Consider the following 57,671-nt stretch of genomic DNA (forward strand, 5'->3'; position numbering starts at 1 on the left):
CCACAAAAATAATGAGAATAGTCGCGGTTGGTAGGCTTTTGTTGGGCCCCTTGAAGGGGCTTTTTGTGTGGGACAAGCCCTTCTAGGGCTAATAAAAAGCCACCAGCTATGCTGGTGGATGATTACTAAGAAGCTCATAATAATTAGATTTATAAGCCTTAAATCTAAAATAAAGATGAGTTTATGCGAGTGTTTAAATAATTATGGGTAAATACAATTTTTTTGGAGTGGGTACTTAGCTTTAAGGGTAAATTCATGATTGCTCGATGGGTGTTTAACTTTTGATGATCGAAAAACAAGGTCCCTCTTTCATTTTCACAATTAACTATTGCTTGTCTTAGCACTTATAAAAAGTACAGGTTTATGTTTATCTAAATATTCAATATTTAGCTTTAATAATTAGTTTTTGCAGAATAATGCGGACATGGTAAAATTAATTTTGCTAGACAACAAGAAGAAGGCGCAAAAATGAAACAACCAACTAATTTAGTATTTCAGCCCCAAGTAGCTAAGAATAAGCCGGAAACCATTCATCATCAGAATAATGCTTGTCCTTTTTGTGATTATGATAGTCTGACTAATATTTTAGATCAAGAAGCTGATCGTGTTTGGTTAGTTAATAAATATCGAACTTTAAAACATACCTGGCAGACGATTATTATTGAAACCCACCAGCATGACGGTGATATTGTTAACTATGGAATTGCTCAAAATCGCCAAATTATTAATTTTGCCATTAATAAGTGGCAAGAAGTCATTGCAAGCAATAAGTATAAAAGTGTGCTTCTTTATAAAAATCTTGGCCCACTGTCAGGCGGCAGTTTGAGTCATCCCCATTTACAAATTGTAGGTTTAGAAGATATTGATATTCACGATAATATAAATCTTGCGAATGTTTTAGGATTGCCAGTTTGGGAGCAAGAATTTTTAAAGGTAAATATCTCAACACAACCGCTAATTGGCTTTGTAGAAATTAACGTCTTATTAGCAAATTTAAAGGATTTGGCGGCCTTTGCGGATGTGATTCAAGTGATTGTGCGCTATTTGCTTCATGACTATTTAAATGGTCGCTGTGATTCTTATAATTTATTTTTCTATAAATTTGATCAACAAATTGCTGTGAAAATTGTACCCCGTTTTGTTACTTCGCCATATTTTGTGGGCTATAAAATTCCTCAAATTAATGATCAGCAGCAAATGCTACAAATGAAACAAAAATTGCAGCAACTGATAGGACAAAAGTTGTTGTAGGTTAAATTATAATAGAACGACTAAAAAAGCTGGAATATTTTTATTCCAGCTTTTTTAAAGTATTTATTCCTCTTTTAAAATGATGTCTTTTAACTCTTTTACATCTAATTGTTATAAATCTGTCAAAGCACATAAGAGATGGGTACTAATATTTTTGGGAGAATGTTCCAGCCGTTGCAGAGTAGATTTACTTATCTGCAGATGATAATAAATATTTAAAATCCAACTTAATTTTCTCAAGGAATAATGATGTTTAAACCGTTGATTTTCTAAGACCTTACTTATGCTTTTCATGAGTAAAATATTAACAAATCTATGAACTAATGCAAGAATTATGGCCTTTAATATAGTTTGGCTAGCAGATTATGAGATAATAATGTTAAATAAATAAAGGGATGATAAAATGCTTCAAAATAAGAAGATTGCTCTTTATATAACCGGTAGCATTGCTGCTTATAAATCTTTAAGCTTGGTGCGCTTATTAGTAGGCTCTCAGGCTCAAGTCCGGGTTGTCATGACTGCGGGTGCGCAAGAGTTTGTAACGCCCTTAAGTTTTCAAACACTATCGAAGAATCAAGTTTTGACAGACACATTTTCCGCCCAAAGACCAGAAGTAGTAGATCATATTGAATTAGCCGATTGGAGTGATTTAGCCATTGTAGCTCCTGCTAGCGCTAATCTTATTGCAAAAATGGCGCAAGGTTTAGCTGATGATTTTGCTAGCTTGACATTATTAGCTACGACCGCTCCTAAATTAATTGCCCCGGCAATGAATAGTCACATGTGGGCTAATGCTGCCGTACAGCGGAATTTAAAGACTTTAAAGGCAGATGGTATTCAGGTTATAGAGCCGGATGTTGGTTTTTTGGCGGAAGGATATCAAGGTAAAGGCCGTATGGTCGAACCACAACGACTTCTTGCTGCTATTGATGCCCAATTGCCAGCAGGCTCCACTTTGGTAAATAAAAAAGTTGTAGTAACTGCAGGTGCAACGCATGAGCGAATTGATCCCGTGCGTTTTATCGCAAATGATTCTTCGGGTAAAATGGGTTACGCTATTGCCCACACATTACAGCAGCGCGGGGCTAATGTTACTTTAATTTCTGGGCCGACCCATTTGTCAGTGCCTTTAGGAGTGCATTTAGTATCGGTTATCAGCACTTCTGAATTACAACAAGCAGTTGTAAAACATTTTAAGAAAAGTGACATTTTAGTAATGGCAGCGGCTGTGGCTGATTTTAAACCTCTGCAAACAGCTGCTCAAAAAATTAAAAAGTCTCCTAATAATAATCGTTGGCAGTTAGAATTAGAAAAAACTCCGGATATTTTAAAAACGGTAGCTCAGATTAAACAGCCACAACAAATTACTGTTGGCTTTGCCGCGGAAACGCAAAATTTAGTAGCAAATGCTACTAAAAAATTAACGACGAAAAATTTGGATTTAGTGGTGGCTAATGATGTTTCGCAACCGGGAGTGGGCTTCAATGGAGATACTAATCAGGTTACTTTTATTAAGACTCAGCAGCCGCCCTTAACGACTGCTTTGCTGCCAAAATCGGAAATTGCTGAACAATTGGCAGATCAAATAGAACAATTAATTTAAAAAAAGTGCGGGATAAGATCTATTATCTTTATTATTATAAAAATAATTTGAAAGTGTTTTACTTTGTTATATAACAGGGTAAAATGCTTTTTATTTTTAAAATTAGAAAAAATTAATATTTTGTTGACAATTTTAACTAAATAACTATAATTAAATACGTATTAATACGTATTAAAAAATTACATAATAAAACAATTCATAGACGAGGGATCATTATGGCGGAAATTTTGTATCAAAAAATTAGAAATGATATAAAAAATAAAATTATTACTGGTGACTATCCTCAAGATAGTAAGTTGCCAAATGAAATTGAATTACAAAATTATTATCAAGTTAGTCGCGTTACTTTACGGAATGCAATTAATGGTTTAGTAAAAGAAGGTCTAGTTGAACGAATTCAAGGAAAGGGCACCTTTGTTCGTCAGCCTCATAAATTAAATCGTTTAATCTGTAAGTCTAGTGTGGAGAGTTTTACAGATATAGCTTTGGAAAATGGTCTAACACCAAGTTTTAGAGTTTTAAAAGTAGAACACAGTTCCTACCCAGAAATTTTTGGGGTGAAAGTAAATAATAAGATTGCGTTGTATATTCAACGAATTTGTAAAGTTAATAATGAACCAATTATGCTGGAAAATAACTATTACACTTTGCCGCGGTTTCAAAATTTAGAAAAATATGACTTAAAACAGTCTATGTATACTCTTTTAGATAAACAATTTAATATCAAAAAATTACATTCAGATGACACAACTTTAAGTATGATTTCCTGTAATTTAAAAGAAGCACAACTCTTAAATAAACCTGTAGGATTTCCTTTATTTTGTTTAGATACTGTGGTTCTTGATGAAAATAACGAATTAGTTCATGTCGGTCAACAATATATTGTTGCCGATCGTTATCAATTTAAAATTTAAATTAATAAAACAAACCAGTGTAATTATAAATTGGAGGCTGTTAAATGATTGAACAGCAAATTTCAACTATTTTGAAGCAATTAACAGCTACTAGTGATTGGCTAAATCAAAGGATCTCGGCAGTTTTTTTATGTAATAAACTACATGTTAAGCGAAATACAGTTAGCCATTATTTAAATATTCTATATAAGCGTGGTCAAGCAATTAAAATTAATTCACGACCTGTAATATTTTGGGATAAAAGAGTTTTAGAAGAGACATATCAGGTAAGATTAAAAGCAGATTATGGATCAATATCAGAGCTAAAATCTGAATTGAAGCGTCCTCAACAGCTCACTGCCTTTGACAAAGTTATCGGTAATAAACAATCATTATATAATCCTATTTTAAAACTAAAAGCTGCTGCTGGTTATCCTCCTTTAGGTTTGCCGGTTTTACTTACTGGACCAACAGGATCTGGTAAAAGTTTTTTGGCCCACGCTTATTATGATTATTGTGTTGATAAGGGTTTATTAAATTCCGATGCACGTTTTGTATATTTCAATTGTGCAGAGTATGCTGATAATCCAGAGTTATTGACTAGTAATTTGTTTGGCTATAAAAAGGGAGCTTTCACCGGCGCTCATAATGATAGTATGGGACTTTTCGATGAAGCTGATGGCGGAATGTTATTTTTAGATGAAATCCATCGACTATCCCCTAAAGGACAAGAAAAATTATTTAATTATCTTGATAATGGACAAATTACGCCATTAGGAGAAACCCATAAGGGTCATAAAGTACAAGTTCGATTAATTTTTGCTACTACTGAAGATATTAAGAGTCATTTTTTAGATACATTTCTTAGAAGAATACCAATTCAAGTTGTAATTCCTAAGTTGAATGATCGTACTTCGCAAGAGAAAGAAAGTCTCATTAAGTTATTTTATTTGCGTCAAGCAAAAATAATTAACAAAACAATTCTTTTAAATTCTTCAATTTTAAAATTACTTGTTACCGCCAACTATCCTGGTAATGTTGGAGAATTAGAAAATGATATTTTGATTTCTGTTGCTAATGCATTACAAACAAATACTGCTACTGCAAAACAAATTAAAATATTGCTGACTGATATGTCTATAAATATTTTAAAACAAAGTATGACTAATCCTAATATTTTAAATACTAATAATCAATATATAATAATTTCACCCCAAGATACTATGACTACATTATTATATAAGACTCAAACAAGTAATGATGAGTTTAAAAAGTATTTTTTAAAAATATTTGCGTTAGATATTCAAAATAATCACACCAAATTTGTGAATCATGCCCTCACTATTATTAATTCTTTATGTGATTTTTTAATTTTTGATAAAAGTCCGCAAAATAATAATTTAGCCTTAGAACTTTTTAAAAATTTTTTTAAACATGAAATTGCTAATCTAGAAAATATTCAACAAATTCATTTAAATGGTAATACGGCTTTAGTACTATCTTATTATTTTTATAATCGTCAATTTTCTAATTGGACATTGTCTGCCAAAGAAGAAAAAATAGCGCAAAAAATAATAACTTATCTACAAAAAGTTGAGCCTAATATTAAATTACTATCTAATAGAATACTATCAGCCCTTCAAAAAAGTCTTAATTTTTATAGTGATAAGGCTGATGAACTTTTTATTGTACTTTATCTTAAAAGTATTATTAAAAATATAAATAGACTAGATATTCATTGTTTAGTTTTGGCACATGGGTACTCTACTGCAAGTAGTATTGCTAATGTAGTCAATAACATGCAAAAAGAACATATTATTGATGCAATTGATATGCCTTTAGATATTGAAATACAGGAAATTGGAGCGAAGGTGAATAATTATATTCAAAATCGACATATAAATTCTGGCTTAATTTTAATGGTAGATATGGGATCTTTAGAAGGGATAAAGAAATATATTGATGAAACAATTGATTTTCCTATTGGTATAGTCAATAATGTTTCCACTCAATCAGTCTTAACAGTTTCACAAGATATTAATCAACATCATGATTTACAAAAAATAATGAATTCACTTGCTCATATTAGTCCTACTACTCAAATTATTTATCCCCAAGAAGTAAAAAAGAATTTGATCATTACTTGTTGCCTAACAGGATTAGGAACAGCTGATCAAATTAGAAAATTGCTTTTAAATAGTATGCCCAAAGATTTAAATATTGAAATTAAGCCATTTGAAGTGAAAAGATTACAGGATATTCAACAAATAACTAATTTAAAAAAAGTCTACAATATTATCACAATTGTTGGTACTGTTAACCCCAAATTAAAAAATATACCTTATATTGCTCTTGAAAGTATTATTTCTGGTAAGAAAACACAGCTATTTAATGAAATTTTAAGCCATTATATGACCAACCAGCAGTTACAGCAATTTAGTGATGAGTTAATTCATAACTTTTCTCTTGAAAGAGTTATTAACTCTATGACAATTTTAGATGTTAACATTGTTATGAAAAATATCGATGAGGCAATGCGTAGCTATGCAATTATTAGTGGACATAAACTCAGCAATATTACTCGGATGTCTCTATATGTACATGTAAGCTGTTTAATTGAAAGATTGATCCGCAATGAACCTATCACTACTTATGATAACCATCTAATTAATGACACTAAGGCTCAAAAACAGTTTAATCAAATTAAAAAAGCCTTTAGCGTCATAGAAGATAAATATAGTGTCAAAATACCTAATAGTGAGTATGGTTATATTTATGATATTATTAGTGCTGAACCTTGATTCACTAAGAATTAGAATTATTAATAAGAGCGTGCCACTTTTTGGCACGCTTTTTGCTTATATAAAAATGTAATGAGTAAAGGAGTTAATGACAGTGAAATTAATATTAGTTAGTCATGGCCGTTTAGCAATTGGAATGAAAAACACCCTGGAAATGATCGTAGGGCAGCAAGATAAAGTTCTGGCCATAGCGGCTTATGATGTAGATCAAAGTGATTTTAAAAGCACTGTTCAAAAGGAGGTGCAGAATAATCCCGGACAACAAATTGTTATTTTGACTGATATTTTGGGCGGTTCAGTGAATACTGAGTTATCTAAGTTAGTTGTTCAATATGACAATGTGTATCTAATAACAGGAATGAATTTACCGCTAGTCTTAACTTTGGTTACTTATACAGGCACTATTGACACTCAAAATATAAGCAAGATGGTTACTGAATCACAAAAAAGTATTATTTTTATGAATCAGGCCATTAGCCAAGCTAGTGAGGAGGATGACTTGTGATAAAAGTTATAAGAATTGATCACCGTTTATTACATGGACAAGTTATTTTTGCATGGACCAAATCTCAAGGTATTGAAAGAATCATTGTTATTGATAATCAAACAGCTAATGATGACTTTAAAAAAATGTCACTAAAATTGTCTAAGCCTGCTGATATAAAGCTAAGCGTTTTTAGTGTTGAACAAGCACTAGAACGTATAGATAAAATTAATGCTTTGAAATCAACTACTATGATTATTTTTGGTAACGTGACGGAAACAGCACAAGTTGTACCACATTTTAAGGGAATTAAAGAAGTTAATTATGGTGGAGTGCCAGAACGTCCCAATACTAAAAAATTTAGCAATGCTATTTATTTAACACCTGATGAAGTGGAAGAAAGCAAAAAGCTCAAAGAATTAGGATTTGAACTTTACATGCAACAGGTTCCTACTTCCAAACGTGAGAGTTTAAACTCTTTAATTTAGAGTTGAAAAGGAGGTATATATATGCTTATTAAAGCGATCTTGCTAGGCCTAGTTGGGGTTTTTGGCAACATGGACTCACGACTATTGGGAAGAACTAACTTTGAACAGCCTTTGGTTATGTCCTGTTTGGTCGGTTTAGTTTTAGGCGACCTACAAAAGGGGCTAGTAGTTGGTGTAGCTCTAGAATTGATTTTTCTTGGTGTCGTTAATATTGGCGCGGCGGCACCACCAGATATGGTTTTGGGTTCAGTAATTGCCACGGCTTTTGCAATTTTGTCACATACAAATGCCCAAACAGCTTTGACAATTGCCTTACCGGTGGCTATTTTAGGTCAGATGATTGGAATAGTATTACGGATGTTTATGTCTACATTTGGGCATATGGCGCAAAAAGATATTGATAATAGTAAGTTTAATAAAGTGCGTAGCTATCATATTCTCTGGGGTCCAATTTTATATGCTTTAATGTATTTTGTTCCAATATTTTTATCAGTTTATTTTGGAACTGGTGTTGTTAGCTCAATCGTCAAAATGGTTCCTAAATGGCTAACTGATGGTTTAACTTTAGCAAGTAAAATTTTGCCAGCCTTTGGTTTTGCTCTGTTGATGCAAACAATGCTTACTAAAAAAACAGTAGTTTACCTACTAATCGGATTTTTTATTACTGCATATGGACAGCTATCAGTTACCGGCGTTGCTATTTTTGCGGTGCTATTAGTACTTGTATTGAATGAAGTTTTGCCTAAGAAAAACTCAGTGTCAAGTGCTGATACCGATGATGACTTAGAGGAATTATAGAAGGGGGTGGAATAAATGACAACAACGGAAAGTACAAAAAGTTTAACTAAAAAAGAGTTAAATCATCGTTATTGGTCGTTTTTCTGGCGTTCATACGCAATTCAGGCGTCTTGGAATTACGAAGGTCAAATGAACATGGGATTCTTATATGGAATTGCACCTGTAATTGACCGATTGTATGGAGATGCTGATACAAATCCAGATTCACTAGAAAAAAAGAAAGAGGCTTATAGGCGTCATCTGGCCTTTTATAATTGTACCCCTCAAACTAGTGCTTTTGTTCTAGGTTTAGCTTCTTCAATGGAAGAAGAATATGCGAAGAATCCAAAAGAATTTAATCCAGATTCTATTAATGCGGTTAAATCATCTTTAATGGGCCCTTTGTCAGGAGTGGGAGATTCTTTTTTTCAAGGTACAGTTAGAGTTCTGGCATTTGGTTTGGGATTAAACTTTGCCCGTCAGGGTAGTATTTTAGGCCCGATATTGGCTATTGTGATATCGGCAATTCCTTCTATTTTAGTTACTTATTACGGAGGCAAGTATGGATATACTGCTGGTAATAAATTCTTAAAGAAACTCACTAGTGAAGGCATAATGGATCGTGCTATGTATTTGGTAACTATTGTGGGTTTAATGGTTATTGGTTCAATGATCGCAAGCATGATCGGAATTACGACACCATTGCATATGGGTAAATCATTCAAGCTTCAAAAGACTTTAGATTCTATTTTTCCACAAATGATTCCTTTGGCATTTACCTTCCTTATGTATTGGTTGCTCAAGAAAAAAGTAAGTACTGGCTGGATCATGGTAATTTGTATTGTCAGTGGATTAGTACTGAGCGTCTTAGGCATTTTTGCCTAACTAAAATCTAGTAACAAAATTTTAAAAATTTTTGGAGGCATTATTATGACTGTTACACCTAAATCTATTATTGAGGATATTAAGAAAAAAAATCCCAATATTAATCGAGTAATCTTTACTGGATGTGGAGCATCCATGGCTGATTTATATCCTGGATATTATTTCATTGCACATGAAAGTAAGAAAATGATTTCTGCTATTATGCAGGCTAATGAATTTAATTACGATACACCTAAAGACGTTGGAGAAAATACGATTGTAATTACCGCTTCATTAGGAGGTACGACTCCTGAATCTATCGCAGCAACAAAACATGCTCGCGAATTAGGGGCTCATGTGGTTACCCTATCTCATGATGCTAACTCTGCAATTGTAAAAGAAGCCGAATATCAACTGATTCACGGCTTTGAAGAAGATTATGCTAATAAAACTGCCAAAATGACTTTAGCACTGCAGTTAGCCGTTGAAATTGTTAATCAATTTGAAGGTTATGAATTTTATGATGAAGCTCAAACAGCTTTTGATGGTTTATTTGATTTGATTAATCATGAAGCTAATATGGTAACACCAGCTGCTGAAGAATTTGCAGCTAAGTATAAAGATGATAAGACAATTTATGTTCTTGGAAGTGGTGCTACTGCAGGAGCAGCTTATTCAACAGCATCCTTCCTCTTTATGGAAATGCAATGGATTTCAGCACCTACAATTCATTCTGGTGAATTTTTCCATGGTCCTTTTGAATTAGCTTTGAAGAACACACCATACTTATTATTTGTTAATGATGGTCCTACTCGTCATCTTGATGCCCGGGCTTTAGAATTTATGCAACGCTTTGACGCTAAAATTACAGTAATTGATGCTAAAGATCATAATTTAGCTTCTATAGCTTCAAAGAATGTAATTGATTACTTCAATCCAATGTTAATTACCGGTGTAATGAGAGTTTACGCAGAAAAATTATCAGAAGCACGTAAACATCCATTAACTCAGCGTCGGTATATGTGGAAATTGGAAAATTATTAATTTTAAAATCAGTTATTAGTGAAGGGGATGGGACAATAATTTTGTTCCATCCCCTTACTATTAAATGGAGCTGATGAGATTGAACTTTAAAATCTGCATATAATGAAGCCATTTAGCAAATTAAATTCATAATTTTGTATTAGAATCCCAATTTTTTATGGCTTTTGATTTCAGTTATTTTATAAGGAGAATTTATAATGATTAAAGCCTTTATTTTTGATATGGACGGTGTACTAATTGACTCAGAAACAGCTTATTTTCAAAGAAGAATGGACTTTTTTCATGAAATTAATGTGCAACCAGATTCTAATAAGTTCAGTGATTATTTAGGGTGTAGTAATCAGAAAGTTTGGGAATTATTGGTTAATGACCCAATTAAAAGGAAAAAATTAAAGACTCAGTATACACCGTACCTAAAATCCCATCCCCTTAATTATCCCCAATACCTTAATAAAGATGTTAAGTCATTGCTAAATTTACTTCAGTTACAACAAAAAAAGATAGTTTTAGCCTCTGCAGGTGCTAAATCAGACTTGTTAGAAATGCTAGATGAGTGTCAAATTAAATCTTTTTTTAATATTGTACTTAGTGGTGAAGAAGTTAAACATAACAAACCAGCACCAGATATATATATACAAGCATTAACAAAAACTGGATGTAAGGCTGATGAATGTATAGTTGTTGAGGATAGTAAATATGGGATTCAAGCAGCTAAGGCAGCTGGGCTGACAGTATGGGCGTTAAAACCAAAGGACTATGAAGTAGATCAAACCCAAGCAGATCGGATCTTTACAGACTTCAAACAAATGATTGCATTTTTGAATAGCACTAATAATTGCTTTGTATAAATTATTCTTACTGTAAGGCGCTTTATTAACCAGTAACTCTTGATTGTATTATTTTTACATTAAGAGGGGTGAGTGTATGAAGATATTTGAGATTTGCGCTAGTGGAATAGCAGGTTCTGCTTTGGTTAAAACCGCGGTGGCGCAAGGTCTAGAGATAATAGCTATGGGCGTATGTCGTCTAAGCTGGAACAATTACAGGCACAAGTGCTTTTCATCACGATTTTAGCCAAGGATGACTTTGGATTAGAGTTGACTGATTATGCTGATAGTGATGTCATTATTGATGCGTTTACAACTGCACCAGATAAGGGCCTATCTTCATTTAGATTTAGCAGCCAAATTAAGTGGCCAATTTCGTGAAAATCATAAAGTTCGGCTTGGCTTCATTCTAGGAGCGGGCAGTTTGCTAACTGGATCCGACCAATACTTGGCTTTGTTAGATATGGAACAATCTCCTCATGCTGGCCCTTGGTTAGCTGTTCCGCAAAATCAATATCACGAATTGCAGTTTCTCAAAATGGTAGATAATGTAGATTGGTTTGGAGTATCGCCGGGATTAAACTTTGTTGCTGGTCCTCCCGCTGAAAAAATTTTAGTGGGTAAAGATACTCTGCTTTTCAATGCTGCCGGCAAATCAGAAACTACAGCACAAACGATGGCAGCTGCTTTGGTAAAAGAGATTTGGACACCTGCTCATCATCAAGAACGTTTTACAGTAATTAATGGTTAGATTTAAATATGTATGGATTAATTTTCTATATCATAAAGAAATCAGTAATTATCAATGATAACTACTGTTTTTTTAATCATAAAAAAGGGCGCGAGACAAAGATATTGACTCACGTCTAATTTTTATAAGTAGCATAATCTAATGCATCTTATAAGGATATCTTTAAATATCAACAGAGAATGTTTTAACGCTGCGAAATTGGTTTAAAGGATGAGTATATCAAGTGCATATTATTGTTGGCTATGTAGTAAAAAGATATTTTCCTACATATATAATTTATGCAACTATATTTTGACTTATTGAACTAATTTGGTGCATCAACCAAGGTATAAGTAATAGCACCCTTGTATTTCCCAGCTTTAGGAACGGAATTATTTTTAATATTTAATTGTATACCATTATCACCCGTATAATTCCATTGGTATTTAGTAGCAGTATTACTGGCAGTACTATAAACAGAGTATGGATGGGAACTAAGAATATGGGTAGTACCATTCAATTTAAATTCTATAACATCTGAAATTTTTGTGCTGGAATTACCATCTAATATTAGCGGACTAGCTGTTGCGTCCACATGCCAATGACGTCCTGCACGTAAAGGGCGGTCATCATCGACTTGAAAATCTTGGGAATCACTCGTTGTTAATATATGAATCATTCCCAAAATGTTATTGCCATAATCTAAATTGTCAGGGACTTTAGTTAAGGTTAAATAACCTGATAAAAAAGGTTCCCAAACATAAGTGTGATTATTATTATTGCTATCACCACTATATTTGCTAAGATCAGCCGCTGAAATGACTTTTCCTGTAGGCTCATAATCACTGCCTGTCCCTACTTCTTGCCAATTACTACTCCTACTAGAATAGTTATGATCCTCTGGAAAGGGTGTATTATTGCCAGGGGCAGGCATAATAGGATTATCAGCCGAAGTTAGTGGGAATTTAACCTTGGGGCCAAGAGTGATTTTCCAGAGATTATCATCACCCTGAAACATTGCTGAAGCATCTGTTACATTACTCATATCAAAATCGCTTAAATCTATTTCATTTATAGGCATATTAGCAAACATATAGTTAATTGATTTTTCAGCGCTAACACCAGGTTTTACTTCTACTTTAGTTATGTCTTTACGTTTACTATCCCAGGGCCATTTATCTGCAGAAGTAACATCTAAATCAATTTTATGGGGATAAATTGTTAATTTCCCATTATCAAACCACCACCACAATAATTCGTCTAATGTAGTCGCTGAAGTTTCAAGGACATAGTTGCCCAAATTGTAAGAATCCTTAGCCTGCTTAGCTAAAGGAGATTTGTCATTATCTATACAATAGAAATAAGAACCGTAAATGGAATTTCCATCAGTATCAACTAATTGGGAGGACTGATCATAAATCGCTACTTTAGAAGTAATCTCAGCTTGCGGAGTACTATTAGGAGCTGATGGTAAGACTGCATTAACTTTGACCTGCCCATTATCTTGAGCAGTTAATCGAACTTGATTAGCTCCTTTATAAGTAAAAGTGACAGTATTTGATCCAGTATCCCCTCGGGATAGATTATTACTATTATTATTATTTTGATTGAAGAGGGGTATATAAAGTAATCCTGATTTTTCCTCTAAGCCACTAGTTAATGGATTAGGTGGATCTAAAAAACCGGCTAGTGATTGAACAGCAGTGACATTCTTCCAGAAATTGGGACCAGAATTGTTAGTAACACTATATTTAAAAGTTACCGTATCTCCAGGAGAAACATTAGCAGTTGAACCATATGAGCCATTGCTGCCAACCTTTAACTGTAAGTTTGTCGTTATATCAGAACTATTGGGTGGTAACTGTCGTCGATAAACATAATTTAATACTATCAGATTATTGAATGTAGATTTAACTGCCAGATTGCCTTGTGCATCATTGCTAACATTGGTCTGATTATTTCCAATTGGTGTATTATTTGTTAATTGCTTAAAAATTTTACTAGTATTGAGACCAGACGAGGTATACAAGGTACCATTAACCTGTGCACGTTGATAATTTTTACCATCCTTGTCAGCAAGTGTTGGTTTATCATTAATATCAGTAAAATTATAGTTATTTCCATTATCACTTAAAGTAGTAATCTTTGCTTGCTGGAGATCAGTCCCATTTTCATCGGTATAACGGGTAATTAATGTAGGTTCTGCCGGAGTAAATGTTCCTTCGACATCTTTAATCTGATTACTTTCATGAAATAGTCCTGTTGATGATACGATACCAAATGCATATTTATAATCTTTTGTGTGATCTAAAGAGGGAACTGTGGTAGAAATACTTTCATTTTTATTTGGCTTATTGGGATCAAATATAGTTACTGTAACAGTAGTATTTACCTTTTGAATATGCATCTGCCACCAATTACCATCAGTAATCTTTACATTTCCAGAATCGAGTTTAATATAATTTTTATTAATATTTGAATATCCAGTAATATCAGTAGTCACAAATGTTCCAAATGGCTTCGTATATTTGTCCCATGACCAAAACGCATTACTATTTATTTTGCTATCTAGATCTCCATAAACTACACGGTTATCATGGCTTTGGTCCCCATAAAAAGAACCGGCAACAGAGCCTTTGCTTCCTGTTTCTGTGCCATTATAGTAGGTATCAATTTTAAAACCAAACGAATTCATTAAGTCCCCAATACCTAAATTACCACCTGCAACTCCAACAGAATCAATATTTTGCCCATTATCAGGATCAGCGGGGTCGTTAACCCTAGTACCGTCAGCATGACGTCCAAAGACATCGGGTAAAGTTATAGATTGAGAAGTTGTCGGATCAGTAATAGTCTGGCCTGGCTTGTAAAGTGGATGAACAACAAAACCAATTCCGTCACCGGGAGTACTTGCAGCGGAAATCTTTACTTTCCAAGAAAAATCAAAATCTTTACTCATATCTATTGCAGTATTCAGTGTTACAGCTCCAACTTTGCTCCCTTCATCAGGATTTAAATCAATAGTATTCCAAGTGCCATCTTGCGATGCATTAACAATTGCAGTTCCCTTAGGTGAAAAGAAATTCTGTGTATCATCAGTAGTAATAGATATGGGATTGAGACTAGCAGAATCACGAAGCAGTTGATTAGGTGAAGTTACTAACACCGATAAGGGATTGGATGAAAAAGTAGTCAATGACTGTGGTGATGATCCACTTTCATTAAGTAATGGTAGTGATGAGATAATATTAGATGGTAGCTTATTAGAAGCTTGCACTAAAACTGCAGAAGACAAAAATAAGACAAATAAAAAGTTAATAATTATAGTTGTAGAAATAGCAAGCGCTTTCGTGGGGATATCAGTACTAAATAAAGTACCAATTAAATTAAGCGACCCCCCTGTAATCGCTTTCAGCATTTTTTATCATATTAATTTTTATTTTTTTGAGATTTATTATTCCTCTCTTCATAATTATCAAAGACCCCTTTTTTAACTATTTGTTGCATTTTTTGTTGTTAAATATCTCGATTATCAATATACTACAAATAGAGATATATTTAAAATGTGAATTAATAATTTTCACAAAAAAACACTAACAAGTTAGGCTTGCTAGTGTTTTTTGAAAAATTAATACAGTCGTTTAACATTATATTTAACTTTTATTCAAAAGACACAATTATTATTTAATCCATAAGTTTACACTAAATTTTTAATTCCTAATAATTATGGTTGCAAGGTAGTGGTAAGTTCCCAAGTTATCTTAGCCTTATGTTGTTTGGCTGGAAAATGAGTATTTGCTGGAATTTTTAAAAGGGGGCCATGATTTTTATCCCAATTATCGGAAATTTTCAAGGTGTTGTTGTTTGATCCATGTGAAATTGTTTTTTCTTTCAATACTGTAAATTTATCACCACTAGCAATAGCAGTATTGTGGGATAACGGATCATCAGTCAAATAATAAAAATAATTTAACGGGCTAGTATTAATGCTTGAAACATAATTTTCCATGATCCCAGTTACGGTAACCTTTTGATCACTAGTAGTGTGGTTATGAACACTCAAATTACCATATCTATTATCAGTAATTGAATTATTTAGAGGTAATATCTTCCTCGGCATGCCACTTACTGCAAAAATTCCAAAGTCAATCTGGTCAGGAACACTAAGCACTAAATACCCATCTATTTTATAAAAATTCTGATTGCTTTGACTCAAGACTAAATTATCATGATTAGAATCAGCCGGATGAACATGTAGAACATCAGCAAGAGTTTTAGCCTGAACAATATTATTACCGGAGAATTTAACATTATAATTTATTTTAAATTGGGCCCTTTCGGGAAATTTCAAATCTGTAAGTCCAAAGTCTTTGGGAAGATATTTAGCATTGAACTTAAAATCATGTATGCCCAGTTGCCTGCCATCTTTATCAAGAACTGCAATTGTTGCATCTTTCATAATATTAGATGCATTAATACTGGTACTATTAGAATCAACATCTTCTTGACCAATAGAAATGCAATCCAATCCTGGTGTTGCTGTGTTGGTGTTAAAAATAGTTTCGACTGGCTCAACTCCTCTTGGAATGGGTGCTTCATTACTAAGTTCATGTTTTTGACCATTAACTTTTTGTTCGCCTTTATATTTAGGATAAGGCAATACAGTATATTCCCATGTAAAAGTATCACCGTCAATCTTATTATTTATTTGACTATCATCATAAGCTGGATTAACAGGATTGGCATTATCTTGAGAAGTAAATTGAACTTTGTGCTTACCTGTTGTTGAAGAATTACCAATATTAAAATAATCCTTAGTCCTTTCTCTCAACTTAATATTTTTAATATTACTGGTTATAAGCTTACCGCTGGATCCATTAGCGTCGACATCTGATTGCCCTGCTAACGTTAACATAGGCTTAACAGAACTTGGAAAATTATTATCACCGTCATAATAATAGATTGGAATTTTTACATCTTCACCTGTTAAAAACTCGTTGCTTTGATTTTTGTCAATAGACATGAACAAATTACGCACATAAGTAGTCTGCAAGGGTGCAGACTGAAAATTAGTAACTGCACTAGTAATAATTTGGTCATTGCCGACTAACTGCAAAGGTGCAGAAGGATGATCCCTATTATATTGGCGAATGAGATAACTTAGATTATATTGTAACTTATGCCGTAATTCATTGGAAGCATTCGGGCCGCTGAGATTGGCATCCCAACCGGTATCATCCCATTTTACTTCAGATGACTTCAAATACTTTGGATGCTGTTTTTCAAAATCTACAGCAATATCCGTTGAATTCTCGTTTTTATATTTTTGAAGAGGTCGACCTAAATTAGGATTAGGGACTGTTCCCAGCGAATTATTAGGATCGGGAACTTCTAAGCTCAGATAACCAGTATTATCATCTAATATATTCGGTGTTACTGGATTAGTTAATTCTGCTAATTGTGGTGGAGTGATATTGGCATTAGCCTTTTGCTGAGCTTCTTTCAGATTAACTTCTGTTCCCAAATCATAATAATCATAGTCAGCCTCAGAAATTGGCTTAGTAACCCCAGCCTTAACACGCTTAATCTGAACCCGGATTAAAGGAGGTTGCTGATCAAACTCGGTAGATTTTTTATCTTGCTGATAGTCCATCCATTCATCTCCACCCAGTCGTGCATTAACCAGATAATCACTACTATTAGAATTAGAAGCAATGGAATTTAAATTATTATAAGGATAAATCTTAGAATCTTTATTTAAACTCATAGAAGGACCAGGTAAATCTGACATATTGATATAACGAAATTGCTTTCCTAACATTGCAAACATGGCATCCTTAAGCTTATCCAAACCATCTTCTTTGGTAGATTGAATAATCTTCTTGTTATCCGCAAATAAAATAGGATCAATTAAATTCTTAGTGAAAGGTAGCTCAACTCTTTGTATACGCACAGGACCATCTTTGTCCATACCTATTTTAATATCATTTTCTGGACCCTTTGGTCCTTGAATGTTAAAACCGTTAAGTTGCTTACCACTAAGAGAGCCAGCATTATTACCCTCCGCACGCATACGTGCATTATAAACTTGTATATCAGAGTTAGAGTCACTACCATAAGCTCTACTAATAGTATTAGCACTCGTGGCACTATTAGTGAGTGCATAGACAAGCTTATATAAAAGCTCAGGTGAAACAACGACATTGGTTCCACTAGGAATTGTATAATTATCATTACCTTTTTTAGGAATATTAACATCGCGTGGCACTTTATAAGCCCTGCCTCCCCCATCAGCGTATACTAAAGCGCTGGCTTGACAAGGATCTTTACGTAAATCCAAAGTGACATCCGCTGGGTTAACAATATTTACGTGAATTTTACCACTGGAATAGAGTAAGTTCAGCGGAGAATTATCATCATGCCCATCGCCCACTACAATGCTAAATCGGCCGCCCGTCCGCACATCTATTCTCATATCAGAACCAACACTCATTAAGCCGCCTCCAGTAGTGTTACTACCATGAGTATCATACTTACCTAAGTTATTAGCTTGAATACTGAAAGCTCCTTGATGTAACTGAGCATTTCCCGATTTGAAATAGACAAGCGGCTTACTACCAATAATTTGGCCATCACTGATTACTTCTAATTGCGGATATGTGTTAACACTATTACTTTCTGCTTGCTTATTAAATAATAATTGGGCAGCTTTACTATCAATATAGATAGCTCCGCAAGGTTGTGATGTGCTGGGGGCATCAGTAGTAATCATTGGAATTTCAGCATCTTTTGCATCACAGACAATTTTTAATTTAGCTGACCCATTTAATTTTAATGTTGGTTCCCCATCACTATTACGATTCATCAAAATCCCATAAGACATTCCTCCCACATTACCTTGATTAATAGCTTCGGGGCTAGCACCATGTGGGTGTAATTCAACTTGTGCACCATTTTCCAGGGTAGCATCGCCAGTCAATTGCAGTCCATTCCCATTATAGGTATAACCATAATAATTACAGCCTTCAGTAAAAGTAATATTATGAGCTTCAATGTTTTGCTGACGACCATTTCCAAAACAAGTATATTCATTATGGTCCGGACCTATATAAGAGTTCAAAGAATAAGCTGTTACCTTATTTTTGATTTTAATATCCACATTACCTCGGCTCCATAACAATTGTGAACCGTAATAAGTAACATTATCAAAATTTTCTTTAGTCTCACCATTTATGGCATCAATAATTCCATAATAACTAGTACCGTAAATAACCATATTTTGAATTGTTGCCGTTAAAGGCCGTGCATCCCTGACATTCGAAGTAGTGAGACTCACATTCCCCAGGTTTAAAAAATGATTAGTACCTGTAATAGGGTCTTGACCATCCAAGATTAATTTATCACTTACACGATTAAGATCCATTCGATAACGATTCATACCACTATAACTGCCAAAGGCACCAGTAAAGCCATAGGCACCATCAAATCTCAATAATTTACCATCCAAATAGATATCATCAGTTTGCGGATTACGCGGATTAAAACTAGTATTAGGAATATCAATATCGGCACATAAAACAATTTTAGTAATTGTAGTTGGCGCTCTCCTAATACCCATGTTATGTACTACATTGCCATTATTGTCACCATAAACAGCATGCAAGAATTGTTTGGAATTCTTAACATAAGCAGTAGCCTGTCCATCAGGATTAGTCTCAAGTGCATAATCACCAGTGTTAGGAAACGCCGGTACTAGTGAGCGCGACTGAAAATTACTAAAGGAATTATTATAACTACTTAACACATGAAAAGGATTTTGGACTATTTGATTGGTTACACTATCTGTATGTGCTTGCACAGCAGTTACCATAAATAATGTACACGTCATCATTAGTGTTATAAACAATGATAATTTACCAGCCGTTTTCAACATGAGATATATTTCCTCCATATAATTAATAAGTAACGCTTTCATGTAAAAAGATAGCCTATATTTAAAAACTGGGACAATAATTGCCTCAGTTTTATTATTGTGCAAATAAACAAATATAATGGGAACTATCCCAATTTAGAAATCTGACTATCTGCTATTTAACGTGATCCACCTATTAATTACGTTAACAAAGATATATTTTTTTTGCAATTTATTTGCCGGATCGCCTCTAGCTCCTGCCTAGCAGTAATAAAATTATCTTTTAAAGAACTGCTTCTGAATGACAATTACTTAATCTTATTTACAAAACCAGTGCAGCAATTATCCAACTTAGCTTTTATTAACCTTAGAAGGACCTGCACTACACAAAAGGCTCCTTAAAGGAGGCCAATAAAAGCCTACTAGCCGTGGCTACTATAATATTTTTTAAGTTTAATATTTTGAAATGGAGCAAGATAATCTCTTTTATTTATATTACCCGTGGTTCTAGTTAATAAAAAAGCCTGACTAGGCTACACTTTAGTCAACTACTACTAAAGAAGTAAATCCTATGTCAGACCAATTAATTTTAACCAACAACGCGCTTTATTACAACTCCCAATGTACTTAAAAAATATAACTATTAAATATGGCGCAGATTCTATAATTATTTGTAAAAGTAATTTATATGGAGATTATAAAATGTAAACTTCTCCCTTATGAATATTATTATGTTAGATTATATAAACGCAATATATTTATAGAGATACGGAAAAACAGATTATATTGGAATTTCACAACACAAAATCCGCAAAGGCAGTACATCCCCTACGGATTTCTTTTTGTTACTTATAAATAATTTATTTTTCAACCAATTTAAAACTGCTCCACGGTTTAATATAATCTAACAATGCCAAATCACTAGCAGCAAGATGACCAATCACATTCCGCCGACCATCATTAGGGAAAGCACATAAGGCAATTTGGAGTTCACCCTTGTAGCGCGCATACTTATCATTAACAACAATTACATCACCGCGCTGAAAGTCGCCTTCATTATCATGTGCGGGAATGATTTCATCTTTATACTTAATCCGCGACATTGTCGAACGTAATAAGTATGCCGAAGCATCACCGCGATATAATTGTAATTCATTCAGAGCAATATTCTTTTCAGTGCCATTAATATTATCATTTAATTCTATTTGTAAGAACGGTTCTGGAGCCTTAAAGGCCACTGCAATCTCCTGCAGTTCTGCTTCTGATGCATAAGCATTACCAATAATTACATCATCTACCATGTTAGTTAATACCAAATGGTTAACTTGGGAAGTTACGGGACGGTGGCGGTCACTTTCCAGTGTCGGCAAACCTTCACTTACAGGCCAAGGCCCTGTAGTGGCAGCATGAGAAGAAACAAACGCCGCACTATGAATATTAAATTTACGATATAATTGCGAATACTCTATAAATAATTCTTCACTTAATCCGGTGTAAGCTTGCGGATAAAAGTTATGACAGCCTAATAGATTATCTGGATTAGGTGCATAATCCATAATTTGCTGCAAATAATGCGTTCCGCGACTCATATTCAGCTCAATTTTTAAGCCATAAGGATTGCGGGTCATCTGGGCTTCTTCTAAACCGCTGAATCCTTCATCCAAGCGCAACCCCCAGACATTTAATTCATGGAAAAATGCCAAATCATCATATTTAATATTTAATGATGAAAATAAACTTGGATTAATATCAACGATTACTTTCATTCCTAAAGAATTAGCATAATTAACTACCTGCTTAAATTTAGCTAAAATATCTTCGCCATCATCACCAACTAATTGTAATAAAGATGTGAAAACTCGCTGATAGCCATACTTATGGGCTAAATCTAAATATTCTTTATCCTTGGCAAAACTAGATTGTTCGGGATAAACAGAAACTCCTAACATCCGCATTAATTGTCACCTCAAAGTTTATTTGTTTACCTTTTCATTATATAGTAAATTAAGATAATAGTCTGCTAATTACACTAGCAAATTTAGACGTAACAAATTCACCCCTGCACAAAATTAAGCAGGTCTTAAATCAACACTTTGTTTAACAGTTAGGATGCTATCAGAAAACAACCACTAGTCAAAACCAATCAGTTCCATATTAAATTTTAATAGTTCTGCAATTATTAGCCATCCAGAAAAAAGCCAGCTTTGGTAGTGATCAAAGCTGGCTTTTTTCTTATTTTTCACAAATTAGGGCTGAACCAAATCTAAAACAGCTGCTGGATCAATTCCATTAAAGTACTGGGTTAAATTGTTTTCTGCGAAAACTTGTTTCAAACTATCATAGTCATAGTTAATTCCGATTAACTTCTGTTCTAATTCACCGACATCACTCGCACCAAAGAAATCACCATAAAAGCGAGCTGCACTAATCTTACCATGCTGCACTTGAAAACGCGCATCAATTGTTCCCATGTCAAAATGTTTACGCTTTTTCACTGTGAATTCCGGTGAATGCCCATAAACCCAATCCCAATTATAGTAATATTGCTCTTTTATTTTATTAATTTGTACTTGATCTTCCGTAGTAATTTGGTACTCATGATCTTTAATTTCATCTAAATTATCAGCATCAAATAAACTCATCAATAACACATCTCGAAATTGTTCAGTGGTTAAGTCTTGATATTCTTCTGCCAAATATGGCCGGATATTAGTTACTCGACTCCGAATTGACTTAATGCCCTTAGATTCAATCTTATCTTTATTAACATGTAAAGCCCTCGTTAATACATCTAAGTCAACATCATAGGACAAAGTACCGTGGGAGAATGTTTTACCGTTTTTAGTATACATAGCATTACCGGAAAATTTCTTACCATCAATCAAAATATCATTACGACCGGATACCTCAGCCCCGACAGCTCCCAATTTATGTAGAGCTTCGACCATCGGGCTAACAATCTTTTTAAAGTCGCCAAATTGCTCATCAGCAGCATTGACCACAAAACTAAAACATAAATTTCCTAAATCTTGATAGACAGCACCCCCACCGGAAAGTCTTCTTGTAACTACAATGTTGTGTTCGCGCACATATTCATTATTTAGTTCTTCAATGGTATTTTGATTGCGCCCTACGATAATGCACGGACTTTCAATATAAAACAACACTAAAGGCTCATCAAAATTCTTATTATTCATTAAATACTGTTCAGTCGCCAAATTATCACGAATATCATTAGACTTCATTACCACGTAATACACTAGTCAATTCCTCCTTAATTATTGAAACGGTTTCAATAATATTATACCTTATTTGAAATAATTATTAAAAATCACGTCTTGTGAAATAGTTTTCAAATATCTAGTGCTAATTAACTATCACTAAACGCTTTAAAAATCTTTTTAACAAAAGCAAAACAAAAGCCACCATGATAATATTCGCTATGGCGCTCCCACCATTAATAATTAAAGAATAAAGCCACGGATTCATCGACCTAGGAGCATAAGCGGCCCAAACAATACCACCGGCAATAAAATGTAATAAATATTTACTGCAAATGGCTACCAAACTACTCAACAACATGATTGAGTACACCGAGCGGTGCTGCTGAAAGTCAGTTTGAATCACGGATGACCACAAGCCAGCTAAGCCTAAAACACCAAAAGCAATGGGATATTCTAGTAGTCCTTGCCAAGGATTGACGACTGAGCCATTACTCAAAGCGAATAATAGCATTTCTAAAATACCCCAGACCATCCCAGCAACTGCACCAGCACGCAAACCCCGCCGCCAAGCATAAATAACTACGGGTATAGTACCATATTGCAGTTCAATAGATGAAACCCCAAAACTATTGGGTATATAAGTTAAAGCAGTTGCTAAAGCAACAATGATTGCCCCTTCAACTGTCACAGTAGTTTGATTTTGTGTTTTCAAAATTATCACTCCTATTATTTATTTACCCACTAATAATTGCTTAAGCACACCTTGCAATAAAAAGACAACTACTGCTACCATTACAACATTGACTACCGCACTGCCACCATTAGTTAGTAAGGAATAAACCCAGGGATTCATCGATTTAGGAGCATAGATCCCCCAGACAATGCCACCTGCAATAAAATGACAGAAATACTTGCTAAAAACTGCTATTAAACTGCTCAACAACATGAAGCTAAATTGTCGTGTTTTATTATCTATACTCATTTGAATTTGGTGAGACCACAAGCCAGCAATACCTAAAACACCAAAGGCAATCGGATACTCTAGCAGTCCTTGCCAAATATTAACAATCTCACCCTTACTTAGGCCACGTAAAACCAAATCTAACAAACCCCAGACTACTCCAGCACTTACCCCAGCTCTAAACCCGCGCCGCCAAGCATAAATAATTAAAGGAATAATTCCATATTGAAATTGAAAAGATAATCCAATAGTATGGGGTAGATAAGTTAAGGCCATTGCTAAAGCCGCAATTATTGCCCCCTCAATAGTTACCGTTAATTTAGTTTTAGACATAAAAAAACACTCTCCTTGCTTGAATTACCTCGCAAAAAAGAGTGCCACTGCACCCATCACAAATCCCTACGCTTGTACTAACAAACAGGTTCCAAGGGTCTGAACTTAATCACTCTCAGCTTAATAGCTCCCCTTTTGCGATGATTATTCAATTATTTATTATTAACATACACTGAATTCATTCAAAGAGCAAGCGGTTTACTTAAACCAAGTTTTTAAATTAGCGTTATACTATGTTTAGTTGCCGTAATTTGGTACCTTGTTTCCAGAAAAACATAACTATGAAATTTTTGGTATAATTAAATTAGCAACAAGAAATTTTAGAGTTTGAGGAGAAAATGTGGACTTTCTAATTAATCTTTACCGACCATTCTTTGATCTGCACAATTGGCAAACGGTGATTACTTCGCCTAATGATTGGTTGTTAATCCTTTCATTAGTAATTATGGAATGCTTATTGTCAGTAGACAATTCCATTGTATTAGCAGCTCAAGCCCATACGCTTACCCAGCGTAAGCACCAAGAAGAAGCTTTATTTTATGGTATTTGGGGTGCTTTTGTCTTTCGTTTTCTAGTGATTGGAATTGGCACTTATTTAATTGAACTCTGGTGGATAAAAATCTTAGGGTCACTTTACCTAATCTATATGGCACTCCATTTTTTCTATGAAAAGTTGACCCACAAGAAAAAACATTTCAAAATGTTCAAAATTAAAGGCCTATCTCCAGTTTGGCAAGTGGTAATTTCTATTGAGTTTACTGATATTATGTTTTCTCTAGACTCCGTACTAACGTTAATTGCTATTTCGAATAATCCGGTCATCATTTTAATTGGCAGCATTGTTGGTATTATCGCCATGCGAGGTGTGGCAGAAGCTATCATGGGGTTAATGAATAAAATACCCGAATTGGAACCGATGGCTTATGCGCTCATCTTTTTTATAGCAATTAAACTCTTCTTAACAATTCCCGCTATTGATGTAGAAATACCAAACACCATTTTTACATTAGTATTAGTTATTGCTTTTATTATTACTTTCGCCATTCATTTTTGGCGGCGGCGCAAACAATAATTTAATATTGATCAAACTCTAAATTGCTTGTCGAATTCAGTCAAGTGATTTATTTTGTGTAATTTTCAAAGAAAGCGTTTTCTTTTCGAGGATAACTTTCTTAATAAAGAAAGGAAGTTGATTTAATGACTGAAGATACAGCTTGCGTAGAATTTCGCCATGTAACTAAGATTTACAATAAATCCCAATTACCAGCCGTGAGTGACATCAATCTAAAAATTGCTCGGGGAGCTTTTTGTTGCTTAATCGGCACCTCAGGATCAGGTAAAACCACTTTGATGAGGATGATTAATCGCATGAACCCAATCACTAAGGGAACCGTTTTGGTCAACGGCCAAGATGTTAAAAATCTTAATCCGGTCAACCTCAGGCGACATATTGGCTATGTTATCCAAAGCAATGGCCTAATGCCACATATGACTATCAAAGATAATATTACCATTGTCCCCCGACTCTTAAAGTGGTCCGAGGATAAAATTGAACAAAAAGTTCAAGAATTAATTCAACTGGCCGAACTACCAACAGAGTTTTTAAACCGTTATCCAGCTGAACTTTCGGGGGGACAGCAGCAACGTGTCGGCGTCCTGCGGGCTTTAGCAGCTGATCAGGACTTAATATTAATGGATGAACCCTTTGGAGCATTGGACCCCATTACTCGTGAAACTTTACAAGATTTTGTAAAAAAACTGCAAACACAGCTAGATAAGACGATTATTTTTGTCACTCATGATATGGATGAAGCCTTAAAATTAGCAACACAAATGGTAATTATGAATGAAGGCAAAGTCATTCAAGATGACACACCTGTAAATATCTTGCATCAGCCTGCTAATGAATTTGTCAAAAATCTTTTGGGGGAAGATCGCCTAGAAGAAGCCCAGCATTATACCGTCCAAGTAGGCGAAATCATGTTGACAGACCCCGTTAAGATTAATATTGGCGCTAGCTTAACTCAGGCCTTGTCAGTGATGAAAAACCGTCATGTAGACACACTTTTGGTTACTGATGATTCTAATCACCTCAAAGGCTTTATTAGCGTAAGTAAATTAGACAAGCGCTATCACCATGTTGACAGTGTTAGCGATATTTTGGAAACCAAGCTAGCTACGCTCCATCCTGATTCTTATTTGCGCGATTACGCTGGCAAAATTTTACAAGGAAATATGACCTATGTCCCCGTTGTTGATCACCAAGACAAGTTAGTCGGTATTGTTACGCGCTCAGCATTGGTGAACTTAGTTTATAGCACTATTTGGGGCAGTACAGAAGGTAATATTCAAGGAGCTGACAAGCATGAGTGATTTTTTAGCAGCACATGGTTCAGAATTAATTTTAAAAACCTGGCAACAAATTTATATTGCAGCAATTTCCTTAGGCTTAGGAATCTTAGTGGCCGTTCCTGCGGGGATTATTTTAGCTCATTTTCCTAAAGTTGCACAATTGGTGATGGGTATTTCTAGCATGCTGCAAACTATACCGGCTTTAGCTATTCTAGCCTTAATGATTCCTATCTTTGGTATTGGTGCCTTACCTGCAATTATTGCGCTATTTATTTACAGCCTAATGCCAATTTTAAGAAACACTTACATTGGCATGCAAGGAGTAGATCCCAATGTCGTCGATTCCGCCAAGGGTTTAGGAATGACCAATACTCAATTAACTTTCAAAGTGCAAGTTCCGTTGGCAATGCCAGTCATTATGGGCGGTATTCGCCTCTCAGCTGTTTATGTAATATCGTGGTCAACTTTAGCCTCATATATTGGTGCGGGCGGTCTCGGAGATTTTATTTTTAATGGTTTGGATTTATTCCAAACTGACCTAATCCTTGGCGGTACTATTCCAATAATTATTATAGCTATTTTGACCGATTATTTATTAGGTAAAATAGAACATAGATTATCGCCGATTCCAAAACAATGAGGAGGCTCTCAATGAAAAAATTTTTAACTAAGTTATTAATACTTTTTAGTATGATGTTCATCCTCATACCTTTATTAGCCGGTTGTACACTGCCGGGGTTGACTTCAGCACAAAGAAACAGCGATTCAGTCCGCGTAGCTGCTACTACTAGTACTGAATCACAAATTTTAGCTTATATGATTTCCGAATTAATTGAACATGAGACGAATTTACAAACCTCTATTGTAAATAACATGGGGTCAGCTTCAATGATGCATGAAGCTTTGGTGCGCAAAAATGCGGATATTCAAGCGACTTCTTTTAACGGTACAGAATTAACTGGTAATTTACAGTTGCCACCCACCAAAGATGCACACAAAGCCACCCGCATTGTCCGTCGTGAACTAAAAAAGCGCTATGATCAAACTTATTACCCGACTTATGGTTTTGCTGACACCTATGCCTTTATGGTTAAGCAAGCAACTGCACAAAAATATCATTTACAAACAGTATCCGACCTAGAAAAAGTAGCCCAACAATTTTCTGTGGGAGTAGATTCTATCTGGTTAAATCACAAAGGTGACGGTTATAAAGACTTTATTCGTTATTATGGTTTTGAATTCAAACGTGCCCATCCCATGCAGATTGGCTTAGTTTATTCAGCACTAGCAGCTAATAAAATGGATGTCGTTTTGGGTTATTCGACTGATGGCCGTATTGATAGTTATCATCTACAACAGCTTCAAGATAATAAGCACTTCTTCCCGCCCTATCAGTGTTCTTTAGTTGTAAATAACTACATGCTGCGTGAGCATCCCCAATTAAAGTCACTTTTGCATCGCTTAGACGGCAAAATTAACCTTCACACCATGCGACATTTAAACTATCAAGTTGATGATCAATTATTGGAACCACAAGTAGTGGCTCATCAATTTTTGGTACAACACAATTATTTTCGAGGTGATAAATAATGGCTCATTTAAACACTTGGCAACAATTAATCTATTACTATCAACATAATGGCCTGTATGTTTGGGAACAATTTAGCCGCCACTTTTTGGTATCTATTTACGGTGTTTTATTTGCCGCAATTATTGGGATTCCAATTGGCATTTATGTGGCTCGTAATCATCATCTGGCAGACTTTGTCATTAGTATTGCCAATGTAATTCAAACTATTCCTTCGCTAGCCTTACTTTCTATTATTATGCTGGGATTGGGCTTAGGAGTAAATACCGTAATTGTGACTGTCTTTTTATATTCGCTGTTACCTATTATTAAAAACACTTATACGGGCATGAGCAATGTTGATGCAAATATTATCGATTCTGGAAGAGGGATGGGAATGACTAAATGGCAAATTCTGTATATGATTCAGTTGCCCTTATCCTTATCAATTATTATGGCAGGAATTCGGAGTGCCTTAGTCATCGCGATTGGAATTACCGCTATCGGCTCCTTTGTAGGAGCTGGGGGACTTGGCGATATTATCACTCGTGGAATTAATGCCACTAATGGTGCTGCCTTAATCATTGCCGGAGCTTTGCCCACAGCCTTTATGGCAATTATCACTGATACAGTTTTAAACTTTTTAGAAAAATGGCTCCAGCCTGCTGCCCTAAAAAACTCCTAATTAGCACTCGATAATTTAGAGTGCTAATTACTTGCCTCTTTTTCTTCGAGGTACTAATATATAGTTGTACCAAGAAAGAAAGGAAGTAAGCAGTTATGGCAAACAATTTAATGAATCGTCGCAATGATATGTTTGATATGTTCAATAATATGGATCGTTGGTTCAATAATTGGGGCCCAGATTTCCCAGCTGCTAATATGAAAACCGACGTTTCTGAATCGCAAAAGGCTTATGATGTAGTCATTGACCTCCCCGATATGAATAAAAAAGATATTTCAATTACCTATGATAATGATATATTAACAGTCTCGGCTCATCGTAATTCTTTAAATCATGCCAGTGACAAAGACGGTAATTTGATTATGAATGAACGTTCTTATGGTCGCTTTAGTCGTCAATATCGGCTTCCAGATGTTGACCGGCAGCAAATTTCTGCCAAGTACGAAGATGGCACTTTAAAGATCAACTTACCAAAAACTCATGATTTACCAAATAACGATACTAAAATCCAAATTGATTAATAAACCATTTAAAAACGCATCCGCGGTTTAATACCGGAGATGCGTTTTTTCGTTTGGTGAAAGAGATTGACTTTAAATGATTGTACTTCGCTTTGTTGTAGAATTGCAGCTAACTGGCAACTTAAATGAAATTAAAATCCCTAATATCGCAATTACTATCATAAAATCAAATGTCCAGTGATAACCTATTTCAGTAGCTAATTGTGGGGATAAACCTCTATTAGTCGCTGTCAAGGATCCTAAACTTACAATAGTCATTGAAATGGCCGTGCCTAAAGAACCACCAATTTGGCGAATAGTCGAAGATACAGCATTGCCATATGCTGTGTCGGTTTCATCTAAAGCATTAATTCCAGCAGTAAAGGTCGTCATCATTGTTAAGGCAATCCCCATCATCCTAATAGCATAACTGAACACTATGAGTAAAATGGAAGTATGTGCCGTAAAAAAGGCCATTGGAATCGTACCAAGCAATAGAGCAATAAAACCTATAAAAGAAATAATTCTCACACCAAATTTATCAAACAAATAACCTGAAAGCGGGTTAAAAAGTCCCATAATAATTGCTCCAGGCATCATAATTAATCCTGTTGACAAGGCAGTTTCATTTCTAGTAGTCTGCAAGTATAATGGTAAGACTAATTCAATTCCCACCATTGCTAGATTACTAAGCGTACTAAGAGTGGTTGCCCAATTAAATTGACGATTTAAAAGCACCCTAATATTTAATAAAGGCTGCGTCAATTGAAGCTGTCGTTTGCCAAATAAAATCAAAAAGACAATCCCTATTAAAAACAAGACACTTTCAATTAACGTTATTTTACCAGTATTACCTATCTCAGAAAAAATAAAAAGAATCATCCCAAAACCCACAATTGCTTCAGCAAAAGAAAGCCAATCTAAATTGGTTTTATGAGGATTATTTATTTTATAAAACCCAAAAAAAGCACATAAAAAAACTATTGTACTAGCGACTGTCAAAATTATAAATAACATACGCCAATCATAATATTTTAAGATTATGCCAGAAATTGTAGGACCTACGGCAGGACCAAAAGCAATTACCAAACCCGTCATGCCTACAGCAACCCCACGTTGCTGTGGAGCAAATAACTTTAAGATAACGTTTTGAACAAATGGCATTAATGCTCCTGCTGCTACAGCTTCAATCAGTCGACCACCTAATAAAATATAAAAATTAGAAGCGGACAAACAAAGCAAGGAACCAATAATAAAAATAAATAACATTACTAAATAGCTGCGGCGCGTCGAAAAACGTTCAAAAATCCACGCCGATAGAGGTATCATCACTCCAACAATCAATAAATACCCCGTTGATAACCATTGAACGGTAGTTTGGCTCACTTGAAATGTGCGCATAATAGTAACTAAAGCATTATTTAAGAAAGTTTCTGCTAATAATGAAATGAAAGCTCCAGCCAACAAAATTATCATCATAATATTGCGCTTTTTAGTATTGATCTGCATAATATCCTCCATAAATATAGCATGCTACATGTTAAAATTATGAATTACTTTTTGTAAGATTTCAGTCAATTGCTCTTGCTCACTTATTGTCATGCCTAACGTGATCTTATGATTAACTTTAGTCATAATCTGATAAATATTCATAATATTATCACCAATTAAAGTTGAGCCTCTCGCAGACAAGGACAAAATGATTTGGCGTTTATCACTTTTTAATGTGGCAATATTAATCAAATTCCGCTGTTCTAAACGCTTGACAATGCTACGAATTGTTGGATGACTGATTGCAAAAACCTTTTCGAGTTCCTTTTGTGAAACCGTCCGGCTGCGCGCCTCATACAAATAAGTTAATAAAGCAACTTGGGTTCCCGTTAAATTAAATTCTGTAAACAAATTATGCATTTCGTGATTCAATTCTTTTTCTACTAATGTATTAGCAATTTTAATTAAAGGCCCTAGTTTGTTCATCTCATTAGTTTTCATAATCAACACCTCAAATACGTAGTTTACTACATATTTTCAAAATAGCAAGAATAATTCCAATTATAGTATCTATAACTTCTAATCTAATTTTGCTTCGTCCAAAACAAAAGCGTAAGCTTTCTTTAGAGGTGATTTTCATGAAAATTTTAATTGCAGCACCGCCGATTAATTTTGATTTGGCAAAAATCAAACAAAAAATTGCCAAAAATTTTAAGTCAGATGAATTCTTTTACTTAGATTCAGCCTTATCTGACCAACAATTAGAGCAAATAGAAGTATTAGTAGGAAATGACCAGCAGATTCTTGAAAAGATTCTGGCGCTGCCTAATAGTCATTTACGTTGGGTACAAGCTTTATCTGCCGGAATTGATTACCTGCCCTTAAAAAAGTTACAACAAAGTCATATTTTACTGACAACGTTAAAAGGTCTCCATGCTGAACCTATCGCAGAAACCATCTTAGGAATGATTCTCAGCAGTTATCGTGGAATAGTTAATTCAGCCCGCCACCAATCCTGGCAAAAGCCCCCAAGAAAATCCCATTTGATTAAAAATAAGCGTGTGGTCATTTTTGGTACAGGACATATTGGCAGCCGGACTGCAGAATTGTTGCAAGCCTTTGGAGCTCAGGTTAGCGGAGTAAACCATAATGGTCATCCTGCAGCTAATTTTTTACAAACTGTCAGCACTCAAGATTCCTTACAATTAGCAGCTGATGCTCAAATCATCATTAATACAATGCCCTTAACTAGTGCTACTAAAGATTATTTTAATGCTGGTTTCTTTAAGCATCTCACCAAGCAACCGCTATTCATCAGCATTGGTCGAGGTCCAAGTACCAATACCGCTGACTTAATTACTGCCTTAAAAAAACAGCAGCTAAGCGCTGCCGCTCTTGATGTGACGGATCCTGAACCCCTGCCAGCCGATAATCCCCTTTGGCAAATGGGTAATGTACTAATTTCACCACATATTTCTGGTATTTATTCGGAATATACTATGGAAGCAATAGAACTTTTTCATACAAATCTCCAGTATTTCCATCAGGATGGTACTGTTGCAATTAATCAAGTTGACTTTAACAAGGGTTATTAAATAATAATTATCTACAATCCCCTCAGTATTAAAATATATGAGTAAGACAAAAAACGACTGGAGCAATAATATTCCAGTCGCTTTTTAAATATTAAATTGACTTTGATAGTCGTTTTTATCTACTTTTGATCAGTTATAAGTTCTGATTTGGGGTGGGAGATAATTTTCTATGAAATCAAATATTTCAGTTAAAGAATCTGAAAACAACAATTTGTCTAACTCTCTAGCCGTTAAAAAATCCTTTGCTACCATTTGCTGAAACATTGTTTTTAAGGAATCATAATAACCACCTACGTTGTATAAAACACAAGGTTTAGTATAATCGCCTAAGCGTGTCCACGAAAAAGATTGCGAAATCTCTTCTAGAGTTCCAGGGCCGCCAGGAAGAGCAATACAGCCATCTGATAATTCTAGCATGCGTTGCTTACGTTCTGACATATCTTTAACTACTTGTAAATCAGCCAGCTCCACTAAAGCCGCCCCTCTTTGAACTAATTCTCGTGTTATTACTCCCTGAACTTGGCCTCCACTTTGCAAAACTCGTTTAGCTAAAAGACCCATTAAACCAACGCTACCCCCGCCATAAACTAACCCTAGATTATGTTCTACTAAATAATCAGCTAATTCTAGGGTAGCTTGTTGATAAATTTTATCATTGCCCATTGCTGCTCCACAATATACTGCAATATTTTTCATATCTTAACCCCTTAAAATTATTGGAAGATGTGATTATTATATTACAGTTTAACTTTGCAATAAATCGATTAAAAGAGTTCTATGTTAAAAAGTGCTAATACATTTTTTCTTTCCAACTAGATAAAAAAATTTCTAGTTGGTTTTTATTATTTATTAATCACCAATTAGGTAATAATCACAGTAACTTGATATAACTGTAATAAAAATATCACTATTAACAATACTATTTATTAAATTTATAAGTGTAACAGTTTAGTTATTATATAAAACTTATTCAAAATAATCTCGGTCAATATCATAAATCATAAATTGATTCTTCACACGTACACCTACAGAATATTTAATCATTAAATTAGCTAACATTTGTCCATTAACTAAAATAATACCCAATTTTTCTGCAGCGTTTTGTGCTCCTTGAGAAAAATCAGAAGTAGTAATAAAGACACCCCTATCAGCATTTTTTTCATCTAAAGCACCATGAAACTTTTGAATTTCTGGACGACCCACAATATTATTTTGGGAATAACGTTTAGCTTGCAAATAAATGGTCCGTGTACCTAATGGATCCTGATTAATAATACCATCAATACCGCCGTCATTACTGATTGAAGTTACTTTAGAGGAACCATTTTTACCTTTATACCCCATCTTACTAAGTAACTCAACAACTAAACTTTCAAAAAAATTAGGTGCATTATTCAAAATTAAGGTTAATAATTCCGTTGCCACTTGATTATTTAGTTCCTGAACCATTTGATCAATATCAGTCACATTATCAACGCTTGTAATTTCTTGGACGTTTGCTTGTTTTTGAGATATTACTGCTTGACGATGTTGGGAATATGCAGGTTGTCGATGTACAATTTGACGATTAATTTTAATTCCGTATTGTTTTAATAAATGTAAGCCTAAATGCGTAATTTGATAATGTCCCCTCTCAGGACGCTGCAACATTTTAGCTATAAACATGTCTGAGCAAGCCCAACCAACACGATCTTCAATAACTTTAGTAGTTTGCTTACTATTATCATAGGATTTTTGTCGCAATTGTGCTGGTAGGCCAATGCTATCAGCTACTGCATGTCTAATTTCTAGACCAGTACGTATTTGTCGATCTTGAAGATAAAGCAAAGTAGGGTAACACAAACCATCCCAAGTTGGCATACCATACTTTCCCAATTTTAATCTGTGATAATCAATCAGCAATTCCATTATTAAATCCCCATATGCATAATCTGTAGATTTTATTATTTATCAAAACATTTAAAAAGGTGCTATTTTGTCATCATTTTCCGTTTGTAAAAATTCATTCAATTTTAAAAGTACTAGCTCAGGCTCTAATTCAATAGCTCCCTGCTCATTGAGATTGTCAGCAAAAGTATGGGATCTTAGCCACTGCATTCCTCCTTGAGCATAGCTAATAAAAGTTCGCCAAATTTGCGCAATAATTTCGTCATTAGCTAATTTATCTAAATCCATATCATCTTGATTTAAAATAATCCCGTACACAAGGTCTTTTTGCACTGGAGAAAATTCTAAAGTATTAAACTTCGGGCCAGCAGGAGTAGACGGAGTTATTTTTTGATTTTGACGACATCCAATAATCATTGTCAAAAAAAAGATATCAGCTGTACTTAAATTAGCTTTTTGCAGAGTTTGATAATCCACCTTATATTCCACATCTAAAGTAATACTTCTATTTCCATCAAATAAATCTGCCATAATTTTCTCCTTATAAAATAAATGATAGAGAGCGTAACTCTTCAACACTGGTGGAACTAGCAGAAATTGGATTATTTAATAAATAAACTCGATCGGTAATCTTTTCCATTTCTGTTCTTGACTTAGAATCTAAATCTGATGTCTTTAAAAAGATAACCAATTGATCAGCCAAGTGGGATATGGAATTGAGGAGCTTATAATCAAAGTGTTCTGCTTCTTGGTCACATGGATGCATCATAAAGAATGATCCTATTTTTTCTGATTGTGTTTCCATAAATAATAAAGTAAAAGCTAAAATAAAGGCTATATTCATTGTCAGTTGTGGGTTAATTGTGATAGTGGACTGAATTTGCGATTCTAATTTACGGATAGTTTGTTGTAGTTTTAACAAATCTTGTAAATTCATTGTAGCTAAACTTTTTGCAGTCTGCTTTAAAAAGTTCGCTTGCTTTAACGGCACCAAAGATCGTTGTTGCTCGTATTCTCTTACTTCTTGCTTGATAGCCGCTAACTTAGTTTGTGCTTTTTGCAATTCATTATTTTCCAAATTTAACTGCTGTGTCCACTTATTTACTTCTGCTTTAATCTCGGAAACAATAGATTCCGAATCGGAAGTGTGCTGGTCTGCAGTAGGTTTATTCGCTAACCAATTTCGATATTCTTGGAGCGCTTGTGGCTGCTGTTTTTGAAAATAAGCGCGATTATGGCCTACTTGAGCTAATCCGGCTTCAATTTGATTTAAAAGAGCTGTTGAATTAATATCACTGAAGGTTGACTGCAATTCTTTCACATGATTTTGTTCGGGAGAATCGTCTTGAAGATCACTGCCGCATACATAGCATGTGTTATCTTGAAGAGTTTTTTCAAAAACGGCGGGAGCAATAGTTTCACTGCTATGGTGCCGCATCTCGCTTATTTTAAAGCGGATATTGGAGTCATAAATATCAAACAACTGATTAGCCCCTAAGCGCACCCACTCTGCCATTTGGGACATTTTAGCAGCAGTTAATTGTTGCCATTGTTGCTGATAATTAGCATTGTACTTTGCATGATTATGTTTATGGGCATACTGTAATTGTAATTGCCAAGCAATCGTTAATTGTCCTTGAGCTTGATTTTTTTTGTGTTCACTCAAAGAAATCTGCTGTTCCAATTGCTGGACTTTACGCTCTTGTTCATGTTGTTGCTGTCGCAATGAAGGTTGATTTATCCTCGTGTCATTACCGACTAGCCATTGAATTTGGTGACTAATTTTCTGAGCTAAAGTGACTGTTTCTTTACTATCATTAGCGGTAATTAATTTTTTGATATTTTGCTGCATTTTTACATTGAGTGTTTTAGTCGAATCAGCAGCGGTTAAGGCTTGCCAACTTTCTGTATCACACCACCAAAAGTTACGAAACTCTGCTGGAAAAATTGCCTGTAGTTTTTGATTAATATCTTTTTGGGTAGTGATAACTTCTTTTTTATTAGCTGTTGTAAGTTCAAGCCAGCATTTTTGTTGAGGACTATCACTGCGGATACGCCGGATAATATCATAATGAATTCCCGCTTGTTCAAATATTAATTCTACTTTAGCAATAACTGCTAACTTGGGGTGGGCATTTAAAGCGTCCTCATTAATCAACTGCTTATTATATTTTTCTAAATTAAAATCTGCTGTCCCCAATAAAGCAAATAAAATCGCACGAAAAATATCAGTTTGGCTTTCTGGATTAGATCCTAAAATAAGAGTTACATTTTGAGACGTATTTTCCGCAAAGTGTAAACTATGCCGATCTTGAAATTGCAGAAAATTAGTCATGATTAACTGGTTTAAATGCATTTTCTCCTCCTCATATCCTACAATGTCCATAATTTTTTTAAAGCTGGTTCATCCCCATGCTGGACAATAACATTATAAATTATAGTTGCATTAACTGGCTATTGAAGATTTTCTAAAATTGAACCTGACAGACCTGGATAAATTATTTACTAAAAATAACCAGTTAAAATATCTAAAATGAATGTTTTTTAATTAGTTATGCAATTACCCACCCTCTAATCAACAATTATAATAATTTTTTTATTTATGATGGTACTCCCTTAAAAATACCTTGACCATAATTGGTCCGCATATTAATACCAAACAAATAAAAAAGTTGGGTTAAATGCTGAAAAGCTAAAATATCAGTTAAATATAACTGTCGCAGCCAATCTAAGGGCAGCCATAGTTGCTCTTTTGCAGCTGCTTGATATGTATTAATTGTTAAATTGCAATTATTCGGGATAAAACTATCTCGCCAATGTTCAACCTGTTTTTTCGACCAAAAATCGGGAAAGAATATTCCTTCTTGCAAATTGCACACCTCATCCTCAAACTTCCTAAATTGATTATATAATAGCTAAAAAGCAAGTCAAATAAGCTTTAGAAATTACAAAAATGTCACAAAAGTTAATAATAAATAATTTTTATCACAGCATCATCATCTTATTTGCAAGGATAATTTCTTCTAACATTCCACTTTTTACCATATGCAAATTTATTATTGTAGGAATCACATCAAAAGCTTCACGTAAGGGATTTTTTGCTTGATCCCATCCCGGCCCATCACTAATCCATACAAATTTAACGTTAGACGTATCCTTTAAGCTAGTTTCATATAAACTCATAAATTCACCAGCTACTGCTTTTAATTTAGAACCTCCACTGCCATAGAAATTAGTTTCAATTATCGTAACTGAATCTTGTTTCGTATTATAAACTGCGCCATCATACCGGCGTCCCCCTTTTTTTCCTGATTGCAACATTTCTGGAACTTTAATTCTCCAATGACTTTCAATATTTTTAGCCGTAGCTTGCGTGATAAATTCTAAATTAGAATTAAATTTAGTAATTGCTTTTAAATTTCTAGATAAAATCAATTCATTTTGAGCACCACTGCGATTCTTGCGGCCATTGGTATCAAGTCCTACTTGAACTCCCAAAAGATAATCAACCAATGACTCTTTTAAGCCCTTACTCAAAAAATGTAATAAACCTGTTTCTTCCATAAAATCTAAATATTGATTAAGTTTATGCAAATCCGGATGAGAAAAATCAACAGTATAAGTAGACATTTTATTGTCTTTTTCTAAAGTCAAAACGTCCATTTTTAAATCCCTGCTAGCTAATAATATTGGGATGCTTTTCAACAATTGTGGCTGTTGTTGAAATAATTTATACGCTATTTCTTTAATATTATCTTTGCCGACTAAATAATTTAAGGTATTTAGATTCAGTTCATGTTCTTGCATATTAGACATCACATTATCCCAATTTACCCAATATTTCGGTGTTCTATTAGTTATAAAACGAGTTTTTAAAAAATACGCAAATTTATCGTCATTTTTCATATGCAGATATTGGACAAGATTCATTTAATTTTACCTACTTTTTCATTTTTAAAATCTTGAATACGTTGTTGTGCGATTTTTAAATACTCTAAAGAATTATCAACACCAATACTTTTAATTCCCAATATTTTACTAGCAACAATAGTAGTCCCACTGCCAACAAAAGGATCTAATATTGTCATATTTTGATTAGCACTGGCTTGAATCATTCTAATTAATATTGAAAGAGGTTTTTGGGTAGGATGTTTGCCAAACCTTTTTTCACTACGACTAATAGTTGATGTTTGCCACACATCCTTCATTTGCTTCTGGTTATTTAACTTTCTCATTAAATTGTAATTGAATACTTGCTTTCCCTGTTCTTTTTTGGCCCACAAAATAGTTTCAGTTGAATGAGTAAACATTCTTCTACCTAAATTGGGAGCAGGATTCGTTTTTTGCCAAGTAATATTATTTAGTAATTTGAAATTATATTTAGGTAACAAATATCCTAGGGTATAAATATTGTGCATTGTACCAAATAACCATAAGGTACCATTAGCAGTTAATATTCGGTAAAATTCTTGAAGCATCAGACGATAAAAGTCTTCAGGAGATTTTGTCTGATCCCATTTACCCTTATTGACACTAACCATTTTGCCGCCAGAATTACTGATTCCACCATTGCTTAAAAAATATGGTGGATCAACAATAATCAAATCAATTGTTTGGGAAGCTAATTTTTTTAAATAATCGAATGTATCACTATAAATTAAAGTAGCTAAATCATCCTGATAAATTGTTTTCATACTTCACCTAATAACTAGTAATAATTACTTCATTAATCTTTCCACGTTTTTGGGCATTAGAATTAATAGCTCGTCTAGCTTGTACTATATGAATATTGGCATTCTTATATAAAGAACGTGTTAAAGCAGTATCAGAATTACTTAACATAACCTTTACATCGCGCCGCGCAAGATCAAAGAATGTTTGGCAAAGGCGTTTTTGATCTTCTAAAGTAAAATCATCTTTAGTATACGAAGTAAAATTAGCAGTCGATGTTAAAGGAATATATGGAGGATCAAAATATACTAAATCATTTTTTTGAGCAGAAGCGACCGCTTTTTGGAAGTCACCACACAAAATTTGTATATTAGCTTGCTGAAAATAATTACTGACACGTAAAATATCGTCACGATTTACAATATTAGGGTTTTTATATTTTCCATAAGGGACATTAAACTGTCCTTTTTTGTTTACTCGATATAAGCCATTAAAATCTACTCGCAGCATATATAACAAACGTGCCGCCCTTTGGATGGGCGTTAATTGCTGCCAAATTTCACTGCGATCCCAATTTCTCACATATAAATAGTATTCCTTAGAGTTATTATCCTGATGCTTTTGTAATTCTGCCAATAAGCTCAGCGGATGATCCTTAATTACCCGGTAAACATTTATTAATTCCTGATTATTATCATTTATAATTGCTTTTTGGGGAGCCAAAGCTAACAATAATGCGCCACCACCAATAAATGGTTCAAAATAAGAATTAAAATCTTGAGGTAAATGCTCAATTAATTTGGACACTAGTTGTCTTTTACCTCCTACCCACTTAGTAACAGGCTTTAAATTATTTGCAATTATCATCAAAATCCCCTTTATTAAACTTCTAGTTAATATAATATCATCAAATATACCAAATATTTTGTTCTAAAAACTTTTTAGTAGCGTTTCTGTAATTATTACTTTAAGCTGGTGATTAAATTGTATTTAAAACCTTACTATATGGATCAACATTCCACTCTTATTTTACATGATATTTTTGAATTTTTATCGCATATGAAATCCCAAACTATGGATCTAATCTTTGCTGAGACACCTTACTTTTTAATCAATAGTGGAATCACTAATTCTGGCGGTCGAATGGTTAGCGTCAATAAAGGGAAATGGGATCATGTTAATTCTTTTGCTGAACATCATACTTTCAACTTATGTTGGATTAAATTATTCAAAAAATTTTGCCCATTCTACTGAAACTATATTATGGGCACGTAAAAAGACAGCCACAAAGCAGTGCTTTAATTAACAACAAATGCGTGTTCTAAATCACAATCGACCAATGACCGACGTTTGGAATGGATCTGCTGTCACTACAGTCGAAAAACAATATGGTTACCACCCGACTCCAAAGCCAGAACATTTATTGTATAAAATTATTTTAGCTTCTACAAATCCTAATGCTTATGTTTTGGATCCCTTTATTGATTCAGGAACTACTGGCGTAGTTGCCAAAAAATTAGGAAGGAATTTTATTGGTATTGATCAAGAGAAAGAATATCTTAATTTTCAATTCCAGAGAATATTTGGTCATAAAAAGTGCCTCACAAACGTTAGTATTTGTCTAACAATTATGAGGCACTTCATTCCTGCAGAGTACTTATTTTATGAAATTTTGCTTATATTTAGTGCTATGCTAATCAAATATTAAAGCAACTTACCTATTAGTCTAATAAATATACCTTACTTTCATATGGACGTAAAGTCATACCCAGATCATCCTTGTAATTACTAATTAACAAATGACCCTTTAGCTCCTCGTTATACTCGCGTTGTAATTTACTATCAGTAAAATTACTAATAACTAATAATTTTTGATTATTGTAAATTCGTTCATAAGCAAAAACTTCTTCATCTTGTGGATCTAATAAATTATAGGAACCTAAGCGGATAATTTCATATTGATGACGTAATTCAACCAATTTTTGATAATGATAAAATACAGATTCCTTATCACTTAAAGCTTGTTTTACATTGATAGTAGGATAATTATCATTCAATCGATACCAAGGTGTCCCCTCAGTAAAACCAGCATTATTACTATCATCCCATTGCATTGGAGTTCTTGCATTGTCACGTGAAATACTTGCAAGATATTTCAACATAGTTTGTGAATCTGTTATAGCTTCTTTTTCTACTAAATCATGATAAATATTTAACGATTCAATGTCTTCATATTGGTCAATTGAAGTTAGATGAGCATTTGTCATACCAATTTCTTCTCCCTCATAAATATAAGGGGTGCCTTGCATCATATGCAAAGTAGTTCCCAACATTTTTGCGGCATTTATTCGATATTTAGGATCATCATTCGCAAAATGAGAAACTGCACGCGGTCTATCATGATTATTCCAATACAGGCTATTCCAAGCTTTACCATTTAATTTATTCTGCCATTTCGAAAGAACCTGCTTTAATTCGACTAAATTAATTGGTTCATCATTCCATTGACCAAATCGTGGATCTGGATTAGCACCCAATGAGACATGTTCAAATTGGAAAACCATATTTAATTCTTTACGATCTAATCCAGTATAATTAATAGCATCCTCTGGAGTTACATTAGGCATTTCACCAACGGTCATAATGTCATACTTCGATAAAACTTCGCGATTCATTTCTTGTAAAAATTCATTCAAACGAGGACCATCTGCAACAGCCGCCTGAGAATTACTATATTTAGCACCAGGAACGCATGGATAATCTGGTAGTCCTTCAGGCTTAGAAATAAAATTGATAACATCCATACGGTAACCATCAATTCCCATATCTAACCAATAACGCATTATCTCATAAACGCTTTGACGTACTTGAGGATTTTCCCAATTTAAATCTGGCTGGCCTTCAGCAAACAAATGCAAATAATACTGTTTTCTTTCTGGAACATATGTCCATGCTGAACCGCCAAACGAAGAACCCCAGTTATTAGGTTCATGCCCATTTACAGGATCTCGCCAAATATAATAATCAGAATATTTATTAGAGCGAGATTTACGGCTGGCTTTAAACCAGTCATGCTGATCTGAAGTATGATTAACAACCAAATCCATAACTAACTTCATATTTTGTTCATGCAAGGTATTTAATAGTTGTTTAAAATCTTTTAAACTACCATATTTGCTAGCAATATTCCGATAATCACTTATATCATATCCATTATCTTGATCTGGTGAATCATAAATCGGATTGAGCCAAATAACATCAACTCCCAATTTTTTTAAATACGGAATTCTATCTTTAATACCTTGAAGATCACCAATACCATCATTATTACTATCTTGAAAACTACGAGGGTATATTTGATAAACAACTGCATTTTTCCACCAATTACTTTGTTTCATAACAATTAACCTCCAAATTATTTTAATAATTAGAATGAATTACGTTAACTACTACAGCCCCTAATAACATAGCAATTCCACCTACAATCAACATATTAGGCATTGAATTATGCAACATTGGAAAAATAGCAAAACTTAAAAGAGATGCTATAATTTGCGGCAGACATATACCGCAATTAAACAATCCTAAATAAGCGCCTTCATTTTGCCCATTCAAAGATTCAGTAAATAATGAAAAAGCTTCCGTCTGCATAGTCAAATAGCTAATACCAATAAGAATAAAAGGTATTATAAGTAAATATTGATCATGAATAAAAGCAGTCCAGATAAATCCTATACCACCAATAACTAAACCAATTTTAAACCATAGCTTTCTTTGTGAGGGTTTTGTTTTGGATAAAACTAAAAAGCCCCAAATTACTGCTGCCAAAGATTCTACACAAGATAAAATACCGAACCAATTGCCGGCAGCCTGATAACCAGCAGAAGACGGATCACTAGTGTGCCAAACATTTTGTGCGATTGCTCCCGTACTATAGGTCCATAAATACTGAAAAGCAAACCAATCGAATAATTGTACCAAAGATACTTCCCAAAAAGCTCTAGGAGCAGTCTTAACTAGTTTCCATAAACTAACTTGCTTCGATAAGTCATGCTCTTTAATATGGTGATATTTCGCATAATCAGCAGGGTTATATTCATGAACTGAAAATATTGTCCAAAATGATGTTATAAGTAAAATTGCTGCACCAATATAAAAAGTTAATTTAACTGAAAAGGGAACTTCTCCTTTTGGAGCAACATTTGCAACTCCTAATAATGTCAATACAAAAGGTAGTATAGTTGCTAAAACTCCTCCTAAATTTGAAAACGATTGTTGCCAAGACCAGGCTAAATCTTTTTGATCTTCATTTACCATATCACCTACAATCATTTTAAAAGGCTGCATACAAACATTGGATGAGAGATCCATAAACAATATAGTTATAGCTCCAAAAATAAGAGCTCCTAAAGATGCATATCCTAATCCAAACGAACCTACATTGGGCAAAAGAACCATGACTAATGCAGCAATTGGAGCGCCAAATAAAAGATATGGCATCCTTCTTCCAAATTTATTCCATGTAATATCAGAATATTTTCCAACTAGCGGCTGAACGATCATTCCCGCTAATGGTGGAAATATGAAAAAGAAACCTAACTTAGTAGGATCTGATCCAATTGTTTGAAAAATACGACCCATTTGTGAAGATTGAAGAGAAAAAGCCATATTAACGCCAAAAAAACCAAATGTCATTGCAAAAATAGTTGATAATTTTAGAGTTGGCAAATTAGCTTCATTATCCTTCAACTCTTGTCCAGAACTACTTTTATTCATTCCTATCTTCCTTTCAATTCAACATAGTAAACGTTTAACATAAATGATTATATCACAGAGGTTAAACGTTTACTATCATAAATTTTAAAAAAAGCCTTTAGGGCTTTAAAATTATGTTGATTGACGTTCCATTATTTTAAATGGCACAAAATTATTTTGTACATTTTGTAGGTTAGTTAATATTGTAGAATTTATAAACCTTACTCCATCAACACCCATTTTAAAAAAAGCTTGTGTAACACTACTTAATTTTGGTCTGACTATTTTACACAAATCAGTACCATCAATACTTAAGAGTGCAATTTGTTGTGGAACTTTAATTTTTAAATCTTCTGCTTTATTTAAAATTCCTATCGCAGTGACATCACTTGCAGCAATAATTGCATCTACATTATTTAATTCATGATATTTATTTAACGCAGACTGACCGGCTTCATAAGTAAAATCATTCTCTTGCAACCAATCAGAACGAAAATCCAATTGGCAATCTTTAAGAGCTGTTAGATAACCATCTATTCTTTGTCGTGCAATAAAAGAATCAAGCCTAATACCTGTTAAGCCTATTCGACGATAACCATGTTCATATAAAAATCTAGTTGCTTGATAACCGATAGCATAATCATCAGAAGATATAAAAGGTATACTTCGATTATTAAATGATAACGACAAAAATATATAGGGAATTTTAGATTGTTGCAAATGACATAAATTATTCTTAGTAAATTCAACAGATACAATGATTATTCCCATAACTGGTCTTTGTAAAACAGTTTCTAGAGCTCTTTTTTGTAAATACGCATTATCCCTACCTGCAGATACAATGATAACATTAATATCTAATTTCAAAGCCTCTTCTTGGATGCCGGCTAATATTTGATCTTTAAAATTAGTATCACTAGCCGTAGTAATTACTGCTAAACTATTACTTTTTTGAGTAACCAACTCAACAGCAGAAGTATTGCGATGGTAGCCTAATTCCTTAGCAGTTTGTAAAACCAATTTTTCAGTTGCTTTTGAATAAGAACCCTTATTATTTAAAACTCTCGATACAGTGGCAATTGATACATTAGTAATTTTAGCTATATCTTTAATTGTTATCCTTGGCATCACTGCCCCCTTATATGCCCATAGAATTATTAGTTAATATTATACTAAAAAAGCCCGACTTTGCGAACAAGCCAGACAATTATGGCAGCTCTTATGGTGCTAACAAATCCAAAACTTCCTTCGCTTTAATACCAGTAAAATATTGATTCAAATCATTGCTGTTAAAAATTTCTTGTAGAGCTTGATAATCATAGTTTACACCCATTAACTTTTGTTCCAATTGGCTAACATCTTCGGTACCAAAGAAATCTCCATAAAATCGTATTGCAGTAATTTTACCATGTTCTACCCGTATACGGGCATCAATTGTTCCCATTGCAAAATGGTGCCGCTTTTGCACGGTGAATTCAGGTGATTTACCATACACCCAATCCCAATTGTAATAATATTTGGTCTTTAATGCGTCAATGGCCGCTTGGTCAGCTACTGTAAGTTGATATTCATGATCTTTAATTTCATCTAAACTCTGTGCTTGGAACAAGCTCAATAATAAAACGTCACGAAATTGTTCTGTTGTCAAATTCTGATATTTTAAATCAAGATATGGACGAATATTAGTCACTCGACTCCGAATCGACTTAATACCCTTAGATTGAATTTTGTCCTTTGGTACACGTAAAGCCTTAGACAAAACATCTAAATCCACATTATAAGATAAGGTGCCATGGGAGAAAGTCTTACCGTTTTTAGTATACATGGCATTTCCAGAAAATTTCTTCCCATTAATAGTGATATCATTGCGCCCAGAAACCTTAGCTTCCGTAGCTCCAAGACGGTGCAAAGCAGACACTATTGGTTGAACAATTTGTTGAAAATTACCGAATTGCTCATTATGGGCATCAATCACAAAGCTAAAACACAAATTACCTAGATCATCATAAATACCACCACCGCCAGAAACTCGACGGGTCACAGTAATATTATGCGCCCGCACATATTCATTATTCAATTCTTCCACAGTATTTTGATTGCGCCCGACAATGATACAAGGCTTTTGAATATAGAAAAGAACCAAGGGTGCATCGAAGTCTTTGGACTCAGTCAGGTATTGTTCCGTAGCTAAATTATCTCTAATATCGCGTGAAGGCATGATAAAATAATACAAAAAATTCTCCCCCTTTAATAAAGCGTTACCAATAGTTAGTATAACTTACTTCGATTTATTAACAAACCTCCACACTTGTTAATAAATTAACAATAATTAGAAAAATCGTTGGAGTATTTTTTCAAAGATCCAGGCTGAAATAAAGGCTAAAATCCAAGTCAAACCATAAATTATTAATATTCCCCACCAAAATTCATTAGCTAAAAACTTTTTTCCAAATGTTTGCCATAATAATTGGGCCCAAAAAAAATTAGACAAATAAGCCTTATAAGCCAAATCAGCTCCCCTGTGCACCCAGTTTGTAATTGTGCTTGGTTGCCGGCTACATGTTAAAGCCACCTTCGCAATTAAGGCAATCACAGCTAAATTATAAATCATCATGGAAGGTTTATAATATGGTGCATTCGCTAATAGTAATGGCCAGCCGAATGCTAATAATTCTTGATTAATCCAGATAAAAGATCCTATTCCGACAAAAAACGCTAACCACCAATATTTTTGAACAAGATAATTAAAATATTGACGATTTTGCCAGGCCAAAGTACCAAGTATTCCATAAAGTAAAAAGCTCAAAAATAACCGATCTAATAAATACCAATCTTGCTGATGTGGACCATGAAAAATATTGCTGTCATAAAACCAGAGCCACAACCCCGCAATAATCAAAGCTGTACACATAAGTCCAAGTCCGCGGGTTAGTGATGAACCGCCCCACTTTGCCAGGCGCCAAAACAAGGGCATCAAAATAATAAATTGCAACATCATTGTGTTATACCATAAGTGGGGTGCCGCATTACCATTAATAAGTTGCCATAAAAAATGAAACCAATCATGATAGGGCCGCCCCAATTGGGCTTGAGGCCAGACGAATAAATATATTAGTGTCCAGATAATACTCGGCAAAAATAAGCTTGACCAAGCATTATGTAAGTATTGTCGATAAGTCCAAGGAACCGCAGATTGAAAAGTGATTCTAGTGGTAGTATACAAAATTCCAAAAATAAATGCCGGTGCTGTAAATTTGACCAAATTATAAAGATAACCAATAATAACTTGGTTACTGCGACTAGGTTGAGTACTAAGCGCCAGGCTTAAAATTGTCTGTAAAATAACCGCCGTACACGCAAAAACTTTCAGATAATCGCCGATGTCAGCATTATTAGTTGTAGATTTCATTTTTGCTGTCAACTTTCATTTTTATTATTTCAGCCTCTTATTGCCAGTTGCTGTTAGCCAATACTATTATTAAAGCAAACTAAAAATCTAATATTCCTTATTGCAACAATTATAACTCAAGATAGCCAAGTTTCTTTAAAAGAATTAATAACGAAATCAAGCCCCGAAAACGCACTAATGAAAGCTTTCAAAGCTAAAATAATTCCCATTTGTACATTTATTAAAGCCTTACTAGCTGTGAATACAGTCATGATGGAAAAATTAAATTATCACTTCTTGATATTTACTGCAAATAAAAAGGACAGCTATCGAAGTTGTCCTTTTTATTTGGTATTTAAAAATTAATTTAAAGTCGCATCATTCGTAATAATCCATTCATTAGTTGAAACTTGATAATAACTTGTTCCATTTATTAAAATCTCTTGTTTGGTCAACCATGGTGTATGATTTGCCAATACCCTACCTGTTAGAGCCATTGAATCTCCATTAAGCGAATAAACGTAGGCTCCATTTGATTTATTTATTGTAGCCACTCTATTACCTATTTCAATTCCTGATAGGTTCACATCACTAGATTTTACCCATTCATTAGTTGAAACTTTATAATAGTTGATTCCATTAATATTTTTCTTTTGATCTATTTTCCAAGCGGTATTATTAGCCAAAATTCTCCCTGATTTAGAAACAGAATCTCCATTAATATTATATACTGAAGTACCACTACCTAAAGCTACTGTTACGACACCACTAATAGTCGTAGTTGGACTATTATCAGGAAGAGCTGGGTTAACTGGTCGTTGAGTCTCATTACTTTTTAGTTGACCATCACTACTTGTAATCCATTCTGTCGATGAAACTTGATAGTAAGTGTTCCCATTGACAACTTTCTTTCGATTAGTTGCCCAAGGTGAATTTGGTGCTAATACCCTGCCAGTTGTTGTAACAGAGTCTCCTTGAATATGATATACAGGAGCCCCATGGGCATTAGTTACAGTAATGATATCATTAATACTAATGCCGGAATTTTCAACACTGCTACTTCCATTACCTGTATTTGCAGAAGTTTCATTATGACTTGGGGCTACTGGATGATTTTCTTCGTGATTTGGTGTATTAGGAGTATTGGGTTGTGATGGTGTTGGAGTATTTGGCTGTGAATTATTTGGTGGTGTTACGGGTGTAACAGGTTGGTTAGAATTTGGAGGAGTAACCTGGTTATTCCCCTCTACTCTAATTGTTCGTATTACAACTGTTGGTGCATTATACCGATCTTTGGCTTCAATATGAACTGTATAATAACCAGCAGCATTCCAATTAACAGTATTTAAATCTTGAACAAATACTCGTAAATTTTCTTCACTGTCAGTCCCGTTATTACTATGTGCCGAAATTCCAGCTAAGACTTGTTGCTCCGTGAGAGGTTGTCCTACTTGAGTAGTTAAGAGCATATCTGAAGGAGTATTAACGGTTGGACGTTGTGGTTGCCTTTCTAATGTGGTCTTTGGTCCAGGGGCTCTATTACCATTTGGATAGGTAGCATACCATTGAATTACTGTATTTTTACCATTACCATCTTGAGCGCCAAAAACATAGCTTACTGTGCCCGTAATACCCGAGGCACTTATAACTGTTGGTAAAGAACCATATTTAGCTAAATACTGTTGCATTACTTCCTCATTTGTTGCTCCTGTACTTACTGTTAAACGAGGATGAATGTTTTGCCAATTGGCTTCATTCATATCATGCCAAACGCCATCAGCGGTCCAATAAGCCTGGGGAGTGATGGTATGTTGCGCTAATCCTACTGTTCCACCGCCAATTAATAATAATGTCGCTGCACATAAGCCTAAAATTTTTTTATTCATAATAATTATATCCTTTCTAATTTTAATTATTTCAGCTGTCAATTATGTGGAATTATAGTTAAAGATTTGTTTATCTTACTATAATCACATTTCTTATATAGTGAATTGTGAGGTTATGGCAGAATAATATTCAAGTTTCACTTTGGAAATTATTAAAATCTTTTGTAATATTGAAAAGTTGGATTGCTATTAAAAATAATGGTAGTAAAATTTCACAAATATTTTTTATTTTAGAAACAACCCCCTTAATAGCAGTAGCGTTATTTTATATAAAAACATCATCAAGAGATATTTTTATCAAAAAATTAAAATCTTAAGTATTAAAACATCTACTTAGGAAGAAAGCTTTACCCAGCCAAAGTACACGTTACGTGTACATAATATGCTAAAATTCCGGGGATGTCAACACGATTTGTGAACTAGGTATACTCCTTCTTTCAGTCAATTTATAATCATTGAGGGGGTCTGTTAATGACCATTGGACAACGTATCAAAGAATTGCGCCAAGCGCATAACCTAACTCAATATGAACTGGGAAGAAGACTTAATATTACTAAATCAACGGTCTCAATGTGGGAACGCGGCGATCGAACACCTGATATCGCCATGATTATTAAAATAGCAAATTTTTTTAAAGTATCTAGTGATTATCTATTAGGATTAACACCAAACAAAAATCCCCTTAACTCAACAACTACTAATGATTTAGGAATAATTATTGAAGAATTATTAGAAGCAATTGAAAAAGAAGATGATTTTAAATTTTGGAATCAGCCTGCTACCCAACCTCAAGTAGCGCGATTACAAACAGCTTTACATCTGGTAATTCAACTTAATCAAAATGATAAGGATAAACAAAAATAAGCTATTAGTGATTGCTAAAAAGTTGCTGGTTATCCTATGCTAAATAAGTAATCCATGGTTGTTCTATTTTTTGCTAGTAAAATTTAAAAGTTCAAAATAGTTCTTTGGTATCTACCACTTTCTTGAATTTTCGGGCACTTGTTTAATTAAGACTTTTAACATTTTACAAAACATGTTATCTTTAATTGCATAGCCAAATGAAAAGATAATGTTTAAAGAAAAATTTTAATTAAGCAAATGGCATAATTGAGCTTAATCTGATAATATAGGAATTTACATGTTTTAAAATTGTTAACTCATACTATAATTACGTTACTTTCTACAATTGCAGTAACTTAAAGATAAAAATTCTCTGTGCTACATAAAAATAGCCGTAAAATCAAACTATTGATTTTGCGGCTATTTTTTATTTAATTTAAAAGGAAGATTTTGTACAAGCAACTTCCTATGCTTAAATCAACTAGATTTCAACTTAACTCAAGAATAAAAATTGCTATAGTAAGGATAACAAGAACTTGGATTAATATAGTTTTAACAGCCATAATAGGGATACCGACATTAATGATTTTAGATTGTACTTCATCATGAATATTAAACGATCCATATACCCGAGAATCCCAAGAATAGTTGCGATTATCTCCCATGGCAAAAAAATTATTATTTGATAGTTTAACAATAATATTTTTATTATTGGGTGTATTATTGCGAAACATTCTTTCTTTAATAAAATATGGATAATTTTTATGACTGACTTTTTTTCCATTAACATTATCAATGAAATTATTTTTTGAAATATAAATTTCATGAAGTGGTCTATCATTAATAAAAACAGCATGATTTTTAATTGCTAAAGTTTCTCCAGGCAAAGCAATAACTCGTTTAATTAAGGGATCAGCTAGCCCATTTTGTCTTTTTTCCATATTTTCAAACTTTTTGCTATTTATAACTAATACGTCATTACGATGAATCGAAAAAAGATTAGTTCCAAAATAGTTATTATCAAGCGGATTTTTAAGCTTATAATTGAGTCCCCATAAAATTTGTTGATTTTTATATGTGTTTTCCATTGAATTACCCTGGATTTTGGTTGGCGAAAAAATCATTACAAAACTTAGCAGAATTAAGAACCATAAAATAGTTAAAAACCATAAAGCTCTTTTAATTTTTATTTTTGTCATTTATACAATTTCCCTTTTAATTAAACAAACGTTATGTACATATAATACAGATAGTATAATACTTCAATAATTTTCTCTATCATATTTTACTTAAATTGCGAGTGTTTAAATAATTATGTACCCATACTAATATTATTAATGCAGCCTTTGTATGCCTGCAAAAAGAAGATTGACATCAAACTTATAAAAACATATATTAAAAATTAATCTAAAAAAAAGAGGTTATCTCAATGAAATCTTCAAAAAACCAATCAAAAAAAACTAAATTTTATATCGCTATCTGCTGGCTGGTTTTACTACGCGCGACATTATTAGAACTATTTAAAATGTTACATTATCATTGGCGTATTGATAGCTGGTGGTTAATTTTGTCATTAATTGCAATTATTTATACAACTAAGGTCTTACTGAGTAAAAACTCCAGCCCTAAATAAGTACTTTTTAGAAGTATATTCCCCGGGAAATATGACCCTGGCTTGTCAAAGCTTCTTAACTACTGTAAATTAGACTTGTTATTTTGTGGTGAGGAGCATAAATATGCTAAAACAAAAGTTAGACCAAACTTTTATTAAAAGGTGGTTTTTAGGACAATATTTTCTTGAGTTGCTTATTGTAGGAATTATGTTAATGCGGCGGCTTTTAGGCGTGAGTTGGACTACTACACCACTAGGGGTATTTTTACTAATTTGCTTGCTGTTAATAATTGTTATTTTACCAGGCATTCTTTTATTGAGTCCCCAAGAAGATCATCTTCAAAAACTGCGGTCTTGGCAGCGTCGAGGCCGTCAATTCAATCATTACTTGCAGATGATTGGGCAATTACTATTTTTACCGATACTTATTAATATGCTAACAGTTTTATTGCCAAGTCAAAATATTCCTATCAATAATATCATTTTAATAATTATCTTCTTATATAGTCTCATTATGTACTTGCCTGTGGGTGTCTTAGCCCTAGCCAGAATCCAATCTTTATTAGGCCGTTTGTTAATGACGTTAGGGAGTGCCTTGTTACTCATTGGTATGCCCTTAACAGAACAAAAAGTATTTGCTAAAGTTTTATTAGCAATTAATCACAGTGGCGTGATACCAGCCGTCAGTTTTGCAATCTTAATGGCAGTAATAATGCACATCTGGGGCTTTTCTTTACCCAAATTTTCTTGGACAGCCAATGGGCAAAAATCAGTCTTAATATTTTTAGCTATTTTTTCTGTTCTTACTATTTTATTTAATAGCTTTAGCGCAGCTAATAACTGGAGAGAAATTTTCACCAAATTTGACTTTACAATTCGTTCGACTTCGCTGCAACTAATTTTAAGTGGTGTTGAAGCAGGACTTTTAGAAGAGTGGGCCTGTCGGTTTGTTTTGCTTTATTTACTATTACAAGCTTGTCGCAATCATTTATTTCAGTTAGATGAAGCAATTATCGGTAGTTCTTTACTGTTTGGGATAGTTCATTTCACCAACTTAGGGACACAAAGCTTGGCAGCAACGCTCCAGCAGGCTATTGCCGCTTTCGCTATAGGGGTTGTTTTTGCCGCTATTTATCTGTATACGCAAGCCTTTTGGTGGCCGATACTATTTCATATATTTTGGGATATTTTGTCTTTCATGTCTAGTGGTCAAATAACTATGTCTCAGCCAACAACTTTTGATTGGTGGGGGCTGGCTGCAACTTCAATAATTTTTCTTGGTGTAGCTCTCTTTTTATTGAGTGGTAAACGTCGCGAAACTATTAAAGAAAATTTCCCAGAATTAATATAATAGATACAGTAGCTGCCTCTGTTTAAGTGATATTATCTGAAACTTTAGTAATAATAATTCCGTTTACTAAACTTCTGACTGAAATTTAATAAAAAATAAGTCGTCCCGTTAAAATTAGGGCGACTCCAATATTTTCAAATATGATTCAGAGTTGATGTGTCGTCGTCAACTCTTTTATTTTACAAATTTTTGCAGCTTAAGTACTCATTTACGCCGCTTCTAATTGGTAGGACTACTTCCCTCGAATTTCATAGTTACCCTATATAATAGCTTGTATATGATATTTAATCTTTAAGCAATTGTTGCTTAAAGCCTTAGGATTTTGTTGAGCTAATTGTTGTAATTTTAAACGCTGTGGGCGCCAACGAATCTTTTGAAAGACTGCTAATTCAAAAAACATAATTGCCAGCCAAAGCATCTCTAAATTTTTAAACCAAGGAAACTGCCATATTAGCCCTGATAATAATAAAAGGTAAATTATCATAACAAGATACTCAATGAGTAATCACGTCAATATTTTTTCAATTTAGTTATCTTTAAGCTTTTGTATTATAAACGGACCTTCTTTAGAGCATTATTGTTCATCATCTTCCACGGGAATAATTTTTTTATTTTTGCGATAAACTTTATAAAGCCCAAAAATAATTCCATAGACAACAGCAAATATAATGTTTTTAAAATCTGTTAAAGATTTTAATAACGGCACATTGACACCTAGAGCAACAAAAGCAATTATTAAATAAAACTCAATACTATATTCCAGAATATAAAGAATGCCTCGACGACGATTATGGAGTTTTAATTGTTGAGCTTGTCGTGTATTAACTTCTAAATTAGACAAATTATTTGAATTAATTGTAAAATCTAAATAGGTACTAATTACAAATCCCACTAATAAGTTTAAAAACGAAAAAATAATTAATAGATCATTAGAATATCGATCCCCCATAACTAAAGCAATAAAAGATGCTATGTTGAAGTAAATATATAAAAATAAAAAAGAATTATTTCCCACCTGATCAACTTTTTGTCGCCTTTGTTCATCCAAAGGACCATAAATATCATAAACTTGTTTAACTATCCAATCTCTTTTACTCATTTTCATCTTTTTTCTCCTCCCAAAATAAGGCATTTAAATCCGTAGACAAAGCCTGTGCTAAATGGAGGCACAGCTCCAGTGTGGGATTATACTTATCATTTTCAATCATGTTGACTGTTTGCCGCGACACGCCAATTTTATCAGCCAAGGCTAATTGTGAAAGCCCTAATTTTTTACGATAATAACGGACGTTATTCATGAATACTCCTTTTTAATATGTCAGTTATATTTGACATACTTTTATTATACTAAGCCCAAAATAAATGTCAATTATATTTTACACAAATAAAAACATTTAGCACTTTGGCTAAATGTATATAAATTTATTTTAAAGATTTTAATCCTTTATCCGGAGAGATACCATATTATACATACCCGATGGTCCATAATCTAAGTTATGTACCCGTTTATGAGTCAACCAAGCAGCACCATTTTGGTACAGTGGAATTACAGCTTGCTGGTTGTTGATTAAATTTTGTGCAGCAATCATGTCTTGCCAGCGCTGACTAGGATTATTGGCATCTGTAGTCATACTTTTATTAACTAAGGTATCATATTGGTTATTACTCCATTTACCATAATTATTGCTGGCGCCAGTAGTAAATAATGTTAAGTAATTAATTGGATCGGGAAAATCTGCTGTCCAACCAGATACTACTAAGTCAAAGTTGCCATTTTCTGATCTACTGAGTCGTCCTTTAAGTGGAACATTATTAATTGTTATTTGCATCCCTGGTAATTTTTCTAGTTGATTTTGTAAATATTCATCTTGCTGTTTGGCAATATCTGAATCATCATCTAAGAGAATTAATTTAAATTTTTTATCCGTATTATTAGTTTCTGCTAAACCTAATTTCCACAATTGCTTAGCTCTCTTTAAATTATAACTTGTTTGCGCTTTACCAGTAGAACTGGTTTCCTCAACAAAATCTTTTTGTGAATTATTTGGATCAAAAGCCATATTAGTTGGAGTAAAGGAAGTGGCAGCAATCGTGCCATTACCCAATATTTTTTTAGTCAATTGCTGACGATTAATGGCAAGTGATATAGCCTGACAAATTTTAGTATTTTTAAAGATAGAATCTTTTTGCCTGTTCATCTCTAAATAAAAAGTAGAATTTTGCTTTTGAATTTTATACTCTGAAGAGTTCTTCATTTGTTTAGAAATATCTCCAGTTAATTTAGTCCGATCAAGCTTATTAGCCTGATATAAATTTAATGAAGTAGAAGAATCCTTTACAACTTGATAATTCAACTGCTGTACTTTGACTTTTTTTGCATTCCAATAATGTGGATTTTTAACTTCCTTCCAACTATTATCTGGTCCATTCCAATTGACTAACTTATATGGCCCGTTGAAGACTAAAGTTTTAGAATTAGTTCCGTACTTTTTACCCCATTTTTTTACTGCCGTCTGATTTTGTGGAAAAAACACCGCTGAGGTCATTAATTCATTAAAATAAGGTAATGGCTTATCTAAAGTTACTTGCAATGTATACTTGTCCAAAGCTTTAATTCCTAAAGAATTAACTGGTTTTTTACCTGCTGTTATTTCTTTAGCATTAGCAATTCCTTCACAAATATAAGCATATTGAGATTTAGTTCGTGGATCAACGGTACGACGCCAGGCAAATACAAAATCTTGAGCTGTGACAGTTTGTCCATTACTCCATTGAGTATTTTTCTTTAAGGGTATAGTATAAGTTAAACCATCGTTAGTAGGTGAAACTACTTTAGTAGCTAAAGCTGGCATAATAGTTTTACCTTGATAACGATAAAGGCCTTCCATAGTATCAGTTAAAGCTTGACCACTAATCATGTCAGTACTAACAGAAGAATCCATGGTAGGAATAACATCAGATACAAAAGTACGATAAGTGTCTTTAGGAACTTGACTTTGTTGCTTGGCCTGACAACCTGTTAAAGTTAAAGCGCTAATCATAATAGCTAAACCAATTGTCGCAAAACTTTTTTTACTCATATTAATTTCCTCTCATCAATTATTCAAAATAAAAAAGGAGTCCTCACCATGAAGACTCCTTTTTAGACAAAAAGATAGCCTGCATGTGAGTAATCCATGCAGACTTATACTGACAGAAATAGAAAATAAGCCGGCATGAACACGAACTGACGTCTCAGATCGCATCCATGCTGGATTCGACCTGATTTACCGGCTTCGCAGACGAATATTTAATTTTTCAATTAAATTAATCATTTTCTATCTCCTCAATTATCTGACTTTTTGTCATTATATAAGCAAATTATTAAAATGTCAAATCTTATTCTAATAAAATAATTATTAACCCTCATCTTTAATAAACAATTGCTGCGCTTGATAATTCAACTGCTCAGCTTCACGAAAATCTGCTGTTATTTTCCCGCTATGAATTCCCCAATAATAAAAAACTAGAGAAACCGCGATAATGACGAGCTGATCCCAAGGATAACTAAGCCAATTGCAGCCGCCAAATTCATGACTACCACCATACGATAAGAGTGATATTACAACTAAATAAATAATTAACCACCAAGACGCCTGCAAATTAATTTTAAAATCACGAAAATGGCGCCTATATTCATAAAATAAATACAGCGGTAAACCCAACATAATAATGCCGATTACTTCAATAGTAGTTGGCCACATCGACCAATAAATGGCTAAAGAAGCTAACACAAATGAAAACGGAGCAATCCATGTCAAATGTTTTAACCTGATTGGGCGAAATAATTGCGGGCCTAACTTGCGCAATGAAACGGCAGTCACGGGACCGGTTAAATATGCAATCAAAGTAGCAGCTGATAACACCGTTGCTAACAGCGACCACGAACGAAACACTGCTACCATAACCATACTTAACAACGTATTAATCACCATGGCTGCCCGTGGAATTTGGTATTTGGGATTGAGTTTACCTAGGAAATGTGGCAAATGACCATTGCCCTCCATTGCTGATAATGCCCTTGCGGCGGATGCTACAAAGGATACCCCCGTACCAAAAGGTGAAACAAAAGCATCAATATATAGTAAAACCGCTAACCAATTAATTCCCAACAATATTGCCAAGTCAGCAAAAGGCGAATCAAAAGTGAGGTGCTGCCAACCATGAGCAAGAGCTTTGGGCGGAATAGAAGTAATAAAAGCGCTCTGCAGTAATAAGTAAATAATGCCTGCTATTAATAAAGAAATCGTAATTCCTAAACCAATATAACGCTGAGGTTTTTCAATTTCACTGCCCATATTAATTACAGTTTGAAAAGCATTAAAAGAAAAAATAATCCCCGCTACTGAAGTAGCTGCTAATACAGGTGCTGTTCCATATGGAAAAAATTCTTGCACACTATGACCATAATTTTCCGGATGAAAACTTGACCAAGTTAAAATAATTACAGTTAAAATCGGCAAGCCTATCTTGAAAAGTGAAATCAAAGAAGTAAAATGCGTCATTAAAGTTATCGATCCATAATTAATTAAAGTAAAAACAATAATTATGCCAAAAACTACCATTAAACCAGCAGTTGTAATTTGGCCATGGCCCACAAATTGCCGCGTCCAATTAGCCCAAGTCCAGGGCCAAGTACTCATATATTGAACCGTCGCCACAGCTTCAATCGGAATAATAGTTACCAAAGAAACCCAATTAGCCCAGCCAGCGATAAATCCGAGTAAAGAGCCATGCGAATATTGAGCATATTTGCTCATTCCCCCTGATTCGGGAAACATTGTACCAATTTCTACATAATTATAGGCAATCGTTCCAATAATTAAGCCTCCTAAGGCCCAAGATAATATAGCCGCT

50 protein-coding genes, 1 pseudogene and 1 riboswitch (1 of these 52 running past the window's edge) are annotated in these 57,671 nt (G+C 33.9%); of the genes and pseudogenes, 23 read left to right on the forward strand and 28 right to left on the reverse strand.

The window, feature by feature from the left end; genetic code table 11:
- The first annotated feature begins 468 nt into the window (after positions 1-468).
- The 12 genes from EQ827_RS00005 to EQ827_RS09030 all read left to right on the forward strand — a co-directional run bounded on the left by EQ827_RS00005 (position 469) and on the right by EQ827_RS09030 (position 11,783).
- Positions 469-1,251, forward strand: a complete 783-nt coding sequence (locus tag EQ827_RS00005; protein ID WP_181188932.1) for a DUF4931 domain-containing protein — start codon at positions 469-471, stop codon at positions 1,249-1,251.
- A gap of 403 nt (positions 1,252-1,654) precedes the next feature.
- Positions 1,655-2,854 (forward strand): bifunctional phosphopantothenoylcysteine decarboxylase/phosphopantothenate--cysteine ligase CoaBC, encoded by a 1,200-nt coding sequence (coaBC, locus tag EQ827_RS00010; RefSeq protein ID WP_181188933.1) that lies wholly within the window; start codon positions 1,655-1,657, stop codon positions 2,852-2,854.
- A 215-nt stretch (positions 2,855-3,069) separates the two neighbouring features.
- The gene (locus EQ827_RS00015) at positions 3,070-3,768 is read left to right on the forward strand and encodes a GntR family transcriptional regulator (RefSeq protein WP_181188934.1); all 699 of its coding nucleotides are present in this window, start codon (positions 3,070-3,072) and stop codon (positions 3,766-3,768) included.
- 44 nt (positions 3,769-3,812) lie between these two features.
- Entirely contained in the window at positions 3,813-6,548 is a 2,736-nt protein-coding gene (locus EQ827_RS00020) for a sigma 54-interacting transcriptional regulator (protein ID WP_181188935.1), read from the forward strand.
- A 94-nt stretch (positions 6,549-6,642) separates the two neighbouring features.
- The gene (locus EQ827_RS00025; protein ID WP_181188936.1) at positions 6,643-7,053 is read left to right on the forward strand and encodes a PTS sugar transporter subunit IIA; all 411 of its coding nucleotides are present in this window, start codon (positions 6,643-6,645) and stop codon (positions 7,051-7,053) included.
- The gene (locus EQ827_RS00030; protein WP_181188937.1) at positions 7,050-7,520 is read left to right on the forward strand and encodes a PTS sugar transporter subunit IIB; all 471 of its coding nucleotides are present in this window, start codon (positions 7,050-7,052) and stop codon (positions 7,518-7,520) included. The genes EQ827_RS00025 and EQ827_RS00030 overlap by 4 nt, the downstream gene beginning before the upstream one ends.
- Positions 7,521-7,541: 21 nt before the next feature.
- Entirely contained in the window at positions 7,542-8,318 is a 777-nt protein-coding gene (locus EQ827_RS00035) for a PTS mannose/fructose/sorbose/N-acetylgalactosamine transporter subunit IIC (protein WP_181188938.1), read from the forward strand.
- A 15-nt stretch (positions 8,319-8,333) separates the two neighbouring features.
- The gene (locus tag EQ827_RS00040) at positions 8,334-9,182 is read left to right on the forward strand and encodes a PTS system mannose/fructose/sorbose family transporter subunit IID (RefSeq protein WP_181188939.1); all 849 of its coding nucleotides are present in this window, start codon (positions 8,334-8,336) and stop codon (positions 9,180-9,182) included.
- Between the two features lie 45 nt (positions 9,183-9,227).
- On the forward strand, positions 9,228-10,205 hold the full coding sequence (locus tag EQ827_RS00045; RefSeq protein WP_181188940.1) for an SIS domain-containing protein: 978 nt from the start codon (positions 9,228-9,230) through the stop codon (positions 10,203-10,205).
- Positions 10,206-10,402: 197 nt separating this feature from the next.
- Entirely contained in the window at positions 10,403-11,053 is a 651-nt protein-coding gene (locus EQ827_RS00050) for an HAD family hydrolase (protein ID WP_181188941.1), read from the forward strand.
- A 171-nt stretch (positions 11,054-11,224) separates the two neighbouring features.
- The gene (locus EQ827_RS09025; RefSeq protein WP_258231755.1) at positions 11,225-11,413 is read left to right on the forward strand and encodes a hypothetical protein; all 189 of its coding nucleotides are present in this window, start codon (positions 11,225-11,227) and stop codon (positions 11,411-11,413) included.
- 43 nt (positions 11,414-11,456) lie between these two features.
- Positions 11,457-11,783: a hypothetical protein gene (locus tag EQ827_RS09030; protein WP_258231756.1), complete on the forward strand. Its 327-nt coding sequence runs from the start codon at positions 11,457-11,459 to the stop codon at positions 11,781-11,783.
- 304 nt (positions 11,784-12,087) lie between these two features.
- Here EQ827_RS09030 and EQ827_RS00060 read toward each other — a convergent pair whose 3' ends face one another.
- The 6 genes from EQ827_RS00060 to thiT (EQ827_RS00085) form a co-directional block, all read right to left on the reverse strand.
- Positions 12,088-15,180: a lectin-like domain-containing protein gene (locus tag EQ827_RS00060; protein WP_181188942.1), complete on the reverse strand. Its 3,093-nt coding sequence runs from the start codon at positions 15,178-15,180 to the stop codon at positions 12,088-12,090.
- A 306-nt stretch (positions 15,181-15,486) separates the two neighbouring features.
- The gene (locus EQ827_RS00065) at positions 15,487-19,695 is read right to left on the reverse strand and encodes a pectate lyase-like adhesive domain-containing protein (RefSeq protein ID WP_181188943.1); all 4,209 of its coding nucleotides are present in this window, start codon (positions 19,693-19,695) and stop codon (positions 15,487-15,489) included.
- An 839-nt stretch (positions 19,696-20,534) separates the two neighbouring features.
- On the reverse strand, positions 20,535-21,629 hold the full coding sequence (locus tag EQ827_RS00070) for a DUF871 domain-containing protein (RefSeq protein ID WP_181188944.1): 1,095 nt from the start codon (positions 21,627-21,629) through the stop codon (positions 20,535-20,537).
- A 291-nt stretch (positions 21,630-21,920) separates the two neighbouring features.
- Positions 21,921-22,934 carry a lipoate--protein ligase gene (locus EQ827_RS00075; protein ID WP_181188945.1) on the reverse strand — a complete coding sequence of 338 codons (1,014 nt, stop codon included), beginning with the start codon at positions 22,932-22,934 and terminating at the stop codon, positions 21,921-21,923.
- A gap of 106 nt (positions 22,935-23,040) precedes the next feature.
- Positions 23,041-23,610: an energy-coupled thiamine transporter ThiT gene (thiT, locus tag EQ827_RS00080; RefSeq protein WP_181188946.1), complete on the reverse strand. Its 570-nt coding sequence runs from the start codon at positions 23,608-23,610 to the stop codon at positions 23,041-23,043.
- An 18-nt stretch (positions 23,611-23,628) separates the two neighbouring features.
- Positions 23,629-24,192 carry an energy-coupled thiamine transporter ThiT gene (thiT, locus tag EQ827_RS00085; protein ID WP_181188947.1) on the reverse strand — a complete coding sequence of 188 codons (564 nt, stop codon included), beginning with the start codon at positions 24,190-24,192 and terminating at the stop codon, positions 23,629-23,631.
- Positions 24,193-24,238: 46 nt separating this feature from the next.
- Positions 24,239-24,336, reverse strand: a riboswitch (TPP riboswitch).
- 196 nt (positions 24,337-24,532) lie between these two features.
- Between thiT (EQ827_RS00085) and EQ827_RS00090 the strand changes: the two genes are divergently transcribed.
- From EQ827_RS00090 to EQ827_RS00115, 6 genes are all read left to right on the forward strand, one after another.
- Positions 24,533-25,264 carry a TerC family protein gene (locus tag EQ827_RS00090; protein WP_181188948.1) on the forward strand — a complete coding sequence of 244 codons (732 nt, stop codon included), beginning with the start codon at positions 24,533-24,535 and terminating at the stop codon, positions 25,262-25,264.
- A gap of 125 nt (positions 25,265-25,389) precedes the next feature.
- Entirely contained in the window at positions 25,390-26,565 is a 1,176-nt protein-coding gene (locus EQ827_RS00095) for an ABC transporter ATP-binding protein (RefSeq protein WP_181188949.1), read from the forward strand.
- Complete coding sequence (locus EQ827_RS00100) at positions 26,558-27,184, forward strand: ABC transporter permease (protein WP_181188951.1); 627 nt, start codon at positions 26,558-26,560, stop codon at positions 27,182-27,184. Before EQ827_RS00095 ends, EQ827_RS00100 begins: the two co-directional genes overlap by 8 nt.
- A gap of 11 nt (positions 27,185-27,195) precedes the next feature.
- Complete coding sequence (locus tag EQ827_RS00105; RefSeq protein WP_181188952.1) at positions 27,196-28,134, forward strand: osmoprotectant ABC transporter substrate-binding protein; 939 nt, start codon at positions 27,196-27,198, stop codon at positions 28,132-28,134.
- Positions 28,134-28,796, forward strand: coding sequence for an ABC transporter permease (locus EQ827_RS00110; RefSeq protein ID WP_181188953.1), 663 nt, complete (start codon positions 28,134-28,136; stop codon positions 28,794-28,796). Before EQ827_RS00105 ends, EQ827_RS00110 begins: the two co-directional genes overlap by 1 nt.
- Positions 28,797-28,891: 95 nt before the next feature.
- On the forward strand, positions 28,892-29,317 hold the full coding sequence (locus tag EQ827_RS00115) for an Hsp20/alpha crystallin family protein (RefSeq protein WP_181188954.1): 426 nt from the start codon (positions 28,892-28,894) through the stop codon (positions 29,315-29,317).
- 72 nt (positions 29,318-29,389) lie between these two features.
- Here EQ827_RS00115 and EQ827_RS00120 read toward each other — a convergent pair whose 3' ends face one another.
- Positions 29,390-30,805, reverse strand: coding sequence for an MDR family MFS transporter (locus EQ827_RS00120; protein ID WP_258231757.1), 1,416 nt, complete (start codon positions 30,803-30,805; stop codon positions 29,390-29,392).
- Positions 30,806-30,829: 24 nt separating this feature from the next.
- Positions 30,830-31,288, reverse strand: a complete 459-nt coding sequence (locus EQ827_RS00125) for a MarR family winged helix-turn-helix transcriptional regulator (protein WP_181188956.1) — start codon at positions 31,286-31,288, stop codon at positions 30,830-30,832.
- Positions 31,289-31,425: 137 nt separating this feature from the next.
- Here EQ827_RS00125 and EQ827_RS00130 point away from each other — a divergent pair, with 137 nt between their 5' ends.
- Complete coding sequence (locus EQ827_RS00130) at positions 31,426-32,382, forward strand: NAD(P)-dependent oxidoreductase (protein ID WP_181188957.1); 957 nt, start codon at positions 31,426-31,428, stop codon at positions 32,380-32,382.
- 129 nt (positions 32,383-32,511) lie between these two features.
- Here EQ827_RS00130 and EQ827_RS00135 read toward each other — a convergent pair whose 3' ends face one another.
- The 8 genes from EQ827_RS00135 to EQ827_RS00170 all read right to left on the reverse strand — a co-directional run bounded on the left by EQ827_RS00135 (position 32,512) and on the right by EQ827_RS00170 (position 39,807).
- Positions 32,512-33,078, reverse strand: a complete 567-nt coding sequence (locus EQ827_RS00135; protein ID WP_181188958.1) for an LOG family protein — start codon at positions 33,076-33,078, stop codon at positions 32,512-32,514.
- A gap of 270 nt (positions 33,079-33,348) precedes the next feature.
- Positions 33,349-34,290 (reverse strand): restriction endonuclease, encoded by a 942-nt coding sequence (locus tag EQ827_RS00140; RefSeq protein ID WP_181188959.1) that lies wholly within the window; start codon positions 34,288-34,290, stop codon positions 33,349-33,351.
- A 51-nt stretch (positions 34,291-34,341) separates the two neighbouring features.
- Positions 34,342-34,800, reverse strand: a complete 459-nt coding sequence (locus EQ827_RS00145) for a hypothetical protein (protein WP_181188960.1) — start codon at positions 34,798-34,800, stop codon at positions 34,342-34,344.
- Between the two features lie 10 nt (positions 34,801-34,810).
- On the reverse strand, positions 34,811-36,625 hold the full coding sequence (locus EQ827_RS00150) for an AAA family ATPase (protein WP_181188961.1): 1,815 nt from the start codon (positions 36,623-36,625) through the stop codon (positions 34,811-34,813).
- Positions 36,626-36,869: 244 nt separating this feature from the next.
- Positions 36,870-37,139, reverse strand: a complete 270-nt coding sequence (locus tag EQ827_RS00155; RefSeq protein WP_181188962.1) for a hypothetical protein — start codon at positions 37,137-37,139, stop codon at positions 36,870-36,872.
- A gap of 115 nt (positions 37,140-37,254) precedes the next feature.
- On the reverse strand, positions 37,255-38,199 hold the full coding sequence (locus tag EQ827_RS00160) for a type II restriction endonuclease (RefSeq protein WP_181188963.1): 945 nt from the start codon (positions 38,197-38,199) through the stop codon (positions 37,255-37,257).
- Complete coding sequence (locus EQ827_RS00165) at positions 38,196-38,963, reverse strand: DNA-methyltransferase (RefSeq protein ID WP_181188966.1); 768 nt, start codon at positions 38,961-38,963, stop codon at positions 38,196-38,198. The genes EQ827_RS00160 and EQ827_RS00165 overlap by 4 nt, the downstream gene beginning before the upstream one ends.
- A gap of 7 nt (positions 38,964-38,970) precedes the next feature.
- Positions 38,971-39,807: a DNA adenine methylase gene (locus EQ827_RS00170; RefSeq protein WP_181188968.1), complete on the reverse strand. Its 837-nt coding sequence runs from the start codon at positions 39,805-39,807 to the stop codon at positions 38,971-38,973.
- Between the two features lie 138 nt (positions 39,808-39,945).
- Between EQ827_RS00170 and EQ827_RS00175 the strand changes: the two are divergent.
- Positions 39,946-40,522: pseudogene (locus EQ827_RS00175) on the forward strand (DNA-methyltransferase); the annotation flags it as partial.
- A gap of 139 nt (positions 40,523-40,661) precedes the next feature.
- Here the strand turns inward: EQ827_RS00175 and EQ827_RS00180 are convergent.
- From EQ827_RS00180 to EQ827_RS00205, 6 genes are all read right to left on the reverse strand, one after another.
- On the reverse strand, positions 40,662-42,338 hold the full coding sequence (locus EQ827_RS00180) for a glycoside hydrolase family 13 protein (protein WP_181188969.1): 1,677 nt from the start codon (positions 42,336-42,338) through the stop codon (positions 40,662-40,664).
- Positions 42,339-42,360: 22 nt separating this feature from the next.
- A complete protein-coding gene (locus EQ827_RS00185) occupies positions 42,361-43,716 on the reverse strand; it encodes an SLC45 family MFS transporter (RefSeq protein WP_181188970.1) in 1,356 nt (451 codons plus the stop codon).
- 111 nt (positions 43,717-43,827) lie between these two features.
- The gene (locus tag EQ827_RS00190; RefSeq protein ID WP_181188971.1) at positions 43,828-44,823 is read right to left on the reverse strand and encodes a LacI family DNA-binding transcriptional regulator; all 996 of its coding nucleotides are present in this window, start codon (positions 44,821-44,823) and stop codon (positions 43,828-43,830) included.
- A 91-nt stretch (positions 44,824-44,914) separates the two neighbouring features.
- Complete coding sequence (locus EQ827_RS00195; protein ID WP_181188972.1) at positions 44,915-45,928, reverse strand: lipoate--protein ligase; 1,014 nt, start codon at positions 45,926-45,928, stop codon at positions 44,915-44,917.
- Between the two features lie 96 nt (positions 45,929-46,024).
- The gene (locus EQ827_RS00200) at positions 46,025-47,104 is read right to left on the reverse strand and encodes an acyltransferase family protein (protein ID WP_181188973.1); all 1,080 of its coding nucleotides are present in this window, start codon (positions 47,102-47,104) and stop codon (positions 46,025-46,027) included.
- 341 nt (positions 47,105-47,445) lie between these two features.
- Positions 47,446-48,969: an SLAP domain-containing protein gene (locus tag EQ827_RS00205; RefSeq protein ID WP_181188974.1), complete on the reverse strand. Its 1,524-nt coding sequence runs from the start codon at positions 48,967-48,969 to the stop codon at positions 47,446-47,448.
- Between the two features lie 471 nt (positions 48,970-49,440).
- Between EQ827_RS00205 and EQ827_RS00210 the strand changes: the two genes are divergently transcribed.
- The gene (locus EQ827_RS00210; protein WP_181188975.1) at positions 49,441-49,833 is read left to right on the forward strand and encodes a helix-turn-helix domain-containing protein; all 393 of its coding nucleotides are present in this window, start codon (positions 49,441-49,443) and stop codon (positions 49,831-49,833) included.
- Between the two features lie 467 nt (positions 49,834-50,300).
- Here EQ827_RS00210 and lepB read toward each other — a convergent pair whose 3' ends face one another.
- Positions 50,301-51,011 (reverse strand): signal peptidase I, encoded by a 711-nt coding sequence (gene lepB / locus EQ827_RS00215; RefSeq protein WP_181188976.1) that lies wholly within the window; start codon positions 51,009-51,011, stop codon positions 50,301-50,303.
- Positions 51,012-51,241: 230 nt separating this feature from the next.
- Here lepB and EQ827_RS00220 point away from each other — a divergent pair, with 230 nt between their 5' ends.
- Both EQ827_RS00220 and EQ827_RS00225 read left to right on the forward strand, forming a co-directional pair.
- Complete coding sequence (locus tag EQ827_RS00220) at positions 51,242-51,445, forward strand: hypothetical protein (RefSeq protein WP_181188977.1); 204 nt, start codon at positions 51,242-51,244, stop codon at positions 51,443-51,445.
- Between the two features lie 103 nt (positions 51,446-51,548).
- Entirely contained in the window at positions 51,549-52,775 is a 1,227-nt protein-coding gene (locus EQ827_RS00225; RefSeq protein ID WP_181188978.1) for a CPBP family intramembrane glutamic endopeptidase, read from the forward strand.
- A gap of 259 nt (positions 52,776-53,034) precedes the next feature.
- On the opposite strand, the gene EQ827_RS00230 is transcribed toward EQ827_RS00225, so the two are convergent.
- The 5 genes from EQ827_RS00230 to EQ827_RS00250 form a co-directional block, all read right to left on the reverse strand.
- On the reverse strand, positions 53,035-53,259 hold the full coding sequence (locus EQ827_RS00230; RefSeq protein WP_181188979.1) for a hypothetical protein: 225 nt from the start codon (positions 53,257-53,259) through the stop codon (positions 53,035-53,037).
- Between the two features lie 90 nt (positions 53,260-53,349).
- Positions 53,350-53,880 (reverse strand): DUF3278 domain-containing protein, encoded by a 531-nt coding sequence (locus tag EQ827_RS00235; protein WP_181188980.1) that lies wholly within the window; start codon positions 53,878-53,880, stop codon positions 53,350-53,352.
- Positions 53,867-54,073 (reverse strand): helix-turn-helix transcriptional regulator, encoded by a 207-nt coding sequence (locus tag EQ827_RS00240; protein WP_181188981.1) that lies wholly within the window; start codon positions 54,071-54,073, stop codon positions 53,867-53,869. The genes EQ827_RS00235 and EQ827_RS00240 overlap by 14 nt, the downstream gene beginning before the upstream one ends.
- A 138-nt stretch (positions 54,074-54,211) precedes the next feature.
- Entirely contained in the window at positions 54,212-55,855 is a 1,644-nt protein-coding gene (locus tag EQ827_RS00245) for a peptide ABC transporter substrate-binding protein (protein WP_181188982.1), read from the reverse strand.
- A 318-nt stretch (positions 55,856-56,173) separates the two neighbouring features.
- Positions 56,174-57,671: the 3' portion of an APC family permease gene (locus tag EQ827_RS00250; protein WP_181188983.1), read on the reverse strand. It continues 113 nt past the right edge of the window; 1,498 of the gene's 1,611 nt are visible here — the last part of the coding sequence; its start codon lies off the right edge, out of view; it ends in the stop codon at positions 56,174-56,176.

The organism is Bombilactobacillus bombi (assembly GCF_013607485.1).
In the GTDB taxonomy this organism is placed as follows: Bacteria; Bacillota; Bacilli; order Lactobacillales; family Lactobacillaceae; genus Bombilactobacillus; species Bombilactobacillus bombi_A.

Excerpts from the sequence above, each read along its gene's own strand:
- EQ827_RS00005 (WP_181188932.1), top strand. The coding sequence starts at position 469 with ATGAAACAACCAACTAATTTAGTATTTCAGCCCCAAGTAGCTAAGAAT.
- coaBC (WP_181188933.1), top strand. The coding sequence starts at position 1,655 with ATGCTTCAAAATAAGAAGATTGCTCTTTATATAACCGGTAGCATTGCT.
- EQ827_RS00015 (WP_181188934.1), top strand. The coding sequence starts at position 3,070 with ATGGCGGAAATTTTGTATCAAAAAATTAGAAATGATATAAAAAATAAA.
- EQ827_RS00020 (WP_181188935.1), top strand. The coding sequence starts at position 3,813 with ATGATTGAACAGCAAATTTCAACTATTTTGAAGCAATTAACAGCTACT.
- EQ827_RS00035 (WP_181188938.1), top strand. The coding sequence starts at position 7,542 with ATGCTTATTAAAGCGATCTTGCTAGGCCTAGTTGGGGTTTTTGGCAAC.
- EQ827_RS00040 (WP_181188939.1), top strand. The coding sequence starts at position 8,334 with ATGACAACAACGGAAAGTACAAAAAGTTTAACTAAAAAAGAGTTAAAT.
- EQ827_RS00045 (WP_181188940.1), top strand. The coding sequence starts at position 9,228 with ATGACTGTTACACCTAAATCTATTATTGAGGATATTAAGAAAAAAAAT.
- EQ827_RS00050 (WP_181188941.1), top strand. The coding sequence starts at position 10,403 with ATGATTAAAGCCTTTATTTTTGATATGGACGGTGTACTAATTGACTCA.
- EQ827_RS09025 (WP_258231755.1), top strand. The coding sequence starts at position 11,225 with ATGTCGTCTAAGCTGGAACAATTACAGGCACAAGTGCTTTTCATCACG.
- EQ827_RS00060 (WP_181188942.1), bottom strand. The coding sequence starts at position 15,180 with ATGCTGAAAGCGATTACAGGGGGGTCGCTTAATTTAATTGGTACTTTA.
- EQ827_RS00065 (WP_181188943.1), bottom strand. The coding sequence starts at position 19,695 with ATGTTGAAAACGGCTGGTAAATTATCATTGTTTATAACACTAATGATG.
- EQ827_RS00070 (WP_181188944.1), bottom strand. The coding sequence starts at position 21,629 with ATGCGGATGTTAGGAGTTTCTGTTTATCCCGAACAATCTAGTTTTGCC.
- thiT (WP_181188947.1), bottom strand. The coding sequence starts at position 24,192 with ATGTCTAAAACTAAATTAACGGTAACTATTGAGGGGGCAATAATTGCG.
- EQ827_RS00095 (WP_181188949.1), top strand. The coding sequence starts at position 25,390 with ATGACTGAAGATACAGCTTGCGTAGAATTTCGCCATGTAACTAAGATT.
- EQ827_RS00100 (WP_181188951.1), top strand. The coding sequence starts at position 26,558 with ATGAGTGATTTTTTAGCAGCACATGGTTCAGAATTAATTTTAAAAACC.
- EQ827_RS00105 (WP_181188952.1), top strand. The coding sequence starts at position 27,196 with ATGAAAAAATTTTTAACTAAGTTATTAATACTTTTTAGTATGATGTTC.
- EQ827_RS00110 (WP_181188953.1), top strand. The coding sequence starts at position 28,134 with ATGGCTCATTTAAACACTTGGCAACAATTAATCTATTACTATCAACAT.
- EQ827_RS00115 (WP_181188954.1), top strand. The coding sequence starts at position 28,892 with ATGGCAAACAATTTAATGAATCGTCGCAATGATATGTTTGATATGTTC.
- EQ827_RS00120 (WP_258231757.1), bottom strand. The coding sequence starts at position 30,805 with ATGCAGATCAATACTAAAAAGCGCAATATTATGATGATAATTTTGTTG.
- EQ827_RS00125 (WP_181188956.1), bottom strand. The coding sequence starts at position 31,288 with ATGAAAACTAATGAGATGAACAAACTAGGGCCTTTAATTAAAATTGCT.
- EQ827_RS00130 (WP_181188957.1), top strand. The coding sequence starts at position 31,426 with ATGAAAATTTTAATTGCAGCACCGCCGATTAATTTTGATTTGGCAAAA.
- EQ827_RS00135 (WP_181188958.1), bottom strand. The coding sequence starts at position 33,078 with ATGAAAAATATTGCAGTATATTGTGGAGCAGCAATGGGCAATGATAAA.
- EQ827_RS00140 (WP_181188959.1), bottom strand. The coding sequence starts at position 34,290 with ATGGAATTGCTGATTGATTATCACAGATTAAAATTGGGAAAGTATGGT.
- EQ827_RS00145 (WP_181188960.1), bottom strand. The coding sequence starts at position 34,800 with ATGGCAGATTTATTTGATGGAAATAGAAGTATTACTTTAGATGTGGAA.
- EQ827_RS00150 (WP_181188961.1), bottom strand. The coding sequence starts at position 36,625 with ATGCATTTAAACCAGTTAATCATGACTAATTTTCTGCAATTTCAAGAT.
- EQ827_RS00160 (WP_181188963.1), bottom strand. The coding sequence starts at position 38,199 with ATGAATCTTGTCCAATATCTGCATATGAAAAATGACGATAAATTTGCG.
- EQ827_RS00165 (WP_181188966.1), bottom strand. The coding sequence starts at position 38,963 with ATGAAAACAATTTATCAGGATGATTTAGCTACTTTAATTTATAGTGAT.
- EQ827_RS00170 (WP_181188968.1), bottom strand. The coding sequence starts at position 39,807 with ATGATAATTGCAAATAATTTAAAGCCTGTTACTAAGTGGGTAGGAGGT.
- EQ827_RS00180 (WP_181188969.1), bottom strand. The coding sequence starts at position 42,338 with ATGAAACAAAGTAATTGGTGGAAAAATGCAGTTGTTTATCAAATATAC.
- EQ827_RS00185 (WP_181188970.1), bottom strand. The coding sequence starts at position 43,716 with ATGAATAAAAGTAGTTCTGGACAAGAGTTGAAGGATAATGAAGCTAAT.
- EQ827_RS00190 (WP_181188971.1), bottom strand. The coding sequence starts at position 44,823 with ATGCCAAGGATAACAATTAAAGATATAGCTAAAATTACTAATGTATCA.
- EQ827_RS00200 (WP_181188973.1), bottom strand. The coding sequence starts at position 47,104 with ATGAAATCTACAACTAATAATGCTGACATCGGCGATTATCTGAAAGTT.
- EQ827_RS00205 (WP_181188974.1), bottom strand. The coding sequence starts at position 48,969 with ATGAATAAAAAAATTTTAGGCTTATGTGCAGCGACATTATTATTAATT.
- EQ827_RS00210 (WP_181188975.1), top strand. The coding sequence starts at position 49,441 with ATGACCATTGGACAACGTATCAAAGAATTGCGCCAAGCGCATAACCTA.
- lepB (WP_181188976.1), bottom strand. The coding sequence starts at position 51,011 with ATGACAAAAATAAAAATTAAAAGAGCTTTATGGTTTTTAACTATTTTA.
- EQ827_RS00220 (WP_181188977.1), top strand. The coding sequence starts at position 51,242 with ATGAAATCTTCAAAAAACCAATCAAAAAAAACTAAATTTTATATCGCT.
- EQ827_RS00225 (WP_181188978.1), top strand. The coding sequence starts at position 51,549 with ATGCTAAAACAAAAGTTAGACCAAACTTTTATTAAAAGGTGGTTTTTA.
- EQ827_RS00230 (WP_181188979.1), bottom strand. The coding sequence starts at position 53,259 with ATGATAATTTACCTTTTATTATTATCAGGGCTAATATGGCAGTTTCCT.
- EQ827_RS00235 (WP_181188980.1), bottom strand. The coding sequence starts at position 53,880 with ATGAAAATGAGTAAAAGAGATTGGATAGTTAAACAAGTTTATGATATT.
- EQ827_RS00240 (WP_181188981.1), bottom strand. The coding sequence starts at position 54,073 with ATGAATAACGTCCGTTATTATCGTAAAAAATTAGGGCTTTCACAATTA.
- EQ827_RS00245 (WP_181188982.1), bottom strand. The coding sequence starts at position 55,855 with ATGAGTAAAAAAAGTTTTGCGACAATTGGTTTAGCTATTATGATTAGC.